50 protein-coding genes, 1 tRNA gene and 1 pseudogene (2 of these 52 only partly in view) are annotated in these 57,671 nt (G+C 67.4%); 30 read left to right on the plus strand and 22 right to left on the minus strand.

The features are described 5' to 3' along the window. On the minus strand, nt 1–361 hold the 5' portion of the coding sequence (locus J5837_RS08225; protein WP_210536298.1) for a S1/P1 nuclease. 485 nt of this gene lie to the left of the window's left edge; the window shows 361 of its 846 coding nt (coding positions 1–361); its start codon is at nt 359–361; the stop codon falls past the left edge of the window. 46 nt (nt 362–407) lie between these two features. Further along, entirely contained in the window at nt 408–1,046 is a 639-nt protein-coding gene (locus tag J5837_RS08230) for an OmpW/AlkL family protein (protein WP_210536299.1), read from the minus strand. Between the two features lie 172 nt (nt 1,047–1,218). Between J5837_RS08230 and gap the strand changes: the two genes are divergently transcribed. The 7 genes from gap (at nt 1,219) to J5837_RS08265 (ending at nt 11,112) form a co-directional block, all read left to right on the plus strand. Beyond that, nucleotides 1,219–2,223, plus strand: coding sequence for a type I glyceraldehyde-3-phosphate dehydrogenase (gene gap, locus J5837_RS08235; protein ID WP_210536300.1), 1,005 nt, complete (start codon nt 1,219–1,221; stop codon nt 2,221–2,223). A 234-nt stretch (nt 2,224–2,457) separates the two neighbouring features. Further along, nucleotides 2,458–5,169 carry a DUF2339 domain-containing protein gene (locus J5837_RS08240; RefSeq protein ID WP_210536983.1) on the plus strand — a complete coding sequence of 904 codons (2,712 nt, stop codon included), beginning with the start codon at nt 2,458–2,460 and terminating at the stop codon, nt 5,167–5,169. Between the two features lie 5 nt (nt 5,170–5,174). Next, a complete protein-coding gene (locus tag J5837_RS08245; protein WP_210536301.1) occupies nt 5,175–6,539 on the plus strand; it encodes a DUF3999 domain-containing protein in 1,365 nt (454 codons plus the stop codon). A gap of 46 nt (nt 6,540–6,585) precedes the next feature. After that, the gene (locus J5837_RS08250; protein WP_210536302.1) at nt 6,586–6,996 is read left to right on the plus strand and encodes a group III truncated hemoglobin; all 411 of its coding nucleotides are present in this window, start codon (nt 6,586–6,588) and stop codon (nt 6,994–6,996) included. 75 nt (nt 6,997–7,071) lie between these two features. Further along, on the plus strand, nt 7,072–8,247 hold the full coding sequence (locus J5837_RS08255) for a phosphoglycerate kinase (protein ID WP_210536303.1): 1,176 nt from the start codon (nt 7,072–7,074) through the stop codon (nt 8,245–8,247). A 233-nt stretch (nt 8,248–8,480) separates the two neighbouring features. Continuing rightward, on the plus strand, nt 8,481–9,953 hold the full coding sequence (gene pyk, locus J5837_RS08260) for a pyruvate kinase (RefSeq protein WP_210536304.1): 1,473 nt from the start codon (nt 8,481–8,483) through the stop codon (nt 9,951–9,953). 154 nt (nt 9,954–10,107) lie between these two features. Next, nucleotides 10,108–11,112: a class I fructose-bisphosphate aldolase gene (locus J5837_RS08265; RefSeq protein ID WP_210536305.1), complete on the plus strand. Its 1,005-nt coding sequence runs from the start codon at nt 10,108–10,110 to the stop codon at nt 11,110–11,112. A 179-nt stretch (nt 11,113–11,291) separates the two neighbouring features. Here the strand turns inward: J5837_RS08265 and J5837_RS16565 are convergent, their stop codons facing one another. Further along, nucleotides 11,292–13,256, minus strand: a complete 1,965-nt coding sequence (locus J5837_RS16565; RefSeq protein ID WP_210536306.1) for an acyltransferase family protein — start codon at nt 13,254–13,256, stop codon at nt 11,292–11,294. A 237-nt stretch (nt 13,257–13,493) separates the two neighbouring features. Continuing rightward, a complete protein-coding gene (locus J5837_RS08275) occupies nt 13,494–14,534 on the minus strand; it encodes a proline iminopeptidase-family hydrolase (protein WP_210536307.1) in 1,041 nt (346 codons plus the stop codon). Nucleotides 14,535–14,635: 101 nt separating this feature from the next. Here J5837_RS08275 and gloA2 point away from each other — a divergent pair, with 101 nt between their 5' ends. Further along, the gene (gene gloA2, locus J5837_RS08280; RefSeq protein ID WP_210536308.1) at nt 14,636–15,022 is read left to right on the plus strand and encodes an SMU1112c/YaeR family gloxylase I-like metalloprotein; all 387 of its coding nucleotides are present in this window, start codon (nt 14,636–14,638) and stop codon (nt 15,020–15,022) included. Between the two features lie 105 nt (nt 15,023–15,127). On the opposite strand, the gene cysK is transcribed toward gloA2, so the two are convergent. Both cysK and cysG read right to left on the minus strand, forming a co-directional pair. Beyond that, nucleotides 15,128–16,087 carry a cysteine synthase A gene (gene cysK, locus J5837_RS08285; protein ID WP_210536309.1) on the minus strand — a complete coding sequence of 320 codons (960 nt, stop codon included), beginning with the start codon at nt 16,085–16,087 and terminating at the stop codon, nt 15,128–15,130. Between the two features lie 19 nt (nt 16,088–16,106). Continuing rightward, nucleotides 16,107–17,552 carry a siroheme synthase CysG gene (cysG, locus tag J5837_RS08290; protein ID WP_342345520.1) on the minus strand — a complete coding sequence of 482 codons (1,446 nt, stop codon included), beginning with the start codon at nt 17,550–17,552 and terminating at the stop codon, nt 16,107–16,109. Between the two features lie 173 nt (nt 17,553–17,725). On the opposite strand from cysG, the gene J5837_RS08295 reads away from it, so the two are divergent. Next, nucleotides 17,726–18,709, plus strand: a complete 984-nt coding sequence (locus tag J5837_RS08295) for a LysR family transcriptional regulator (RefSeq protein ID WP_210536311.1) — start codon at nt 17,726–17,728, stop codon at nt 18,707–18,709. A gap of 129 nt (nt 18,710–18,838) precedes the next feature. Then, nucleotides 18,839–19,570 carry a DUF2242 domain-containing protein gene (locus J5837_RS08300; RefSeq protein WP_244755844.1) on the plus strand — a complete coding sequence of 244 codons (732 nt, stop codon included), beginning with the start codon at nt 18,839–18,841 and terminating at the stop codon, nt 19,568–19,570. A gap of 180 nt (nt 19,571–19,750) precedes the next feature. Here J5837_RS08300 and J5837_RS08305 read toward each other — a convergent pair whose 3' ends face one another. The 3 genes from J5837_RS08305 to J5837_RS08315 are packed head-to-tail and all read right to left on the minus strand — an operon-like array spanning nt 19,751 to nt 24,020. After that, a complete protein-coding gene (locus J5837_RS08305; protein ID WP_210536312.1) occupies nt 19,751–20,464 on the minus strand; it encodes a phosphoadenylyl-sulfate reductase in 714 nt (237 codons plus the stop codon). Beyond that, on the minus strand, nt 20,461–22,164 hold the full coding sequence (gene cysI / locus J5837_RS08310) for an assimilatory sulfite reductase (NADPH) hemoprotein subunit (RefSeq protein WP_210536313.1): 1,704 nt from the start codon (nt 22,162–22,164) through the stop codon (nt 20,461–20,463). The genes J5837_RS08305 and cysI overlap by 4 nt, the downstream gene beginning before the upstream one ends. Next, nucleotides 22,164–24,020: an assimilatory sulfite reductase (NADPH) flavoprotein subunit gene (locus J5837_RS08315; RefSeq protein ID WP_210536314.1), complete on the minus strand. Its 1,857-nt coding sequence runs from the start codon at nt 24,018–24,020 to the stop codon at nt 22,164–22,166. Before J5837_RS08315 ends, cysI begins: the two co-directional genes overlap by 1 nt. Nucleotides 24,021–24,239: 219 nt before the next feature. Between J5837_RS08315 and cysD the strand changes: the two genes are divergently transcribed. From cysD to J5837_RS08345, 6 genes and pseudogenes are all read left to right on the plus strand, one after another. Beyond that, entirely contained in the window at nt 24,240–25,151 is a 912-nt protein-coding gene (cysD, locus tag J5837_RS08320; RefSeq protein WP_210536315.1) for a sulfate adenylyltransferase subunit CysD, read from the plus strand. A 367-nt stretch (nt 25,152–25,518) separates the two neighbouring features. Then, nucleotides 25,519–27,390: a sulfate adenylyltransferase subunit CysN gene (gene cysN, locus J5837_RS08325; RefSeq protein WP_210536316.1), complete on the plus strand. Its 1,872-nt coding sequence runs from the start codon at nt 25,519–25,521 to the stop codon at nt 27,388–27,390. 161 nt (nt 27,391–27,551) lie between these two features. Beyond that, nucleotides 27,552–28,610, plus strand: a complete 1,059-nt coding sequence (locus J5837_RS08330) for an efflux RND transporter periplasmic adaptor subunit (protein WP_210536317.1) — start codon at nt 27,552–27,554, stop codon at nt 28,608–28,610. 3 nt (nt 28,611–28,613) lie between these two features. Then, complete coding sequence (locus tag J5837_RS08335) at nt 28,614–31,739, plus strand: efflux RND transporter permease subunit (protein WP_210536318.1); 3,126 nt, start codon at nt 28,614–28,616, stop codon at nt 31,737–31,739. 228 nt (nt 31,740–31,967) lie between these two features. Beyond that, nucleotides 31,968–32,279 (plus strand): annotated as a pseudogene (locus tag J5837_RS08340) (endonuclease domain-containing protein); the annotation flags it as partial. A 9-nt stretch (nt 32,280–32,288) separates the two neighbouring features. Then, nucleotides 32,289–33,149, plus strand: a complete 861-nt coding sequence (locus J5837_RS08345; RefSeq protein ID WP_210536985.1) for a TrmH family RNA methyltransferase — start codon at nt 32,289–32,291, stop codon at nt 33,147–33,149. Between the two features lie 34 nt (nt 33,150–33,183). Here the strand turns inward: J5837_RS08345 and J5837_RS08350 are convergent, their stop codons facing one another. The 4 genes from J5837_RS08350 to J5837_RS08365 form a co-directional block, all read right to left on the minus strand. Next, nucleotides 33,184–34,584, minus strand: coding sequence for a M28 family peptidase (locus tag J5837_RS08350; RefSeq protein WP_210536319.1), 1,401 nt, complete (start codon nt 34,582–34,584; stop codon nt 33,184–33,186). Between the two features lie 102 nt (nt 34,585–34,686). Next, a complete protein-coding gene (gene mscL, locus J5837_RS08355; protein WP_210536320.1) occupies nt 34,687–35,097 on the minus strand; it encodes a large-conductance mechanosensitive channel protein MscL in 411 nt (136 codons plus the stop codon). 56 nt (nt 35,098–35,153) lie between these two features. Then, nucleotides 35,154–35,870, minus strand: coding sequence for a fumarylacetoacetate hydrolase family protein (locus J5837_RS08360; RefSeq protein ID WP_210536321.1), 717 nt, complete (start codon nt 35,868–35,870; stop codon nt 35,154–35,156). Nucleotides 35,871–35,915: 45 nt separating this feature from the next. Continuing rightward, nucleotides 35,916–36,194: a hypothetical protein gene (locus tag J5837_RS08365; protein ID WP_210536322.1), complete on the minus strand. Its 279-nt coding sequence runs from the start codon at nt 36,192–36,194 to the stop codon at nt 35,916–35,918. A gap of 87 nt (nt 36,195–36,281) precedes the next feature. Between J5837_RS08365 and J5837_RS08370 the strand changes: the two genes are divergently transcribed. Continuing rightward, the gene (locus J5837_RS08370) at nt 36,282–36,638 is read left to right on the plus strand and encodes a Rieske (2Fe-2S) protein (RefSeq protein WP_210536323.1); all 357 of its coding nucleotides are present in this window, start codon (nt 36,282–36,284) and stop codon (nt 36,636–36,638) included. Nucleotides 36,639–36,663: 25 nt separating this feature from the next. On the opposite strand, the gene J5837_RS08375 is transcribed toward J5837_RS08370, so the two are convergent. The 8 genes from J5837_RS08375 to thiS form a co-directional block, all read right to left on the minus strand. Continuing rightward, nucleotides 36,664–37,203 (minus strand): DUF4199 domain-containing protein, encoded by a 540-nt coding sequence (locus J5837_RS08375; RefSeq protein WP_210536324.1) that lies wholly within the window; start codon nt 37,201–37,203, stop codon nt 36,664–36,666. A 108-nt stretch (nt 37,204–37,311) separates the two neighbouring features. Next, nucleotides 37,312–37,728 (minus strand): response regulator transcription factor, encoded by a 417-nt coding sequence (locus tag J5837_RS16510; RefSeq protein WP_280518220.1) that lies wholly within the window; start codon nt 37,726–37,728, stop codon nt 37,312–37,314. Between the two features lie 100 nt (nt 37,729–37,828). Continuing rightward, the gene (locus J5837_RS08385) at nt 37,829–38,242 is read right to left on the minus strand and encodes an ACT domain-containing protein (RefSeq protein ID WP_342345521.1); all 414 of its coding nucleotides are present in this window, start codon (nt 38,240–38,242) and stop codon (nt 37,829–37,831) included. Then, nucleotides 38,221–40,080 carry an SLC13 family permease gene (locus J5837_RS08390; RefSeq protein ID WP_210536326.1) on the minus strand — a complete coding sequence of 620 codons (1,860 nt, stop codon included), beginning with the start codon at nt 40,078–40,080 and terminating at the stop codon, nt 38,221–38,223. The genes J5837_RS08385 and J5837_RS08390 overlap by 22 nt, the downstream gene beginning before the upstream one ends. Beyond that, entirely contained in the window at nt 40,080–40,499 is a 420-nt protein-coding gene (locus tag J5837_RS08395; RefSeq protein WP_210536327.1) for a VOC family protein, read from the minus strand. Before J5837_RS08395 ends, J5837_RS08390 begins: the two co-directional genes overlap by 1 nt. Before the next feature lie 3 nt (nt 40,500–40,502). Continuing rightward, entirely contained in the window at nt 40,503–41,243 is a 741-nt protein-coding gene (trmB, locus tag J5837_RS08400) for a tRNA (guanosine(46)-N7)-methyltransferase TrmB (protein ID WP_210536328.1), read from the minus strand. Further along, nucleotides 41,243–42,037 (minus strand): thiazole synthase, encoded by a 795-nt coding sequence (locus J5837_RS08405; RefSeq protein ID WP_210536329.1) that lies wholly within the window; start codon nt 42,035–42,037, stop codon nt 41,243–41,245. The genes trmB and J5837_RS08405 overlap by 1 nt, the downstream gene beginning before the upstream one ends. Nucleotides 42,038–42,190: 153 nt before the next feature. After that, nucleotides 42,191–42,391, minus strand: coding sequence for a sulfur carrier protein ThiS (gene thiS, locus J5837_RS08410; protein ID WP_210536330.1), 201 nt, complete (start codon nt 42,389–42,391; stop codon nt 42,191–42,193). A 120-nt stretch (nt 42,392–42,511) separates the two neighbouring features. Here thiS and J5837_RS08415 point away from each other — a divergent pair, with 120 nt between their 5' ends. After that, a complete protein-coding gene (locus J5837_RS08415) occupies nt 42,512–44,359 on the plus strand; it encodes an autotransporter domain-containing protein (RefSeq protein WP_210536331.1) in 1,848 nt (615 codons plus the stop codon). Between the two features lie 62 nt (nt 44,360–44,421). Then, a tRNA-Gly gene (locus J5837_RS08420) sits at nt 44,422–44,495 on the plus strand. A gap of 33 nt (nt 44,496–44,528) precedes the next feature. Here J5837_RS08420 and J5837_RS08425 read toward each other — a convergent pair. Beyond that, complete coding sequence (locus tag J5837_RS08425; RefSeq protein ID WP_210536332.1) at nt 44,529–45,002, minus strand: RDD family protein; 474 nt, start codon at nt 45,000–45,002, stop codon at nt 44,529–44,531. A 110-nt stretch (nt 45,003–45,112) separates the two neighbouring features. On the opposite strand from J5837_RS08425, the gene xerD reads away from it, so the two are divergent. The 11 genes from xerD to J5837_RS08480 form a co-directional block, all read left to right on the plus strand. Next, on the plus strand, nt 45,113–46,063 hold the full coding sequence (gene xerD, locus J5837_RS08430) for a site-specific tyrosine recombinase XerD (protein WP_210536333.1): 951 nt from the start codon (nt 45,113–45,115) through the stop codon (nt 46,061–46,063). Between the two features lie 282 nt (nt 46,064–46,345). Continuing rightward, on the plus strand, nt 46,346–47,152 hold the full coding sequence (locus J5837_RS08435; RefSeq protein WP_210536334.1) for a thioredoxin fold domain-containing protein: 807 nt from the start codon (nt 46,346–46,348) through the stop codon (nt 47,150–47,152). A gap of 155 nt (nt 47,153–47,307) precedes the next feature. Next, nucleotides 47,308–51,210: a phosphoribosylformylglycinamidine synthase gene (gene purL, locus J5837_RS08440; RefSeq protein WP_210536335.1), complete on the plus strand. Its 3,903-nt coding sequence runs from the start codon at nt 47,308–47,310 to the stop codon at nt 51,208–51,210. 704 nt (nt 51,211–51,914) lie between these two features. Further along, nucleotides 51,915–53,645, plus strand: a complete 1,731-nt coding sequence (gene gspE, locus J5837_RS08445; protein ID WP_244755845.1) for a type II secretion system ATPase GspE — start codon at nt 51,915–51,917, stop codon at nt 53,643–53,645. Nucleotides 53,646–53,732: 87 nt separating this feature from the next. Next, the gene (locus tag J5837_RS08450; protein ID WP_210536337.1) at nt 53,733–54,071 is read left to right on the plus strand and encodes a GIY-YIG nuclease family protein; all 339 of its coding nucleotides are present in this window, start codon (nt 53,733–53,735) and stop codon (nt 54,069–54,071) included. An 85-nt stretch (nt 54,072–54,156) separates the two neighbouring features. Next, nucleotides 54,157–55,374 (plus strand): type II secretion system protein XpsF, encoded by a 1,218-nt coding sequence (xpsF, locus tag J5837_RS08455; protein WP_210536338.1) that lies wholly within the window; start codon nt 54,157–54,159, stop codon nt 55,372–55,374. A gap of 171 nt (nt 55,375–55,545) precedes the next feature. Further along, nucleotides 55,546–55,980: a type II secretion system major pseudopilin GspG gene (gene gspG / locus J5837_RS08460; RefSeq protein WP_244755846.1), complete on the plus strand. Its 435-nt coding sequence runs from the start codon at nt 55,546–55,548 to the stop codon at nt 55,978–55,980. A 3-nt stretch (nt 55,981–55,983) separates the two neighbouring features. Further along, a complete protein-coding gene (xpsH, locus tag J5837_RS08465; RefSeq protein ID WP_210536339.1) occupies nt 55,984–56,463 on the plus strand; it encodes a type II secretion system protein XpsH in 480 nt (159 codons plus the stop codon). After that, the gene (gene xpsI / locus J5837_RS08470) at nt 56,460–56,879 is read left to right on the plus strand and encodes a type II secretion system protein XpsI (protein WP_342345522.1); all 420 of its coding nucleotides are present in this window, start codon (nt 56,460–56,462) and stop codon (nt 56,877–56,879) included. Before xpsH ends, xpsI begins: the two co-directional genes overlap by 4 nt. Next, a complete protein-coding gene (locus tag J5837_RS08475) occupies nt 56,876–57,508 on the plus strand; it encodes a prepilin-type N-terminal cleavage/methylation domain-containing protein (RefSeq protein ID WP_210536341.1) in 633 nt (210 codons plus the stop codon). Before xpsI ends, J5837_RS08475 begins: the two co-directional genes overlap by 4 nt. Before the next feature lie 41 nt (nt 57,509–57,549). Then, nucleotides 57,550–57,671, plus strand: partial view of a type II secretion system minor pseudopilin gene (locus tag J5837_RS08480; RefSeq protein WP_210536988.1) — the 5' end (the start) only. 700 nt of this gene lie beyond the right edge of the window; only the first 122 of its 822 coding nucleotides appear in the window; its start codon is at nt 57,550–57,552; its stop codon lies off the right edge, out of view.

The following is a 57,671-nucleotide window of genomic DNA, read 5'->3' on the forward strand; positions in this document are numbered from 1 at the left end:
GATCGGCCAGGATCTTGCGTTGCGCCTCGATCGCCGCGACCACGCAGTTGCCGTCGGGGCAGTCGCGGGCGACGTCGAAGGCGCAGCCGCCGCCCTTGGCGTTGATGTAATGCCAGCGCGAGGTTGCCTTGAAACGCTCCGGATCGGTGTTGCGCAGGTCGTCGGCCCAGTTGGCCACGCCACCGAGCGTCGGTTCCGGTTCGCCGGCCAGCAGGCGGGCCACTTCGGCACGTGCGGCCGGCGTCAGCTGGCGCGCGGCCAGGTCGCCGACCATGCGATGGCCCAGGTCGCCCCAGGCCAGCGCGGCGGGCGCCAGCGTCAGCAACACGGCCAATGAGAACAGCAGTACGAAACGGGTCATGCCGGCATTCTAGCCGGCACGACCCGTACCTGTCGGCGGACCGCGGTCAGAACTTGACCACGAGGGCGGCGCCATAGACCAGCGGGTCGATTTCCGCCTTGCCGACGGCGACGCCATTGACCGAGACATCCGTGTCGATGTCGGCCCAGCGGGCGTCGAGGCGCAGCGAGCTGCGTTCGCTGAGGGCGAAATCGACGCCGACGTGGGCCGCTGCGCCCCACGAATCATCGAGCTTGAGTTCGGTGCCGGCCAGCGCGCCGCGGGTGTCTTCGCCGAAGAAGGTGGTGTAGTTGAGGCCCACGCCGACGAAGGGGGTGAGCTTGCTGCCATTGGCGAAGTGGTACTGCAGCGAGACCACCGGCGGAAGCTGTTTCGCGCTGCCGACGCGGCCGACGCCCTGGATGGCGATGTCGTGTTCGAACGGCAGCGCGGCCAGCACTTCGATGCCGAGGTTGTCCCGCAGGAAGTACTCGTAGGTGAAGGTCGGCCGCACGCTGCCCCCTACCTCCGTCGGCGGAAGCCGGCCGAGGCCGAGCGCGGTGGCGTCCAGGCGGCCGTTGTCCGACTTTGGGTCGACATGGTGCAGGCCGACGCCCAGCGTCCAATCGCCCTTCGACTGGGCGAACGCGGAGGGCGAAGCGGCCATGGCCAGCACGAGGGCGGCAAGGGTCAGGGGCTTGTTCATCGTTGGCATCTCTACTGTGGGGAATGGCGCCAGTTTCCGCGTGCGGACCCGGGCGCACCTTGATCGGAGTCAAGGCGCCGCGAGGCCCGTGCACGGCCGCCCCGCGCATCCCTGCTAAAATGCCGATCCCCTTCCACACCGCCGCTCGGTGCGGCCGCAGGAGCGCGAAAACATGGCAATCAAGGTTGGCATCAACGGTTTCGGCCGCATCGGGCGCAACGTGCTCCGTTCCGCCGTGCAGAACTTCGCTGGCGAGATCGAGATCGTCGCGATCAACGACCTGCTGGAACCCGACTACCTGGCCTACATGCTGAGCTACGACTCGGTGCACGGCCGCTTCAAGGGCGAGGTGAAGGTCGAAGGCAACACCCTGATCGTCAACGGCCAGAAGATCCGCCTGACCCAGGAACGCGACCCGGCCAACCTGAAGTGGGACGAAGTCGGTGCGGAAGTGGTCATCGAATCCACCGGCCTGTTCCTCGACAAGGCCACCGCGCAGAAGCACCTCGATGCCGGCGCGAAGAAGGTCGTGCTGTCGGCGCCGTCGAAGGACGACACCCCGATGTTCGTCTACGGCGTCAACGACAAGACCTACAACGGCGAGGCGATCATTTCCAACGCCTCGTGCACGACCAACTGCCTGGCCCCGATCGCCAAGGTGATCAACGACAAATGGGGCATCAAGCGCGGCCTGATGACCACCGTGCACGCCGCCACCGCGACGCAGAAGACCGTCGACGGCCCATCGAACAAGGACTGGCGCGGCGGCCGCGGCATCCTCGAGAACATCATCCCGTCCAGCACCGGCGCGGCCAAGGCGGTCGGCGTGGTGATCCCGGCGCTGAACAAGAAGCTGACCGGCATGAGCTTCCGCGTGCCGACCAGCGACGTGTCGGTGGTCGACCTGACCTGCGAACTGGAAAAGCCGGCGACCTACGCCGAGATCTGCGCGGAGATGAAGGCGCAGAGCGAAGGCGCGCTGAAGGGCATCCTCGGCTACACCGAGGACAAGGTCGTCGCCACCGACTTCCGCGGCGAGACCTGCACCTCGGTGTTCGACGCCGATGCCGGCATCGCCCTCGACCCGACCTTCGTCAAGCTGGTCAGCTGGTACGACAACGAATGGGGCTACTCGAACAAGTGCCTCGAAATGGTCAAGGTCGTCGCGGCGAAGTAAGCCGCCGGTCCATCTCGTTTCCGTCGACACGGGCGCCTCGGGGCGCCCGTGTCGTTTCCGGGGATCGCCGGACGATACCGGACGGGTCGTCCGTTGCCGCTCGCGGATCGGAATCTTGCAAATCGCGGGGTCATGCCCGAGGCTGCGGGCGCGGCTGCATGGACGGCCGGAAGGCGGGGCATTCCCCGTCCTTGAACCGGAACACGCACAGGGCGAGGTCGGGGAATGGATGATGTGGCGGGGTTGTTGGCGCTGGTGGGCCTGGTCGTACTGGCCATGCCGGTGTTGCTCATCGTCGCACTGGTGTCGGTCAGCGGCCTGAAGCGCCGCGTGGCGACGCTCGAGGAGCAGGTCGAGCAGTTGCGTGCCCTGCGCGTTGCCGCGCCTGCGCCCGAGCGACCGGCGGTGCAGGACGTCGAGGCGGATTTCGGTCCCACGCTGGCGGAATTGGTCCGCGAGCCTGCGCCCGCGCCGGGCCCCATTCCCGCGCCCGCAGCTTCCGCTCGTTCCGCAGTGCCGCCGCCGATTCCGCCGATTCCGCCGAGGATGGAACGGCCCGCCGAACCGGCGTCGCCGATGCCGCCACGTGAGCCCCGCTCGGCCCGGCCCTCGCGCCCGGATTTCGCCACCACCGCCCTCCGTGCCGTGCAACGCTGGTTCACCGTGGGCAACGTGCCGGTGAAGATCGGCATGCTGGTGCTGTTCGCCGGCGTGGCCGCCCTGCTGAAGTACGGCGCCGACCAGGGCTGGTTCACCTTGCCGCCGGAACTGCGCCTGGCCGGCATCGCCGCCGCTGCGCTGGGAGCGCTGGTATTCGCCTGGCGCAAGCGCGAAAGCAACCGCACCTTCGCCCTGAGCCTGCAGGGCGGCGCAATCGGCGTGCTGCTGCTGGTGGTGTTCGCGGCCTTCAAGATATTCACGCTGATGCCGGTGGGCGCGGCATTCGCATTGAGCGTGGCGCTGGTGGCCGGCGCCGGCATGCTGGCGGTGCTGCAGGATGCGAAGGCGCTGGCCGTGTTCGCGCTGCTCGCGGGTTTCCTCGCGCCGATCTGGCTGTCCACCGGCAGCGGCAACCATGTCGCACTGTTCTCGTATTACGCGGTGTTGAACGCCGCCATCGTCGGCATCGCCTGGTACAAGTCGTGGCGCGTGCTCAACCTGCTGGGCTTCGCCTTCACCTTCGGCATCGGCACGGTCTGGGGCGCGCTGGATTACGCGCCGGAGAAATACGCGAGCACGCAGCCGTTCCTGGCGCTGTTCTTCGTGTTCTACCTGCTGATTCCCTTGTTGTTCGCGCGCCGCCAGCCGGCCAGTCGACGCGATTTCATCGATGGTTGCCTGGTGTTCGGCGCGCCGCTGGTGGCGTTCTCGTTGCAGGCGGGATTGATGCAGGGCGGCAGCTTCGAAGCGAATCGCCTGCCGCTGGCGTTCTGTGCGCTGGGGTTGGGTGTGTTGTACGCGGCGTTGTCCTGGTGGCTGCGCCGGCACAAGGATTACGACGCGCTTACCCAGGCGTACGCCCTGCTGGCGGTCGGCTTCGCCACGCTTGCGGTGCCGCTGGCGTTGTCGGCGCGCGCCACCGCGTCGGTATTCGCGCTGGAGGGAGCGGCCTTGGCATGGCTGGGTTTGCGCCAGCGGCGCTGGTTGCCGCAGGTCAGCGGCGCCGGCCTGCAATTGGCGGCGGCGGTCGCGTTGCTGGTGGCGGTGGATGTGTGGCGCTTCGATGCGGTGGCGGTGGCCAATCCGACCTTCATGGGCGCGCTGCTGATCGCCGTGGCCGGATTCGCCAGCGCGTGGACCTATCGTGCGGCCGGCCAGGCGCAATTCGCGCTGGTGTATTACCTGTGGGGATTGGCGTGGTGGTGCGGCGCCGCGTTGCGCGAGTTCGACCGGTTTCTGCCGCCAGCATGGCATGCCGAAGCCGATGCGATCCTGATGTTCGCGGCGCTGAGCGGTTGGTTGGCCGCGGAAGTGCATCGTCGTCGTCCTGCTTCCGCGCTTGTCTGGACGACGCTGGTCGCGCTGGCATTGGCGGTGCCGTTGGCGCTCTGGCAAACGGCGGCGCACCAGCAACCGTTCGCCGGCCCGCTCGGCGCGTGGGCATGGCTGGTTTATCTGGCGCTGGGCATCCGCAGTTTGTTGTGCCTGCGGGACAGCGAACATCGCCTGGCCGGAGCCGCGCAATTCGTATGGTGGCTGGTGTGGCCGCTGGCGGCGAGCCTGCTGTTGGGGTGGTTGCCCGATCGCATCGGCGGCATGGGCCAAGGCTGGCAATTCGCGTTGCTGGCATTGCCATGGCTGGCGGTCGCGGCGATGGCGCTGTTCCGCTGGCGCTGGATTGCCGCGCCGCTGGGCGAACGTTTTGCCGTATGGAAGGCCTCGTTGCTGCGCGCGCTGTTCCTGGTGCTGGCGTTGTGGTGGCTGTGTACGTTGTTCGTGGCTGGCGCCGCATCGCCGTTGCCATGGATACCGGTGCTGAATCCGATGGAACTGGCGCAACTCGGTGTGCTGGTGCTCGCAGCCTGCTGGCGGCTGCCCAGCCTTCGCGACAGCAAGGCATCGTCGGTATGGGTCGTCACGCTCTCGCTGGTGGCGTTCGCCTGGGTGACTTCGGTGGTGCTGCATGCCGTGCATCATTGGGGTGGCGAGCCTTGGGATGGCGGGTTGGTGGCCACCAGCCTCGCGCAGACCAGCCTGACCATCGTGTGGAGCGTGCTGGGCGTGTTGGGGTGGGTGATCGGTTCGCGTCGCGGCCAGCGCATGCTGTGGCTGGCCGGCGCGGTGCTGATGGGCGTGGTGCTGGCGAAGCTGGTGCTGGTCGACCGCCAGCACCTGGGCAACCTGTTGGGCATCGGCTCGTTCATCGGCTACGGCCTGTTGTGCACGGTGGTCGGCTACCTGGCGCCGGCGCCGCCCCGTGTCGTTTCCGAGGAAAAACCCGCATGAAGCAGATGAAACGTTGGCTCTGGCTGGCCCTGCTGCCGCTGGCGGTATTCGCTGGCGTGCGCGAGGACTTCGTGCAGCAATGGCCCCTGGTGCTTTCCAGCGCTGACGCCGGCGCCTATCGGGTCATCCTGACACCGCAGGTCTATCAACGGATGCAATCGCCCGCGGCGAAGGACCTGGTGGTGGCCAACGCCGACGCCGTGCCGGTGGCGTCGGCGTTGTTCCGGGCCGACCAGCCGTTGGCGCAATCCGCGCCGGCGTTGGAGGTGCCGTGGTTTCCGTTGCCTCGTGCGGGCACTTCGCTTTCGCGCGACGTGGCTGCGATCAGCGAAATCGCCACCGATGGCAGCCTGCGCCGGGTGGAAATGCGCCCCGACGCGACTGCGACCGATGGCGTCGCCGGGGAATACCTGATCGACACCAGCCGGGTGAAGCAACCCATCACCGCCTTGCGGCTCGATTGGGCGCCGGGACAGGCGCCGTTCGAGCTGCGTTTCCGGCTGGCGGCCTCGGACGAGCTGAAGAGCTGGCAGGAAGTGCAGGACGACGCGCGCCTGATCGACCTGGAAAACAACGGCCAGCGACTGGCCGAGCACCGCATCGTCCTGTCCAGGCCGGTACAGGCACGCTACCTGCGCTTGGTGCCGATGCAGGACGACCAGCGCCCGTTGCGCATCGCTTCCGTGCACGTCGAAACCGCTGCCCACGCCAATGCAGTGGATTGGCAATGGCTGGAGCTGGCACCGCAGCGCGTCGTCGAGAACGGTACCGAGGCCTTCGTGTACCGGCTGGACGGCCGCTTCCCGGTCGAAGTGGCCGACGTCGCGATACCCGGCAACAGCACGAACCATTGGGTGCTGAAATCGCGCGACATCGAAGATGGACCATGGGAGCTCGCCGCCGAGCCGTGGATGTCCTATCGCGTGGACAGCGCCGGCAAGTCCAGCCGTTCGCCGCCTCAGCCATTGCAGGAGGTTGCGCGCGACCGTTACTGGCGCCTGTCGCCGCGCGAAGCCATCGCCGGCGATCCACCGCGCCTGCGCCTGGGCTACCGTCCCGAAGTGCTGGTGTTCCTGGCCGAAGGCAAAGGACCATACGCCTTGCTGGCAGGCAGTGCACGCGCACAGCGTACGGATGCGCCCATCCCCCAGCTGGTCGATGCCTTGCGCCAGCAGCGCGGGCCCGATTGGCAACCTGCCGAAGCCACGCTCGGCACGATGCAGCTCCTCGCAGGCGAGCGGGCGCTGACGCCGGCACCGAAGCAGCGCGACTGGAAATCCTGGCTGCTGTGGGCGCTGCTGGTGGGTGGCGCGCTGCTCGTGGCGGGGTTCGCCTTCAGCCTGCTGAAGAAGCCCGGCAGCGACGCCTGAGCTCGTTGCGCATGCGTGTTGCGGCGCCTGGGCGCAAAATACGCGCATGACAGCAGAGCCATTACCGGAACGCGGCGACATCGTCCGCCTGGTCGACGCGTTCTACGACAAGGTCCGGCGCGATGCGGTGCTCGGCCCGGTGTTCAACCCCATCGTGCACGACTGGGACGAACACAAGGCGGCCCTGGTGCGGTTCTGGGCCTCGGTGACGCTGGGCGTGCGGGAATATCGCGGCAATCCGATGGCCGTGCACCGGCCGCTGCCGATCACCGACGAGCATTTCGGCCGCTGGCTGGGCCTGTGGCGGCTCACCGTGCATGAAGTGCTGCCGCCGGCGCAGGCCGAGCTGATGTACGAGCACGCCATGCACATCGGCGCCAGCCTGCGCTATGGAATGGGCCTGGACCGCTCGCGGCCGAAGCCGCTGAAACTGCCGATCCTCGGCGTGGACGCATGAGCGCCCGCCGCGTGATTTGAAGGTGCGGCGGCGGCGGCGGACAATACCGCTCCCCATTCCAGGAGTTCCCCGCGCATGTCCATCGTCCGCATGACCGACCTCGACCTGACCGGCAAGCGCGTGCTGATCCGGCAGGACCTGAACGTGCCGATCGACAATGGCCGGATCACTTCCGAACAGCGCATCGTAGCTTCGCTGCCGACCTTGAAGCTGGCCCTGCAGAAGGGCGCGGCGGTGATGGTCACCTCGCACCTGGGCCGGCCGAAGGAAGGCACCTGGACCGAGGAAGACTCGCTGGCGCCGGTGGCTGCGCGCCTGTCGGAACTGCTCGGCGTCGACGTGCCGCTGGTGAAGGACTGGGTCGACGGCGTGGAGGTGAAGCCCGGCCAGCTGGTGCTGCTGGAAAACTGCCGCATGAACATCGGCGAGGGCAAGGACGACGAAGCGCTGTCGAAGAAGTACGCGGCGCTGTGCGACGTGTTCGTGATGGACGCATTCGGCACCGCTCATCGTGCGCAGGCTTCGACCCATGGCGCGATCCGTTTCGCCCCGGTCGCGGCCGGCGGCCCGCTGCTGATGGCCGAACTCGACGCGCTGGCCAAGGCGCTCGACAACCCGGCGCGCCCGCTGCTGGCCATCGTCGCCGGCAGCAAGGTCAGCACCAAGCTGGAGCTGCTGGCGAACCTGGTCGGCAAGGTCGACCAGCTGATCGTCGGCGGCGGCATCGCCAACACCTTCATTGCCGCGGAGGGCTACGACGTCGGCAAGTCGCTGGTCGAGATGGACCTGATCGACACCGCGAAGAAGATCATGGCCGACGCCAAGGCGCGCGGCGCCGAGATCCCGGTGCCGACCGACGTCGTCGTGGCCCCGGCCTTCGCCGCCGACGCGCCAGCCACGATGAAGGCGGTCGATGCGGTCGAAGCCGGTGACATGATCCTGGATATCGGCCCCGAGACCGCGACGCGCTATGCGCAGATGATCGGCAAGGCCGGTACCGTGGTCTGGAACGGTCCGGTCGGCGTGTTCGAGTTCAAGGCCTTCGAACGCGGCACCGAAACCGTCGCCCATGCCATCGCCGAATCCGCTGCGTTCTCCATCGCCGGCGGCGGCGACACCCTCGCGGCGGTGGACAAGTTCGGCATCGAGAAGGACGTGTCGTACATCTCCACCGGCGGCGGCGCCTTCCTCGAGTTCCTTGAAGGCAAGATCTTGCCGGCGGTCGCCGCGCTGCAGGCGCGCGCCGGCTGACCGGTTGCGCAACGGGCTGTGCGGCTGCAACAAGTTCGCGCGGTCCCGAGACCAAAAAAATACCATTGCGCGAATGCGGCGTTTGCTGGAAAAGGCCTTGAATCAAGGCCTTTTTCATTTGCCGCGGCGATGCGCGCGGTGCACATGTGCACCGCGCGTCGCATGCGTTTGTCCACTCCGTCGCGGGAGCGGAGCATTGTGTTAGCGTTCCGCCGCCTTCAGGAACCTCCGCAATGACCATCGAACACGCGCGTCGCACCAAGATTCTCGCCACCCTCGGCCCCGCCACCGACCCGCCCGGCGTGCTCGAGGACCTGTTCCGCGCCGGCGTCAACGTGGTGCGCCTGAACTTCTCCCACGGCGATCCCTCGGGACAGGCCAAGCGCGCCGCCGCCGTGCGCCTGGCCGCACAGCGCGTCGGTGCCGAAGTCGGCATCCTCGCCGACCTGCCGGGACCGAAGATCCGCATCGAGCGCTTCGCCGACGGCAAGGTGACGCTGAAGGCCGGCGAGCGTTTCGATCTGGTCGCCAGCCCCGATGCGCCTCCCGGCGACGCCTCGCAGGTCGGCGTCAGCTACCTCGGCCTGCCCGGCGACGTGGCGCACGGCGACGTGCTGCTGCTCGACGACGGCCTGATGCAGTTGCGCGTGGAAAGCGTCGAAGGCGAGCGCGTGGTCTGCTCGGTCCTCAACGACGGCGTGCTGTCCGACCGCAAGGGCCTGAACAAGCAGGGCGGCGGCCTGTCGCTGGGTGCGCTGACCGAGCGCGACAAGGAAATCATCGCCTATGTCGCCAGCAACATCGGCGTCGATTTCATCGCGGTGTCGTTCTGCCGCAACGCCGAGGACATGAACGAGGCCCGCCGCATTGCCCGCGCGAACGGCAGCGATGCGGCGCTGGTGTCGAAGATCGAACGTACCGAGGCGATCGAGAACCTCGCCGAGATCATCGAAGCCAGCGACGTGGTGATGGTCGCGCGCGGCGACTTGGGCGTGGAGATCGGCGACGCCGAGCTGCCGGGCCTGCAGAAGAAGATCATCCGCGAATCGCTGGCGCGCAACCGCGTGGTGATCACCGCGACGCAGATGCTGCAGTCGATGGTCGAAAGCCCGATCCCGACCCGCGCCGAAGTGCTGGACGTGGCCAACGCGGTGATCGACGGCACCGATGCGGTGATGCTTTCGGCCGAGACCGCGGCCGGCGCATGGCCAGTCAAGGCGGTCGAGGCGATGGCGCGCATCTGCGTCGGCGCGGAAAAACAGTTCCATGCCGACACCGACTTCGAGAAGGCGCCGCGCGACTTGGAGCGCGCCGACCAGGCCATCGCCATGGCGACGATGTTCCTCAGCGAGCACATCGGCGTGCGCGCGATCGTGGCGATGACCGAATCGGGCGGCACCGCGCGCTACCTGACGCGGTTCCGTTCGGGCGCACCGGTGTACGCGTTCTCGCGCCACGACGGCGCGCGCCGCCGCATGGCGCTGATGCGCGACGTGTTCCCCATCGCCTTCGACAGCCGCGGCCTGGCCCCGCGCGAGGCCGCGCGCGATTCGCTGGCCATGCTGTTCGACCGCGGCCTGCTGGCGACCGGCGACCGGGTCGTCTTCACCAGCGGCGACACCATGCAGCAGCACGGCGCCACCAACACCCTGCGGTTGTTGCAGTTGGGAGAAAGCGGCAAGGCCGAGGGGTTGGGCGAGTTGTAGGCGCCCTCTTGGGCGCGACCACAGACTTCCTGCCCTCGGAACTGTCCGCGCAGCACCACGCTTCTGGTCGCGCCCTAAGGGACGCTCCTACAGAAGCCGGGGTGTGGTCTATAATTGGTATTTTCCCCTCGCGCAGACTTCAAAGGATCCCCCCATGAGCATCGAACAGCTTGCCGAAACTGCCCAGGCCATGGTGGCCGCCGGCAAGGGCATCATCGCCATCGACGAATCGAGCAGCACCTGCGCCAAGCGCTTCGCTGGCGTCGGCATCGACAACACCGAAGAGAACCGCCGCCGCTACCGCGAACTGCTGCTGACCACGCCGAAGCTGTCCGACTACATCTCGGGCGCGATCCTGTTCGACGAAACCATCCGCCAGTCGACCAGCGATGGCGTGCCGTTCGCCAAGTACATGAGCCAGAACGGCATGATCCCCGGCATCAAGGTCGACAAGGGCACGCACGCCCTGGCCGGCTGCCCGGGCGAAGTGGTGACCGAAGGCCTCGACGGCCTGCGCGATCGCCTCAAGGAGTACTACGGCCTGGGCGCGCGCTTCGCCAAGTGGCGTGCGGTGATCAACATCGGCGAAGACATCCCCACCGGCACCTGCATCGAGGCCAATGCGCACGCGCTGGCGCGCTATGCCGCGCTGTGCCAGGAGCAGGGCCTGGTGCCGATGGTCGAGCCGGAAGTGCTGATGGACGGCAACCACGACATCGAGACCTGCTACGACGTCACCGAAGCCACGCTGCGCGCGCTGTTCAACGCGCTGTACGAACAGAACGTGCTGCTGGAAGGCACCATCCTGAAGGCATCGATGGTCATCGCCGGCAAGGATTGCCCGGACCAGGCGGATGTCGACGAAGTCGCCGAATCCACGGTGATGTGCCTGAAGAGCACGGTGCCGTCGATCCTGCCGGGCGTCGTGTTCCTGTCCGGCGGCCAGACCGACGAGCAATCCACCGCCCATCTCAACGCGATGAACCAGCTCGGCAACCTGCCGTGGCCGCTGAGTTTCTCTTACGGCCGCGCGATGCAGCAGGCCGCGCTGAAGCTGTGGTCGCAGGACCTGGTCGGCAATTTCGCCAAGGCGCAGGCCATCGTATACGAACGCGCGAAGGAAAACGGTCTCGCCGCGCTGGGCAAGTGGGAAGGCTGATTCTTTCGTTTCCTTTCCGACCCTCCGCTTGTCGTCCCGAACGCAGTGAGGGATCTGCTTTCTCACAGGCATCCGAAGAAAACAGATCCTCGGCTTCGCCTCGGAATGACAGTCGAAACAACGCCGGCGCGAGCCGGCGTTTTCTTTTCTGGAAACGGAATCGGCAACCGGATGCGATGTCAATTACGAACAGGACTACCGTCTGGCCCGGGAGGCTGGGCGAGCTCGACGATCTCCCGATACTTGGCCGTGCGCAGGAATCCATCCGCACTCGCCTTTGCCCCATGGATGCTGATGTGCCCGCTGTCCAGCGAGAAGGGGATCCCCCCGGCATCCAGACCGGACATCCTGCCGTCGACCGTGAACAGGTCCGATCGGTCGATGTAGACGGCGTTGGGCCATTTCGCGGCGGCGCTGCGCATGGTCTCGTTGGCCTTGCGGGCGGCGTCATCGCGATGGCTGCCGATCGTCGACATCGAGAACGGCCGGTCGAACATGATGCTCTTCTTGTAGGCCGACAGCGGGCTGAGGTCGTACAGCTTCGGACTGGGCATGACGATCACCGGTTTGCCGGTCGCCGCGATTTCGTTCAGGGCATCGATGACGTCCTGCAAATGCCCTTGCTCGGCGATTTGCGTCCAGTGACCCGCGAGCACCACGAAATCGTAGGTGTCGAGGTGGTCTTTCACGTATTTCCGGTTGTACAGGCACTGCCGGTAGGCCGGGCTACCCGTGGGGCCGGTAAAGCCGTCCGAGAAGCCGGGGTAGCACCAATTGGTGGTGATGGCGTTCAACCTGAGCCGCGCATGCGAGCCCACCACACCCCAGAATGGCTCGTACTGGCCTGCGAAAGAATCGCCGAACAGCACGCCGGAAGCCGTAGGCTCGCCGCTTGTGTCTCCGAGCCAGCACTTGGTCCCTTCTGGCCCGATCCGCAGGCTGCCGATCGTGTCCACGCTGTAGAAGCACCAGCCGTTGTTGATGGCCGCGAGCTTGAATTCCCGGGCATGCTCGATCTTCTGCAGGCGTTGCGGAAACCCGCCACGCATATGCCCATACAGCCCCAGCAGGGCGAAGCCCGCGATGCCCACGAAGGAAAGCGCGAAGATGCGCTTCCGGTCGACCCGCGATTTGTCCCGGAACGGGTTTTCGACGAAACGCCAGCTCAAGTAGGCCAATGCCAGGGACAGCGCGGCCAGGCCGGCGTATTCGAGTTGGGTCGGCGGCCTGATCAGCCTATGCCGGGCGAAGGCGAAGATCGGCTGGTGCCACAGGTAGGCGCTGTAGCTGATCAGGCCGATCCCGACCAGCATCTTGTTCGACAGCAGGCGGTGCGCCAGCGTGCCAGGTTGCGCGGACATGATGATCAGCACGCTGCCCAGCACCGGGAGCAGGGTGTATGCGCTGGGGAAGGGCGTCTTCTCGGTGAAGAAGAAGATCGAAGCCATGACCATGCCCAATCCGGCCAGGCTGAGGGCCTGATGGGTCGATGGCGCGAGGTCGATCTTGGATTTGAAGGTCAGTACGGCGAGGATGCCGCCGGCCAGCAGTTCCCAGGCCCGCGTATGCAACAGGTAGAAGGTCGCGGCCGGGTAGCGGTCGACCAGCACGACCGCGGCCGCGAAACTGGCCACGACCATGACCGTGAATACCGGAACGATCATCCGCCGTGCGTAGCGCCACGCCAGCCACATGATCAGCGGGATCGCCAGGTAATACTGTTCCTCGACGCCGAGGCTCCACGTATGCAGCAGGGGCCACAGTTCCGCGTTGGCCGCGAAGTAGTCGGTCTTGATCCAGAACAGGATGTTCGACGAAAAGAACGACACCGCCACCAGGCTCTGCGAGAAATCCTTGAGCTCTTCTTCGTCCAGCCACATCCAGGCGAACGGCAGGCAGACCAGCAGGACCACGAACAGCGCCGGCAGGATTCGCCTGGCGCGGCGCTCGTAGAAGTTGATGATGCTGAACCTGCCCGATTCCAGGTCGCCGAGGAGCAGGGTGGTGATCAGGTAGCCACTGATCACGAAGAAGACGTCGACGCCGACGTAGCCGCCGCTGAAGAACGAAAAGCCCGCGTGGAAGAGGATCACGGGCAGTACGGCGACCGCCCTCAATCCGTCGATGTGCGCGCGGTACTTCACTGGCGACCCTGGTCACGGCATAACGGCCGCCAAGTATGGTTCGGCATTCCTGAAAGAACGCCGACGTCGCGATCATGCCGCGCACCGTTCGCGCGCAATCCGTGATCTAACGCGAAAAAGGCGTGAAAACGAGATTATTTTCGTGAAGACCGGGTGATTGGAAGTGAAGACGAAGTGATCGGTCGACGCGGGCGCGTGGCAGGATACTTGCTTCGACGAGCCGGGCGAATCGCTGCGTCAGTGCCTTGCTTCCGCACCAGCCGTTGCGTGCAGGAAATCGATCAACCCGCGCATGTAAGTGGCCTGGTCGTCGTACATCGCCATGTGGCTGCCCGTGGGGCAATACAGATAGCGGCCTTGCGGCAGGCGCTTGCTCATCGCTTCCATGAAGGCCGGATCCATGGTGTCGTAACGCGCGCCGATGACCAGCGTCGGCACCGGGATCTTCGCCAGGTCGTTGGTGCGATCCCAATTCTCGAGGATGCCGCTGGCGCCCAGTTCGCTCGGGCCCTGCATCGGCACGTACACCTTCTTGTTGAGCTTGGCGAAGGCGCGGTTGACCGGATCCGGCCATTGCGCGGCGGGCATGCGCAGGATGTGCGCTTCGTAATGCGGCATCAGCAGCTGCATGTAGCGCGGATCGTCGAACTGCTTCGCCGCTTCCATGCTCTTGATCTCGGCCAGCGCGGCCGGATCCATCTGCGGCTCGAGCGTCTCGCGGGCGTAGCGGTTGTACGCGGGGATGCTCGACATCATGTTCGAGATGATCAGCCCCTTTAGGTGCTGCGGATATTTCAGCGCGTACTCCATCGCGAGGATGCCGCCCCACGAGTGTCCCAGCAGGTAGAAATTGTCTTGATCCAGCTTCAGGGCCTTGCGTACCTGTTCGACTTCCTCGACGAAGCGGTCGGTATCGAGCAGACGCGGATCGTCGGGCTGGTCGCTGTAGGCGGAACCGAGTTGGTCGTAGTAGTAGTACTCGACGCCCGCCGCGGGCAGCCAGCTGTCGAAGGCTTCGAAGTACTCGTGGGTGGCGCCGGGGCCGCCGTGCAGCAACAGCAACTTGATCTTCGGGTTGTTGCCGACACGCTTGGTCCAGACCTTGAAGTCGCCGGCCGGCGTGTGGATCGGGATCAGTTTCGCGCCGCCGGACAGCACGTCGTCGCGGCCGCTGTTGTCGAGATAGGCGTTGGGCGTGGCCGGTTCCGCGGCACGTGCGACGAAGCCAGGCATGGCGAGCAGGACGGCGAGCAGGAAAGCCGGAATGCGGGACGACATGGCGCGTTCTCCCTCGTGGGTCCGGCGAGCCTAGGACGCCGGGCCGGCTATGGCAACAACGCGGTGCACGGAGCGTTGCGGCCGACCGGTAGAATCCGTGCATGGACATCGCCGGCATCCACCACGTCGCCATCATCGCTTCCGACTACACGCGCTCGAAGCGCTTCTACGCCGAAGTACTGGGCCTGCAGATCGTCGCCGAGGCCTATCGCGCAGCGCGCGACTCATGGAAGCTCGACCTGCGGGTGGATGCGAACACGCAGATCGAACTGTTCTCCTTCCCCGATCCGCCCGCACGCGTGTCGCGGCCTGAAGCCTGCGGCCTGCGTCATCTGGCCTTCCGCGTGGTCGACCTGGATGCCTCGGTGAAGCACTTGTCCGGCCATGGCGTCGAATGCGAACCGATCCGGGTCGACGAATATACCGGCCGGCGCTTCACCTTCTTCGCCGATCCGGATGGCTTGCCGCTGGAGTTGTATGAAACGTGATTGTGGGAGCGACGTAAGTCGCGATTGCTTTTGACTTTATTCCGGACCAAAAGGCATTGCGACTTACCGACCACGGCATGCCGTAGTCACTCCCACACCGATCAGTCAGCCCAGTGACGCCAGCCACTCGTCGTCGGAACCCTCGTTGACGCCTTCGAACAGCGGCGTGGAGAAATAGCGCTCGCCGGTGTCGGGCAGCACGGCGAGGATCACCGAGCCTTCGCTGGCCTGTTCCGCCACCTGCAGGGCCGCGTGCACCGTGGCGCCGGCGGAGATGCCGACGAAGATGCCTTCCTCAGCGGCCAGGCGGCGCGAGGTGGCGATGGCGTCCGCATCGGCGATCGACAGGATCTGGTCGGCGACGTCGCGGTTCAGGACTTCGGGCACGAAGTCCGGGGTCCAGCCCTGGATCTTGTGCGGCGACCATTCCTTGCCTTGCAACAATGGCGCGGCCGCGGGCTCGGCGGCGGTGATCTTCACTTCCGGACGGGCCACGCGCAGCACGTCGCCGACGCCGGTCAGGGTGCCGCCGGTGCCCCAGCCGCTGACGAAATGGTCGAGGCGCTGGCCGGCGAAATCGCGCAGGATTTCTGCGGCCGTGGTCTGGCGGTGGTAGGCCGGATTGGCCGGGTTGGCGAACTGGCGGGCGAGGAACCAGCCATGCTTCGCCGCCAGTTCCTCGGCCTTGCGCACCATGCCGCTGCCGCGCTCGGCGGCCGGGGTCAGGATCACCTTGGCACCGTAGGCTCTCATCAGCTTACGGCGTTCGATCGAGAAGCTTTCCGCCATCGTCGCCACGAATTTGTAGCCGCGCGCGGCGGCGACCATCGCCAGGGCGACGCCGGTATTGCCGGAAGTCGCTTCGACGATGGTGTCGCCGGGCTTCAGCAGGCCCTTGGCTTCGGCATCGAGCACGATGGCCAGGGCGAGGCGATCCTTGACCGAACCGCCGGGGTTGAACGATTCCACCTTCGCGTACAGCTGCACATGCCTGGGCGCGACGCGATGGAGCCTGACCACCGGGGTGCGGCCGATGGTGTCGAGGATGCTGTCGTGGATGGCCATGGGTTCTCTCCTGTAAGGATCAGGCGGCGCGGGCAAGCGTAGCCGCGGGCATGTTGTCGGGATGTGGCAGCCGCAGCGGCGGCGTGCCGAACCAGTGCAGCGTGTCGGCCAGCGCAGCGACTTCGCCGACGATCAGCAGCGCGGGCGATTGCGCCGCGTGATGCCGTGCGGTTTCGGCCAGTGCGTCCAGGGTGCCGGCGATGACGCGTTGCCCTGCGCGCGAACCGTTTTCGACGATGGCGAACGGCGTGTGCGCGGGCAGACCCGCGGCGACCAGTTTGTCGCGCAGCGTTTCCAGCGCGGCCACGCCCATGTAGATGGCCAGGGTCTGCCGCGGCTGCGCCAGCGCGGCCCAGTCCAAGGTGTCCAGCGAATCCTTGCAATGCGCGGTGACCAGGCGCAGCGATTGCGCATGGTCGCGATGGGTCAACGGAATGCCGGCGTAGGCCGCGCAGGCGACGGCGGCGGTGATGCCGGGCACGACTTCGAAGGGAATGCCGTGGCGCTGCAGGAACTGCAGTTCCTCGCCGCCGCGACCGAACACGAACGGGTCGCCGCCTTTCAGCCGCACCACGCGCTGGCCCGCGCGGGCGTGCCGCAGCATCAGCGCGTGGATGTCGTCCTGCGCGGTGCTGTGCCGGCCGGATGACTTGCCGACTTCGATGCGCGCGGCGTCGCGTCGCGCGAGCTGCAACACGTCGTCGCTGACCAGGCGGTCGTGCAGGATCACGTCGGCCTCGTTCAACGCGCGCAGGGCGTGCAGTGTGAGCAGGCCCGGATCGCCGGGACCGGCGCCGACCAGCACGACCGAACCGGATTCGACCTGTGTCGCACCGTCCAGCGCGCCGTCGAGCCAGGCCCCGGCTTCGCCATCGCGATGCTGGCGCAGCAGACGCGGTAACGGGCCGGCGAGGATCCGTTCGAAGAAGCGGCGACGTTCGCCCAGTTTCGGGAAGCGGGCGCGAATGCGTTGGCGGCGATCCGCGAACAGAGTCGCCAGCGCGCCCCAGGTTTCGTCGAGCCAGGTTTCCAGCTGCCGGCGCAGGTGGCGGGCCAGCATCGGCGCACCGCCGCCACTGGAGATGGCGACCTGCACCGCGCCGCGGCGCACGACCGCGGGGACCTGGAAGCTGGAGAGTTCGACGTCGTCCACCACATTGGTCAACAAACGCCGCGCCGTCGCCGCCTCGGCCACGGCGCGGTTGACCGCCGGGTCGTCGGTGGCGGCTATGACCAACCAGGCATCGTCGAGCCACTCGGCCCGGAAGGCGCCTGCGCGCCAGCGCAGGCGGCCCTGTTCCAGCCACTCGTGCAGGCGGGCGGTCAAGTCAGGGGCGCCGACCACCGGGTGGGCGCCTGAAAGGAGCAGGGCTTCCACCTTGCGCTCGGCCACCGTGCCGCCGCCGACCACCAGCACCGGACGGTCGCGAAGGTCGGCGAACAGGGGAAACAGGGTGGCACTCACGGGCGGCGATCCGGGTTGGGAAGGCCAACCTAATGCCCGGTTATAAGCCTTGGGAAATAACGACCCGCTTCCCACATATGACTTCCGGTTATGGGCGAGGCGCGCAGGAAGGGGACCAAATCCACTACATTCGCGCTTATCACCTTTGTTCATGACCGGTCCGGCCCGCGCCGATGACGCTGACCCAGCTCCGCTACCTGATCGCCATCGCCGACGCCGACCTGAACATCACCCTGGCGGCGACGCGCGTGCATGCGACCCAGCCCGGCCTGTCCAAGCAGCTCAAGCAGCTGGAGGACGAACTGGGCTTCCTGCTGTTCGTGCGCAAGGGCCGCAGCCTGGAGACGGTGACCCCGGCCGGCGCCGTGGTCATCGAGCGCGCCCGCGCGGTGCTGGCCGAAGCCAACAACATCCGCACTTATGCGGCCAACCAGCGCCGCGAGAGCCAGGGCCAGCTGATCCTCGCCACCACCCATACCCAGGCGCGCTTCGTGCTGCCGCCGGCCATCGCCCGGATCAAGCAGGCCTATCCGCAGGTCAGCGTGCACCTGCAGCAGGCCGCCGAAAGCGCCGCGCTGGACCTGCTGGGCGAAGGCGATGCCGACATCGCCGTGATCAGTACCGCCGGCGACACGCCGCAGGCCGGCATCGCGGTACCGCTGTATCGCTGGCGGCGCCTGGTGGTGGTGCAACGCGAACATCCATTGGCGCAAACCGGCCAGCCGCCGCGCATGGCCGAACTCGCCCAGCAGCCGCTGATCAGCTACGAATCGTCGACGCGACCGGGTTCTTCGCTGCAGCGCGCCTTCGCCCGCGTCGGGCTGGAACCGAACATCGCCCTGACCGCGCTCGATGCCGACCTGATCAAGACCTACGTGCGCGCCGGGCTCGGCGTGGGCCTGCTGGCGGAAATGGCCATCGGCGCAGGCGATGCCGACCTGCGCGCCTGGCCGGCGCCGGCGGAAGTGGACGAATGCATCGCCTGGGCGGTGTTGCCGCGCGAGCGCGTGCTGCGCGACTACGCGCTGGAACTGGTGCAGGCCTTGGCCCCGCAGATCGATCGCCGCGACCTGCGCCGCGTGCTGGATGGCAACCAGGAAGCGAGCTGGCCGGTGCCGCCGACCTGGGAATCGCTGACCCAGACGATCACCTCGTAGGCGATGCGCGCGGATGAATGCGCGCGACCAATCCGAAACCACTCGGTTTCGCGCGAACCGTGGTACCACGCGCTGAAAGCGCTTCCAAACGCGGGTTATCATGCGGCGGTCACGACCTTCCGCCAGCCCATGCCCCGCTTCCCGTTTCGCAATTGCCTGCCCGCGTCCGTTGCGCTCGCCGCCGCATTGTCGCTGACCGGTTGCTTCGGCCTTTCCCTGTCGAAGAAGGGCGAGATGCTGGCCAAGGAGACCTTCGACGCCGACGGCACCTTCTCGCGCACGTTCGAACACGCGCCGGCGCAGGTATGCGAAGCCGCGCGCCGCGCCCTGCTCAGCCAGGGCTACGTGGTGGCCAAGGCGACGCCGGACGCGATCGAAGCCGGCAAGAACTTCCAGCCCGAATCGGAAGTGCACGAGCAGCTGCAACTGCGCGTGTCCTGCGTGGTGCTGGCATCGGGCCAGTCGTGGATATCGGCCAGCGCCAACCAGGAGCGCTACAACCTGAGCAAGCGCAACACTTCGGCCAGCGTCGGCGTCGGCGGACTGGGTTCGTTGTCGGTGCCGATCGGCAGCACCGACGACTCGCTGGTGCGGGTCGGCAGCATGACCGTGCAGGATCCGGAGTTCTACCGCTCTTTCTTCAAGCTGGTCGAACGTTACCTGCCGGCGGTGATCACCCTGGATACGGAAGCCGAGGCCAAGGCCAAGGCGGAAAAGGAAGCCGAAGAAGCCGCCGCGGCCAAGGCACGACAGGAAGCGGCGGCCGCCGCCGCGGAAACCCAGCCGTGGCAGTCGTTCGCGCCGGTGGTGTGGCCGAGCGCGCCGATGCCCGCGGCGAACACGGAAACCAAGACGCCCTGATCGGTGGGAGCGGCTTCAGCCGCGATACCTTTGGTTGCGTAGATTCGAGCTTGCTCGACGGCTTCTCGTTCGACGTCATGTTTTGTAGAGCCGAGCATGCTCGGTTCGACGTTTCCGCAGCAAAGGCAGTCGAGCAAGCTCGACTCTACGAAAGCATCGCGGCTGTAACCGCTCCTGCAGTCACACCGCTTCGTGGATGCCGCACTCGCGTTTCAGGCCGAAGAAGCGCGTGTCCTCCTCGCGCATGCCCGGTTGCCAGCGCGTGGTGGTGTGGAAGTCGCCGATCGACACGTAGCCTTCGTCCCACAGCGGGTGGTAGGGCAGGCCGTGCTTCTTCAGGTATACCCACACGTCGCGGTCGCTCCAGTCGGCCAGCGGGTTGACCTTCAGGCGGCCGTTGCGCAGTTCGACGAAGGCGGTTTCGCGCCGGCTTTCCGACTGGCTGCGGCGCAGGCCGGTGAACCAGGTGCGCACGTCGAGTTCCTCCAGCGCACGGCGCAGCGGTTCGACCTTGCGCAGGTGGTTGTAGCGTTCGATGCCTTCCAGTCCCTGTTCCCACAGCTTGCCGTGGCGCGCTTCCATCCACGCGCGGCTGACCAGCGGGCGGTAGACGCGCAGGTTGAGCCGCAGGCGTTCGACCAGCTCGTCGGCGAAGCGGTAGGTTTCCGCGAACAGGTAGCCGGTGTCGACCAGGATCACCGGGATGTCCGGTTGCTGCGACGACAGCAGGTGCAACGCCACCGCCGACTGCGCGCCGAAGCTCGACGACAGCGCGTGGTTCGCCTGGCCGTTGGCCAGCGCCCATTCGACGCGCTTTTCCGCGCTCAGGCCTTGCAGCTGCGTATTGATGTCGTGCAGGTCGGCGGGTTCGAAGGTGGAGGGCAGCGCGCTCATTGCAGTTCCAGGGAAATTTGCCGGTGCGTCGGGTAGGGCGGCAGGGCGACGATGCCGGCGCGGTGCAGGAAGTCGCCGAAGCCCTCGCCGTGTTCGCGTTCGCCGGCGTAGCGCGCGAACAACGGGTCCAGCGCATCGAGGATTTCGGTTTCGACGATGTTCTCGCGGTGCAGCGTGTTCACCCGCTGGCCGCGATGGTCGGCGCCGAGGAACAGGTTGTAGCGGCCCGGCGCCTTGCCGACCAGGGCGATTTCGCCGAGGTACGGCCGCGAGCACCCGTTCGGGCAACCGCTGATGCGCAGCAGGATCGGTGCGTCGCGCAGGCCGTGCTTGTCCAGCAGCGGGGTCAGTTTCGCGGTGAAGTCGGGCAGGTAACGCTCGGCCTCGGCCATCGCCAGCGCGCAGGTCGGCAGGGCGACGCAGGCCACGGCGTCGCGTTGCAGCGCGGTCTGCGCGCGGCTGCCGTCGTCCAGCCCGTGGCTGCGCACCAGCGCTTCGATACGCTCGCGCTCGCTGGCGGGTACGCCGGCGACCACCAGGTTCTGGTTCGCGGTCAGGCGGAATTCCCCGCGATGCACGTTGGCGATCTCGCGCAAGCCGCTCAGGTGCGGCGCGCCCGGGCGGTCGGCGAGGCGGCCGGCTTCGATGCGCAGGGTCAGGTGCCAGCGGCCGTCCTCGCCTTCGACCCAGCCGTAGCGGTCGCCGTTCGTGTCGAAGCGCCAGGGGCGGGGCGGTTCCAGCTTGAAGCCGGCGCGTTCCTCCATCTGCGCGACGATGAAATCCAGGCCGCGGTCGTCGATGGTGTACTTGAAGCGCGCGTGCTTGCGTTCGACCCGGTCGCCGAAGTCGCGCTGCACGGTCAGCGCGGCGCTCGCTATGGCGATCGCACGATCCGGGGTCACGAAGCCGATCACGTTGGCCACGCGCGGGTAGGTCGCCGCATCGCCGTGGCTGGCGCCCATGCCGCCGCCGATGGTCACGTTGAAGCCGGCCAGTCCGCCGGCTTCGTCGACGATGGCGATCAGGCCGAAGTCGTTGGCGAACACATCCACATCGTTGGTCGGCGGCACCGCCACGGCCATCTTGAACTTGCGCGGCAGGTAGATCTGGCCGTAGACCGGGTCTTCTTCCTCGCCGCTGTCGGCCAGCTTTTCCTGATCGAGCCAGATTTCGTAATAGGCGCGGGTCTTCGGCAGGAAGGCTTCGGACAGGCGCCGGGCCCATTCGTGCACTTCGGCGTGCAGGCGCGACTGCAGCGGGTTGCTCGACGCGAGCACGTTGCGGTTGACGTCGCCGCAGGCGGAGATGGTGTCCAGGAGGCTGGCGTTGATCGCCTGCATGGTCGTCTTCAGCTCGCGCTTGACCACGCCATGGAACTGGAACGTCTGCCGGGTGGTAATGCGCAGTGAATGGTTGGCGTAGGTGGTGGCGATGGCGTCCAGCTTCAGCCACTGCTGCGGGGTGAACACGCCGCCCGGCGCGCGCACGCGGATCATGAACTGGTGCGCCGGTTCCAGCTTCTGCCGGCGGCGCTCGTCGCGCAGGTCGCGGTCGTCCTGCTGGTAGCTGCCATGGAACTTGATGGTGCGCTGGTCGTCGAACGACAGCGATCCGGTGGTCGCGTCGCGCAGCCCCTCGACGATGCCGCCGCGCAGACCGCGGCTGTTGCGTTTGATGTCTTCTACGGAGGGATGGCTCATCAGTAAATGTCGCGCGCGTAGCGCCCCTCGGTCTGCAACTTGGTCAGGTATTCGCTCGCGGCGTCGCGATCCAGCGCACCGTGCTCGGAAGCGATGTCGAGCAGGGCGGCATGCACGTCCTTGCCCATGGCGATGGCGCCGCAGACGTAGAAATGCGCGCCGTTCTGCAGCCAGTCCCAGACTTCGCGGCCGTTTTCCCGCAGACGCTGCTGCACATAGACCTTTTCGGCCTGGTCGCGGGAGAACGCCACGTCGAGCCGATGCAGTTCGCCGTTGCGCAACGCATCCTGCCATTCGGTCTGGTACAGGAAGCCGGTGTCGAAATGGCGCGCGCCGAACAGCAGCCAGTTGCGCCCGCCCGCGCCGGTTTCGGCGCGCTCCTGCACGAAGCCGCGGAACGGGGCGACGCCGGTGCCGGGGCCGACCATCAGGATGTCGCGCGACGCGTCGGCGGGCACGCGGAAGCGCTCGTTGGCTTCGACGTAGACCGGCGCGTGCGCGCCTTCGTCCAGCGCGGCGAGGAAGCCGCTGCCGCTGCCGAGGTGGGCATGGCCATGGGCCTGGTAGTCCAGCACGTCGACGGTGAGATGCGCTTCCTCGCCGACGCGCTTGCGGCTGGAAGCGATCGAATACAGGCGCGGCGCCAGCGGACGCAGGGCAGCGACCAGTTCCGCCGCTTCCCATGGCGCCGGCCAGCGGCGCAACACATCGACCAGCTGGTGGTCGCCGAGCAGGGCGGCGAACTCGGCGTTGCGGGCAGGCGCAAGCAGATCGTTCAGCGCTTCGGCACGGCCCAGGGCGGCGTGGCTGGCGAGGAACGGCCGCGACAGCTTGGTCAGCTCGCGCTTGCCGGCCAGCCACTCGCGCAACGGCAGGGTTTCTTCGGCCTGGGTCACCGCTTCGTCGCCGTCCAGGCGCAAGGCCTGCAATACCGCATCGACCAGCGGCGCCGGATTGCGCTGGCGCACGCCCAGCGCATCGCCGGGTTCGTAATGCAGGCCGCTGCCGGCCAGCGACAGTTCGATGTGGCGCACGTCCTTGTCGAACGGGCCGTACTGGCGGAACGGCGCATTGCGGAAGGCGCGCCCGCTGATGCGCTGGTTCAGCAGCACTTCGGCGCTGAAGGGGCGTTCGGGCGTCCATGCCACCGGAGGCGGAGACACGGCACCGTGCGGACGCAACGGTGTCACCGTGGCCAGCGGCACGGCCGGCGCTTTCAGCAGTTCGCGCGCATGGGTCAGCGCCTGCGCGCGCCACGGCGCGGCGATGCTGTCGATGTCGAGGTCGGCTTCGCCCAGCGCGAACAGGCGTTGCGCGCCCAGTTCGGCCAGGCGCGCATCCAGGCGGCGGCCGATGCCGCAGAAGTCGGCGTACGACGAATCGCCCAGGCCGAGTACGGCGAACTTCAGTTCGGGCAGCTTGGGCGCGCGCTTGCCGGCGATGAATTCGACCAGGCCGATGGCGTCGTCCGGCGGATCGCCTTCGCCCTGCGTGCTGATGACGATGTACAGCAGGCGTTCGCCGGCCAGTTCGCGTTGCGGGTAGGCGTCGGCACGCAACAGGCGCACGCCGAGGCCGGCGGCCTCCAGTTCCTGCGCCAGCTTTTCGGCGGCGCGCTTGGCGTTGCCGGTCTGGCTGCCGTAGACCACGGTGGCGCGCTGGGTCGCCGCGGCGAGCGGCGCGTGGCCCTGCAGCAGCGATAGTTGCGGGCCGGCATGGCCCTGGGCGAGGCCGGCGGCATAGCCGGAAAGCCACCACAGCGAAGGCGCATCGAGCCCATCGACGACCCGGGCCAGCAGCGCCTTGCGCTCATCGGGCAAGGGGCTGGGAGCGGGAACGGGTTGGGCGGAGCTCATCGGACGCGCCTGCTCTGGACGAGCGTTGATCGGTGGGAATCCGATGTTAGGCAGCGGTTATCCGGCGCTGAAACGACTTGTGGTTATCGGCTTATCACCGGCGTTCATTTGGGCCGGAATGAGCGCCACGGAATACTGCGCGGCCCTTCCCGCGGCCGCAATCCGCGGTCGCTGTTAATCTTCAGGCCCTGCCGCCGCCCGTTCCCGCCGAACCGCCCGATGCCCGCCGTCCCCGACCTGTCCCACCTCGATCGCCTGGAAGCCGAGAGCATCCACATCCTGCGCGAGGTCGCGGCGAGCTTCCGCAACCCGGTGATGCTGTATTCGGTCGGCAAGGACAGTTCGGTGCTGCTGCACCTGCTGCTGAAGGCGTTCGCGCCGGGCAGGCCGCCGATCCCGCTGCTGCACGTGGACACGCGCTGGAAGTTCCGCGAGATGATCGCGTTCCGCGACCGCCGCGCGGCGGAGACCGGCATCGACCTGCGCGTGCACATCAACCCAGACGGCGTCGCCCGCGGCATCGGCCCGATCAGCCATGGCGCCAGCGTGCATACCGACGTGATGAAGACCCAGGGCCTGAAGCAGGCGCTGGACCAATGGCAGTTCGACGCGGCCATCGGCGGCGCGCGCCGCGACGAGGAGAAGTCGCGGGCCAAGGAACGGGTGTTCTCGTTCCGCAGCGCCCAGCACCGCTGGGACCCGAAGCAGCAGCGCCCCGAGCTGTGGGACGTGTACAACACCCGCATCCACGCCGGCGAAAGCGTGCGCGTGTTCCCGCTGTCGAACTGGACCGAGCTCGACGTGTGGCTGTACATCTACCGCGAGAACATCCCGGTGGTGCCGCTGTACTTCGCCGCCGAACGCCCGGTGGTGGAACGCGACGGCGCGCTGATCCTGGTCGACGACGAACGCCTGCCGTTGCGCGAAGGCGAAACGCCGCAGCTGAAGCAGGTGCGCTTCCGCACCCTGGGCTGCTATCCGCTGACCGGGGCTATCGAATCCGACGCCGACACGCTGGAGAAGATCATCGCCGAGATGCTGGTGGCCACGTCGTCGGAACGGCAGGGACGGGTGATCGACCACGATCCGGCGGCGTCGATGGAGAAGAAGAAGCGCGAGGGGTATTTCTGATGTCCCGGTCCGGTGCTTCTGCTTCCGCCTCCTCCCTTGCGCGCGTAGCGCGCAGGGGAGGATTGAGGATGGGTGCTTTTGATTTTTTCTACCTCTGGGAAGGCAACGCTTTCGCGCCTGTCGGCGCGAGTCACTTTTCTTTGCTTGTGCAAAGAAAAGTAACCAAAAGAAAGCACACCCGAGCGGCGCGCCCTCCGCGCTACGCGCTCCGGGTTCGCAGTCCAGGCGGGAATTTCCGGACGGCACATCCGTGTGCCTTCCGAAAACGCCGCGCATCCTGCGCGGCGCCCTGCGGGTTTTACCCGCCCGGCCTGCCGCGCCTCACGGGGCCCGGAAAGCGCAAAAGCAACAGCGACGAGCAACAGCCATGACTGTTCAAACCGACATCGCCGCCTACCTGAAACAACACGAAGCCAAGCCGCTGCTGCGCTTCATCACCTGCGGCAGCGTCGACGACGGCAAGAGCACGCTGATCGGGCGCCTGCTTTACGACAGCAAGCGCCTGTTCGACGACCAGCTGGCCGCGTTGACGTCCGACAGCCGCCGCCATGGCACCCAGGGCGAGCGCATCGATTACGCGCTGCTGCTGGACGGGCTGGAGGCCGAGCGCGAGCAGGGCATCACCATCGACGTGGCCTACCGCTACTTCGACACGGACAAGCGCAAGTTCATCGTCGCCGATTGCCCCGGCCACGAGCAGTACACCCGCAACATGGCCACCGGCGCGTCCACCGCCGACCTCGCCGTGGTGCTGGTCGACGCGCGCAAGGGTTTGCTGGCGCAGACCCGCCGGCACAGCTACATCGTTTCGCTGTTCGGCATCCGCAACGTGGTGCTGGCGGTGAACAAGATGGACCTGGTCGGCTATTCGCAGGAAGCCTTCGGGGCCATCGCGGACGCCTATCGCGAGCTCGCCGCGCAGCTCGGCATCGCCAACGTGCAGTGCATCCCGCTGTCGGCGCTGGAAGGCGACAACCTGACCGCAGGTTCGCCGAACACGCCGTGGTACACGGGTCCCGCCTTGCTGGAACATCTGGAAAACGTCGAAGCCGGCGCGGCAGCCGCGGAATCCGGCCTGCGCCTGCCGGTGCAATGGGTGAACCGGCCGAACCAGGATTTCCGCGGCTTCGCCGGCACCATCGCCGCCGGCAGCGTGAAGCCGGGCGACGCCGTCGTCGCGCTGCCTTCGGCGCGGCGTTCGACCGTCGCGCGCGTGCTGGGTCCCGACGGCGACGTGGCGATCGCAGGCGCGGGGCAAGCGGTGACGCTGACCCTGGCCGACGAAATCGACATCAGCCGCGGCGACGTGATCGCCGCCGCTGGCGATCCGCCGGAAGTCGCAGACCAGTTCGCCGCGCACCTGCTGTGGATGGGCGATGCCGCGCTGCTGCCGGGCCGCCCCTACTGGCTGAAGATCGGCGCGCGCACCGTCGCCGCCTCGGTCAGCGATATCAAGCACCGCATCGACGTCAACACGCAGGAGCACCTCGCGGCCAAGCGCCTGGAACTGAACGAGGTCGGTTACTGCAACCTCAGCCTCGATGAACCGATCGCCTTCGAGGCCTACGCGAAGAACCGCGCGCTGGGCGGTTTCATCCTGATCGACCGGCAGAGCAACGCGACCGTCGCCGCCGGCACGCTCGACTTCGCCCTGCGCCGCGCCGGCAACGTGCACTGGCAGCACCTCGACGTGGACAAGGCGGCGCGCGCGCGGATCAAGGGTCAGCAGCCGAAGGTGCTGTGGTTCACCGGCCTGTCCGGCGCCGGCAAGTCGACCATCGCCAACCTGGTCGACAAGCGCCTGCATGCGCAGGGCTACCACAGCTTCATCCTGGACGGCGACAACGTGCGCCATGGACTCAATCGCGACCTCGGCTTCACCGACGAGGATCGCGTCGAGAACATCCGTCGCGTCGCCGAGGTCGCGAAGCTGATGACCGACGCGGGCCTGATCGTGCTGGTCAGCTTCATCTCGCCGTTCCGCGCCGAACGGCGCATGGCGCGCGAGCGTTTCGGCGAAGGCGAATTCATCGAGGTATTCGTCGACGTGCCGCTGGAAGTGGCCGAAGCGCGCGACGTCAAGGGCCTGTACCGCAAGGCCCGCGCCGGACAGATTCCCAATTTCACCGGCATCGATTCGCCGTACGAAGCGCCGGAGAATCCGGAGCTGCACCTGCGCGCGGGCGAGGAAAGCGCCGAGGCGATGGCGTTGCGGGTACTCGAGAAGCTCGGCCTGTAGAGTTCGAATCGCGGCATCACGGGTCCGGAATTGGCCTATAGGCCATTGGTCATGGACGAAATTCGCGTCCCGCGGTCAACCGCGGGGCATCGCGGGCCGTTAAACTTCGGACCATGCGTAACCTTCATTTCCCACATGCGCGCACAAGTCGGCTGAATGGCTTGCGTTTCCTCGCCATCGCGGCGCTCGCCACGGCATTGCTCGCATGCAAGAAGGGCGACGACGCGCCCAAGGGCCAGCCGCCCGCCACGGTGACCACGCAGGTGGTGCAGCCGGTGCGCTGGAGCGACGAACTGGCCGCGCTGGGCACGGCCAACGCGCGCGAATCGGTGACCGTCACCGCCAGCGTCAGCCAGACCGTCGCCTCGGTGGAATTCGACAGCGGCCAGTTCGTGCGCAAGGGCCAGCCACTGGTGACCCTGGTGCAGGGCCAGCAGGCCGCCGGCGTCGCCGAAGCGCAGGCCGCGCTGCGCAACGCCGAGCAGTTGTACGAACGCAACCGCAAGCTGGCCGACCAGCAACTGATTTCGCGCGCCGACCTGGAAACGCAACGCACCTCGCTGGAAGCCGCGCGCGCCCGTGTCGCCACCCAGCGCGCCACCGTGGCCGACCGGGTCATCCGCGCGCCGTTCGACGGTGTGCTCGGCCTGCGCCTGGTCAGCGCCGGTTCGCTGGTCACGCCGGGCACCGCGATCACCACGCTCGACGACGTTTCCCAGATCAAACTCGACTTCACCGTGCCGGAAGCCTCGCTGGGCCAGCTCGCCAATGGCCAGCGCATCGCCGCGCGCAGCGATGCGTGGCCGGGGCAGGTGTTCGAAGGCGAGATCGCGACCATCGATTCGCGCATCGACCCGGTCAGCCGCGCGGTCAAGGTGCGCGCGCTGGTGCCCAATCCCGATGGCAAGCTGCGTCCGGGCATGTTGCTGGACGTCGGCGTGGAACGCGCGGCGCGCGACGCGCTGGCCATTCCCGAACTGGCCCTGCAGCAGTCCGGAGCCGAGGCCAGCGTGTACCTGGTCGAAGGCGACAAGGTCAGGCAGGTGCCGGTGAAGATCGGCGAACGCCATCCGGGCCAGGTCGAGATCGTGTCCGGCCTGAAGCCCGGCGACCGCATCGTGGTCGAGGGCACGGTCAAGCTGCGCGACGGTTCCAGGATCAAGGATGTCGGCGCGAAGCCGGCTGCGGCCGCCGGGGCGAAGCCCGCCGCGGAGCGCTGAGCGATGCTCCTTTCGGATGTTTCGATCAAGCGGCCCGTCTTCGCGACGGTGATGTCGCTGATCCTGATCGTGCTGGGCGTGGTGTCGTTCACCCGCCTGCCGCTGCGCGAGTTGCCCGACGTCGACCCGCCGGTGGTGTCGGTCAACACCAGCTATACCGGCGCGTCCGCGGCGGTGGTCGAGAGCCGCATCACCCAGGTACTGGAAGACGCGATCAGCGGCATCGAAGGCGTCGACGTGATCACCGCGACCAGCCGCAACGGCCGCAGCGACATCAACATCGAGTTCACCCTGACCCGCGACATCGAAGGCGCGGCCAACGATGTGCGCGACGCGATCAGCCGCGTGTCCAATCGCCTGCCCGAGGACGTGGATCCGCCGCAGGTGGCCAAGCAGGACAGCGACTCTTCGCCGATCATGTTCCTCAACCTCAGCATGCCCGGCATGAACGCCGAGCAGCTGACCGACTACGCCGACCGCTACCTGGTCGACCAGTTCTCGTCGATCGACGGCGTGTCGCAGGTGTTCATCGGCGGCAGCCAGCGCTACGCGATGCGGGTGTGGCTGGACGCGAACGCGCTGGCCGCGCGCGGCCTGACCGCCGACGACATCGGCACCGCGCTGCGCCGCGAGAACATCGAACTGCCCGGCGGCAGCATCGAATCGAAGGATCGCGAGTTCGCCCTGCGGGTGATGCGCGGCTACCAGACCCCGGAGAGCTTCCGCGGCCTGGTGGTGGGCAAGGGCAGCGACGGCCACGTCGTCACCCTGGGCGAAGTGGCGAAGGTCGAGCTGGCCTCGGAAGACCGCCGTTCCTACTACCACGGCAACGGCGTGCCGCAGATCGGCCTGGCCATCGTCGCCACTTCCACCGCCAACTCGCTGGAAGTCGCGCGCAACGTGCGCGCGACGGCCGACCGGGTGGTGCCGAGCCTGCCCAAGGGCATGCAGATTTCCATTCCCTACGACACCACGGTGTTCACCTCGGCGGCGGTCGACGAGGTCTACAAGACCCTGGCCGAAGCCATCGGCCTGGTGTTGCTGGTGGTGTTCGTGTTCCTCGGCAGCGTGCGCGCCGCGCTGATCCCGGCGGTGACCGTGCCGGTGTGCATCACCGCGGCGTTCATGGCGCTGTATGCCTGCGGTTTCTCGATCAACCAGCTGACCCTGCTGTCGCTGGTGCTGTCGATCGGCCTGGTGGTCGACGATGCGATCGTGGTGCTGGAGAACTGCCAGCGCCGCGCCGACCTCGGCGAGCCGCCGCTGCTGGCGGCGCAGCGCGGCGCCAAACAGGTGGCGTTCGCGGTGATCGCGACCACCGTGGTGCTGATCGCGGTATTCCTGCCGATCGCGCTGATGGAAGGCAACACCGGCCGCCTGTTCCGCGAACTGGCGGTCGCGGTGGCCGGCGCGGTGGCGATCTCGGGCTTCGTCGCGCTGACCCTGACGCCGATGATGTGCTCGATCCTGTTGCGTCCGCATACGCACCGCAAGGGCTTCAACAACTGGGTCAACGAACGCCTCGACTCGCTGACCGGCTGGTACCGCGGCATGGTCGGCAAGGTGGTCGGCCGCGGCTGGTTGCTGGCCGGCGCGATCCTGGCGACCTTCGTGGTCAGCGGCGTGCTGTTCAAGCTGGTGCCGTCGGAACTGGCGCCGGCCGAGGACCGCGGCGACTTCAACGTATCGGTCACCGGACCCGAGGGCGCGAGCTACGACTACATGGTCGGGCAGATGGCCGAAATCGAGAAGCGCCTGCTGACCATGACCGGCGGCGAGCAGCCGATCTCGCGCGTGATCATCCGCGTGCCCGGCGGCTTCGGCGGCCAGAGCACCGGCTTCAACACCGGCCGCGCGACGGTGTTCCTCAAGCGCTGGGAAGAACGCGACGTCACCACCCAGGACGTGATGGAGAAGGTGCGCAAGACCCTGGCCGACCTCCCCGGCGTACGCATCACCTCCGACGTGCGCCAGGGCCTGGTGCGCGGCGGCGGTCGCCCGGTGCAGCTGGTGCTGCGCGGTCCGACCTACGAAACCCTGGCGCAATGGCGCGACCGCATGCTGCGTCGCATGGACGACAACCCGCGCCTGCTCAACGTCGATTCCGACTACAAGGAAACCCTGCCGCAGATCCGCGTCGAGATCGACAAGGCCCGCGCCGCCGACCTCGGCGTGCCGGTGCAGGCCATCGGCAGCACGCTGCAGACCATGCTGGGTTCGCTGCGCGCCGGCACCTACGAAAAGGATGGCGAGGAGTACTACGTGATGATGCAGGCGCCGCTGGAGCGCCGGCGCAGCCTCACCGACATTTCCGGCCTGTACGTGCGTTCCACCACCACCAACCAGCTGATCCCGTTGTCGAACCTGGTCAAGCTGACCGAATACGCCGAAGCCGGCACGTTGAGCCGTTTCAACCGGATGCGCGCGATCACGCTGAGCGCAGGCTTGGCGCCTGGCTACACCGTGGGCGAAGCGCTGGGATACCTGCGCGGCCTGGCCGCCGAGGAATTGCCGCCCGAAGCGCAGCTCGACTACAAGGGCGAATCGCGCGAGTTCACCAAGTCAAGCGGCGCGGTGTTCTTCACCTTCGGCATGGCCCTGCTGGTGGTGTTCCTGGTGCTGGCCGCACAATTCGAGAGCTTCCTGCACCCGCTGGTGATCATGCTGACCGTCCCGCTGGCGATGCTGGGCGCGCTGATCGGCCTGTCGGTGTGGGGCACCAGCCTGAACCTGTACAGCCAGATCGGCATCGTCATGCTGGTCGGCCTGGCGGCGAAGAACGGCATCCTGATCGTCGAGTTCGCCAACCAGCTGCGCGACGAGGGCCGCAACGTGCGCGACGCCATCGTCGAAGCGTCGTCGGTGCGCCTGCGCCCGATCCTGATGACCTCGGTGGCGATGATCTGCGGCGCGATCCCGCTGATGCTGTCCAGCGGCGCCGGCGCGGCCAGCCGTTCCAGCATCGGCGTGGTGGTGGTGTTCGGCGTGGCCTTCTCCACGCTGCTATCGCTGTTCGTGGTGCCGGCGTTCTACTCGCTGCTGGCGCCGTACACCAAGTCGCCGGAAGCGGTCGCGCACAAGCTGGCCGAGCTGGATGCGGAAGTGCCGCCGGTCGGGGGACATGGCTGAGCGCAAACCGCGCGGCGAGTTTTCGTCTGGATCCATGTGCGCGGATGACATCCCGACTGCACGACCTGCGCGTGCTAGGCACGTAGAACTATCGACAGCGAACCTGCTTAAAGCTCTTGGCCTTTGCTTTAGCTCCTTCCCCCTTGATGGGGGAAGGCTGGGATGGGGGTGATCCCGGCCGACCAGTTTCCGCATCCAGGACAAGTCGAGTGCCGCTACCATGCCCTCATGTCCGACTGGCAGAAACACCGCGCCCGCGAACTCCGCTCGCAAATGACCGACGCGGAGCGCTGTCTCTGGAACGTCCTGCGTGAGCGCAAGATCGAAGGCTTCAAATTCCGGCGACAACAGCCCATCGGCAGATTCATCGTCGATTTCGCCTGCCTCGAAGCCAGGCTGGTGCTGGAAGTCGATGGCGGGCAACATGGCGGCGACGCCGACGTGCGGCGCGACGAATGGTTGCGTGAACAGGGATTCCGGGTGCTGCGCTTCTGGAATCATGACGTGCTGTCGAACATCGATGGTGTTTACCGGACGATCGAGGTTGAATTGAAAAAGCACCAAGGGCCGCCGGCTTCGGGAAGATCGCCATGGGGAGCGCGGGACAAGGCTTCGGGCTACCCCCCATCCCAGCCTTCCCCCGCAAGGGGGGAAGGGGCCAGGAGCAAGGGCGAAGGACAAAGGAACGAGTTGCGCCTGTACGGCCTCAACGCCTTGCGCGCGGTATTCGCCAGGCGTCCCGACGCGATCCGCAAGGTCTACCTGGCCGAATCCCGGATTGCCGAACTGAAGCCGTTGCTGGCGTGGTGCGTGAAGCACCGCGTCGGTTATCGCGTGGTCGAGGAATCCGACCTCGGCAAGCTCGCCGCCAGCGCCCACCACGAGGGCGTGGTCGCCGACGTATTGCGCATGGAGCCGCTATCGCTGGCGGACTGGTTGCGCGGCTTGCCCGCCGGTCCGCAACTGGCCTTGTGGCTGGATGGCGTCGGCAACCCGCACAACTTCGGCGCGATCCTGCGCTCGGCCGCGCACTTCGGGGTGGCTGCGATCCTGCTCCCGCGGGCTTCGACGCTGGCGCTGTCCGGTGCCGCCGCGCGCGTGGCCGAAGGCGGCGCCGAGTACGTGCCGTTGGTGCGCTTGCCCGAAGTCGAGCAGGCGCTCGCGCAATTGCACGAAGCCGGTTTCGCGCTGGCCGCCACCGTCGTCGACGGGGGCGATGACCTGTTCGCGCAGGCGCTTCCCCGGCGATTGGTCTACGTGATGGGCGCCGAAGGCGAGGGCATGGACCGGCAACTCGCCGCGGCCTGCGACGCGCGCCTGTCGATTCCCGGCAGCGGTGCGGTCGAAAGCCTCAACGTGGCTTCGGCGACGGCGGTGTTCCTCGCTGAGTGGCAACGTTCGCTCGCGTAGAGCGGGGCAAGCCCCGCTCTACGTTTCGGGACGATTAGTTCTTCGTCTCCGGCGCCTTCGGCGCGCTGCCGAAACCGCCGTCGGCCTGTGCGGCAAGATAGGTGAACACCACATAGGCGGCGACGTTCTGGGCCAGGTCCTTCGGATCGATCTTGTCCAGGGTATCGTCGGCGTTGTGGTGCAGGTCGAAATAGTTCGTGCCGTCGTGGCCGAGCCACGCCCACGCCATGCCGCGCTGGGTCAGCGGACCGATGTCGGATTCCGGGTCGCCCTGCTTCGGCAGCCATTCGATGCCCAGCGGGGACAGCACCTGCATGATCTGCTTCAACGCTTCGGGCTGGGCGTCGCGCGCGCTGCTGTCGAAACCGTAGATGTGGCCCGCGCCGAAATCGCTTTCGGCGGCGATCACATGCTTGGCCACGTCCTTGGCGTACTTGTCGGCGTAGGCGCGGCCGCCCCACAGGCCCTGTTCCTCGTTGGCGAAGGCGACCACGCGGATCGTGCGCGCGGGCTTCAGCGGTTTCAGCAGCGCACCGGTGGCCATGGTGATGGCCACGCCGGCGGCATCGTCGATCGCGCCGGTGCCGTGGTCCCACGAGTCGAGGTGGCCGCCGATCAGCACCACTTCGTCCGGGCGCTTCGAGCCGGTGATCTCGCCGATGACATTCTGCGAGGTGTATTCGCCGTCGAAACCGCAATCCAGCGCGACGCGGATGCGGGTCGCGCCGAGCGCGGCGAGGCGAGCCAGCTGGTCGGCGTCGGGGATCGACAGCGCGGCGCTGGGGATCGGCTTCGCGCCGTCGGCGAAGCGGGTCATGCCGGTGTGCGGCACGCGGTGGCTGTCGGTGCCGGCCGAGCGCATCACGAAGGCGATCGCGCCCTTCGCGCTGGCCGCCGACGGCCCGCCGCCACGGATGCCGCCGCCGAAGCGGTAGTCGCCGCCATCCTTCTTGCGCTGCATCTGGAAATCGACGAAGGCGATCTTGCCGGCCAGCGAACCGGCCGGCGCAGCCTGCAGCGCGGCGAGATCGGGGAAGCGCACCACTTCGCCTTCGACGGTGCCGCCGGGGCTGCCGCCCAGCGCGGTCAGCGCCAGCTTCTGCGAATGCGCGCCCAGCACTTCGCCATGCTCGCTGCGCCGCACCCACTTGGGGAACGTCACCGGCTCGGTCCACACCTTGTCGTAGCCGAGTTGCCTGAACTTCGCCTTCGCCCATTCGACCGCGCGCGCATCGCCCTCGCTGCCGGCCAGGCGCGGGCCGACTTCGGTGGTCAGCGATTCGATGGTCTTCCAGCCGGTGTCGTCGGCCAATGCCTTGTCGCGCAGCGTGGCCGCGGCGGTCAGCGCGGAGGCGGGAATGCTCGTCGATCGTTCGGCGGCGATGCCCGTGGCGGTGAAGGCGGCGAGGACGAGGAACAACGCGGTACGACGCATCGACGGGCTCCAGGAACGACGAAGCCGCGAGTCTAGCAACCCGCGGCTCCGGCGCAGCGTGACGGAAGTACTGGTCGCGGATCGCCTGCGATCCGCGCGGAGTCAAACCTTCTTCAGCGAATCGCGGATGTCGCGCAGCAGCAGCACTTCCTCGCTCGGCGCGGCCGGCGCTTCGTCGGCGGGCTTGCGCATCTTGTTGTAGGCCTTCAGGAACAGGAAGATCACCAGGGCGATCAGCAGGAAGTCGATCACCGTCTGCAGGAACGCACCGTACTTGATCGCGACTTCGGCGACCAATGCCTTGCCATCGGGACCGATCTGGGCCGGGGTCAGCACGTGTTTCCAGTCGGAAACGCTGACGCCGCCGGTCAATGCGCCGACGATCGGCATGATGATGCCGTCGACCAGGGCGGTGACGATCTTGCCGAACGCGGCGCCGATGACCACGCCGACCGCCAGGTCGACGACGTTGCCCTTGGCGATGAATTCCTTGAACTCGCTGATCATTCCCATCGGGTTCTCTCCGTGCATTGGGTGGGCGGGGAAGCGGCCGCCGCCCCGTGGCCCGACTATAACGCGACGCCGGTCACGGCTCCGTACAGCTCCGCGATGCCTTCCAGCGACGCGGCGAAGGCGTCGCCAGGCTTCAGCGGACCGACCCCGGCGGGCGTGCCCATGTACACCAGGTCGCCGGCCTTCAACGCATACAGTTTCGACAGTTCGTGCAGGATGTCGGCGACGTCCCAGATCAGGTCGTCGAGCGAACCTCGCTGGCGGACCTCGCCGTTCACCCGCAGCATCAGCGTGCGGCCAGCCAGTTCGCCGGCCTGCGCCACGGGGACCAGTTCGCTGACCGGGGCCGAGTGGTCGAAGCCCTTGCCCGTGTCCCACGGCAGGCCCTTGGCCTTGGCTGCGGCCTGCAGGTCGCGGCGGGTCAGGTCGAGGCCGACGCCGTAGGCGAAGACCAGCGCGGGTGCGTCCTCCGGCGACAGCACGCCGGGCGGCGCGTCCTTGCCCAGCGCGACGACCAGCTCGACTTCGTGGTGGAGATCATGCGTGGCCGGTGGGTATGGCACGTCGGCGTTGCCGGTGACGATGGCGTCGCCCGGTTTGTGGAAGAACACCGGTTGCCCGCGTTCGGCTTTCGAGGCGGGTGCCGCGGCGCCCATCTCGCGCGCGTGGTCGGCGAAGTTGCGGCCGACGCAGTAGATGCGGCGCACGGGAAAGGTGCCGCCGCCGCGGACGGGAATGCGCGGTTGCGCGGGTGCAGGAATCAGGTCGGCCATGCGGGTCGCGTCGACGAAGGGACGCGACAGTTTACGGCCGCGGGCTCAGCGCGACAGCGGCAACACCGGCTTGCGCAGCACGCGGTATTCGCCCTCGACCACGCGCGAATTGGCGACGGGCTGGCCGCGCTGGCGCAACAATTTGAACAGCAGGCCGCCGACGATCATCGCCGCACCGACGAACACGCCCACCACCACCAGCAGGCACAGCACGGCCACGCCGACCAGGCCCAGCGCCAGGCGCAGCAGGGGATGGCGGGGCTTGCGCGGGGCGAACAGGCCGCGCACGCGCGCGAAGTCGAAGCGGTAGGTTTTACTGAACATCGTGGTGGACCGTGACAGAATGCGGCGGAAGCCGATGCATCAGTATCGGATGACACCATGATGACAGTGCAAGGATTTCGTTAAGCCGTGACTTCCGGCGGACGCCCGTTGATCGCTTTTGCCGCGCTGGAGGAGGGCGGCTTCGCCGAGGCCGAGGCCCGATTCGGCAACGATGCCGAATCCCTGATCCTGCATCGCGATGGCGACGTGGTGCGCGCGTGGTTGAACGTGTGCCCGCATGCCGGCCGGCGCCTCGACTGGGCACCGGGCAAGTTCCTGAAAAGCAAGGACGGCTTGCTGGTCTGCGCGGCCCACGGCGCTTCCTTCGAACTGGTCAACGGCGACTGCGTCGCCGGACCGTGCCGCGGAGACTCCTTGCGTATGGTTTCGGTGGAAGTCGTCGATGGGGAAGTGCGGCTGGTCCAGGACGCGCCATCGCCTTGAAGCGTGGGGCGCGTCCCGTGCGAAGTCAGTCGCGTCGTGCCGGCAGCACGCGCGGATTGCGCAGCACCGCCGCCGAGACCAGCGAAACGATGACGCCGACCGGGAATATCTCGGTGAAGGTCATCGGCAGCCGGTACGCGGGATTCGCATAACTGGTCTTGAAGCGCTCCATGTCGGCGACGAGTTTCGCCAATGCCTCGCCACTGACGCCCTTGGCCTTCTGCTGTTCGATGATCGAGTTGGCGTAGCTTCCGGCGAAATCCAGGCCGGAGATGGCCAATGCGGCTTCCCAGGCCAGCGCATAGATCACGCTGGCGACGAAGCTGATGCCCAGGCCCAGGGCGAACGCCGGCCAGAAACGGATCGCGCCGCCCAGCGCCTCGTCGCGATGGCGCTTGATCGCCACGAACACCAGGCTCAGCCCGACCAGCATGGTCAGGTAGCCGATCAGCATGCCCCAGGCGCCGGAGGCGCCGTGTTCGCCCGGGCCAAGGACGATCAGGGACAGCACGCCGCCGGCGATCAGGCCGGCGATGGCGCCGTAGGCAAGCATCTTCTTCAGCATGGTGGTTCTCCCCGGTGGTTGGATGGCCCATTGGCGGCCCGTCCGCGCCCCGATGCAATCGGCCGAAAGGGGGATTGTGGCCGAACCGGGCTTTTTCCCGAGCGGGGTCTACGCCAGCAGGCCGAGTTCGCGGGCACGCCGGGTCGCGTCGGTGCGGCGCCGGGCGCCGAGCTTCGCGTACAGGCTGGCGACGTGGGTCTTCACCGTGCTGGGCGCGATGTGCAGGCGCGCGGCGATTTCCTTGTTGGAATGGCCGGCGGCGATTTCCTTCAGGACCTCGAGTTCACGCTCGCTGATGCCCAGCGAAGCCTGCGCCTGCGGATTGCCATCGAAGGCCTGCGGTCTGCGCAGGCCGGCGAACAGGCGGGCGCCGACGAAGACGCCCAGCGCCAGGAAGGCGGCGGCGACCAGCGCCAACTGGAATTCCGCCCACTGCGTGCGCGCGAGGCGCTGGTAGTCCAGCCATTGCAGCAGCCAGGCGGCCGCCGCCAGCAGCGTCCCGTACAGGACGGCGTGTTTCCACATCGCGGGACTACTGCGGAGGCGTCGCATGGCCGGCCAGGGCGTCGGAAAGCTCGGATCATTGTCCCGCCTTGGCGCGCCTGCGCCAATCTGCGGCCCGTATCTACAGGATCCGATGCCCGGCCTTGGCCAGTGCGTCGGTTGCGGCCTGCAGGTTCGAATCCTTGACCAGCACGTAGTCGGTGTCGAAGGTCGAGACGGCGAAGATGCCGATGCCGGCTGCGGCCAGGGGTTCGAGCACGGCCACGAGGATCCCGGTCAGGGCGAAGTCGAACGGTCCGCGCAGCTTGAAGCAGCGCCAGCCGCGTTCGGCATTGGAGTCGTCCGGCGGCATCGTCTCTTCGCAGACGATGGAAAGCTCGTCCGCGGTCCATGCGACGTTGCGGAAACCTCGCGGTTGCAGCCACGCGGGAAGACCCGCGTTCGGCGGCAGGCGCACGACCGCGTAGCGCGAAGGCAGCAGCTCGAGATCGAGTTCCGGCCGCGCCGCCGTCGTCACCGGCCCCACGCGTTCCACCAGGACATCAGGTTGACCATCAACACCACCACCACCAGATAGATCGCCGACAGCGGTCCGCCGACGCGCCACATCTGCCGCGGCGTGTAGCTGGCCGGGCCGGTAACCATCGAGATCACCGGGTTCGACGAGGTCATCAGGTTGTTCGACGCCGACAGCGCGACAATCAGCGCGAACGAGGTCGGGTTGCCGCCCGCGGCCAGCGCCAGGTTGATCGCGATCGGCACCATCACGATGGTCGCGCCGACGTGGCTGATCACCAGCGAGAACGCCGTGGTCAGCACCGCCACGCACAACTCCAGCAGCCATACCGGCATGCCTTCGGGCAGGCGTTCGACCGTATGCCCCGCGACCCATGCCGCCGCGCCGCTGCTGTCCATCGCCCAGCCCAGCGGGATCAGTCCGGCCATCATGAACACGGTCTTCCAGTTGATCGCCGCGTAGGCTTCGTCCATGCGCAGCACGCCGGTCAACAGCATGCCGACCACGCCGGTCATCAGGGTCAGCGCCACCGGCACCTTCGAGGTCAGCGCGATCAGCACGGTGAGGCCGAAGATCGCCATCGCGATCTTGAACTTGTGCGGGCGCTGTTCGCCCTTCGGGTAATCGGTGACCACGGCGAAGTCGCGGCTCTCCGCGGCCTGGTGCAGGTCCTGCCAGATGCTGTGCAGCACCAGCATGTCGCCGGCGCGCAGCTTGGTCTGGCGCACGTCGTCTCGGATCACCTTCTTGTCGCGGTTGATCGCCAGCAGGCTCAGCCCGTGCTGCTTGCGCAGGCGCAGTTCCGCCGCGGTCTTGCCGATGAAGCGCGAGGTCGGCGGGATCACCGCTTCGGAAATGCCGGCGCGGCTCGGATTGAACAGGTCGCCGAAGTGGCGCAGGCGCGCCGACAGGCGCAGGAAATGGTTCTGGGCGAAGTCGGCCACCGACTCGCGCGTGCCCATCACGCCGAGCACGCTACCGACCCAGATGCGCATGTCCGCCGGCGGGGCCAGGCGCACGTCTTCGCCGGTCTGCAGCGCCAGCATCAACGGCGCGCCGTGCAGGGACTCCGCTTCGCCCAGGCTCATGCCGACCAGCGGGCTTTCCGCGCCGACCGACAACTCGAACACGTCGCCCTCGATGCCGTAGGTCTGGGCGAAATAGCTCTCGGTGCGGGTCGGCACCTGGTCGCCACGGGTTTCTTCCTGCAGCTTGCGGTCGCCGTAATAGCGGAAATACAGCAGCGACGCCGCGACCAGGGCCACGCCGATCGGCAGCGGCGCGAACATGCGCAGCGGTTCCAGGGTGGCCATGCCCGAGGGCAGGTTGTTGTTGGCCGACTGCAACAGATCGTTGAGCAGGATCAGCGGCGAGTTGCCGACCATGGTCAACGCGCCGCCCATCACGATGGCCGCGGCGATCGGCAGCAGCAGGCGTTGCAGAGTCAAGGTGGTGCGCGACGACAGCCGCGCCGCGACCGGCATGAACAGCGCCATCACCGACGGGTTCTGCATGAAGGACGAATTCAACCCGGCCATCGCCGTGGTCAGCAGCAGCAGACGTTGCTCGATGCCGTGGCCGCGGCGCAGCAGCCAGCCGGCCAGCCGGTTCAGCGCACCGGTGCGGTCCAGGCCCGCGCCGAGGATCATGGTCGCGGTGATGCTCATCACCGCGCTGCCGGAGAAGCCGCCGAAGATTTCCTCCGGCGCGATCAACCCGCTCAGGCCCAACACCACCAACACGACCAGGGCGACCAGGTCGGCGCGGATGCGTTGGAACAGGAACATCGCCATGGTGAAGACCACCAGCCCGAGGACGAGCTTCATGTCGGTGGTCAAGGTCAGGGCGGTGTCCATTACGCGCCGTGCGCTCCATCTGAATCGGCAGATTGTGCGCCCATGGCGAAGTTCAACTCAATGCCGTTGCCGGCGGGGTCGCGCAGGAAAACCTGCTTCTGCGAGGTCGCCGGCACGTCGTCGACGCCGTAGTCGATGCCGTGCCGGCGCAAACGCGCCAGCATGGCGTCCGCATCGGTGCAGGTCAGTGCAATGTGATCGAAGCTCGTCGCCACATGCGTGGCACGCGCTTCGCCGGGCGCCGCTTCGGTCAGATGCAGGATGTCGCGCCCCTGCGCGTACAGCCAATGGCCCCGGCTGCGGAACGGCGGACGCGGGCCTTCTTCCAGGCCGATGACTTCGATGTAGAAGCGGCGCAGCTCTTCGAGCAGCGCCGGAGGCGCGCGCAGGTTGAAATGATTCAGCCCGGCGACCGGCATGCGTCAGGAATCGACGCGGTCGTACAGCAGGTCCCACACGCCATGGCCGAGTTTCTGGCCGCGGGTTTCGAAATGGGTCTGCGGGCGCCAGTCGGGACGCGGTACGTGCCCGCGCGGCCCCGCGACGTTGCGCAGGCCGGACGTCGCGTCGAGCACGTCCCACATGTGCTCGGCGTAGTTTTCCCAGTCGGTGGCCAGGTGCAGGCGTCCGCCGGGCGCGAGCTTGCGCACGACCAGGTCGGCGAATTCGGGCTGCACCAGCCGCCGCTTGTTGTGGCGCTTCTTGTGCCACGGATCGGGGAAATAGATGCGCACTTCGTCGAGCGCGCCATCGTCGACTTCCCTGTTCAACACCTCGACCGCGTCGTGGTGGTAGACGCGCACATGATCGCTGCCTTCCTCGGCCAGACCGTTGAGCAGACGGCCGACGCCGGGCGCGTGCACTTCGATGCCGATGTAGTCGCGCGATGCATCGTGTTGCGCGGCGTAACGCAACGCTTCGCCGTTGCCGGTGCCGATTTCCAGCACCAGCGGGGCGCGACGGCCGAAGATCGCGTCGTAGTCGCGCACCTCGCCCAGATAATCGATGCCGAAGCGCGGCCACTGCAGGTCGAACGCGCGCTGCTGCGCTTCGGTGAAGCGGCCCTGGCGCAGGACGAAGCTGCGGATTTCGCGGCGGCCTTCGGTCTTGGTGAAGGGCTTGGCCGGCGTTTTCGCGCCCGGGCTGGAGAACGGATCGGTCATCAGCCGATCAGGCCGTCGATCGGGCTCGACGCGCTCGCATTGCGCTTGCGCGGAATGCGTCCGGCCAGGAAGGCCTCGCGGCCGGCTTCCACCGCCTTCTTCATTGCGCTGGCCATCAGCACCGGATCCTTCGCGCCGGCGATGGCGGTGTTCATCAGCACGCCGTCGCAACCCAATTCCATCGCGATGGCCGCGTCGGAAGCGGTACCGACACCGGCGTCGACGATGATCGGCACCTTGGCGTTCTCGATGATCTCCAGCAGGTTGTACCTGTTCTGGATGCCCAAGCCCGAGCCGATCGGCGCGGCCAGCGGCATCACCGCCACGCAGCCGATTTCCTCCAGCCGCTTGGCCAGGATCGGGTCGTCGCTGGTGTAGACCATCACGTCGAAGCCGTCGGCGACCAGCTTCTCGGCGGCGGCGAGGGTCTGGATTACGTCCGGATACAGGGTCTTCTGGTCGCCCAGCACTTCCAGCTTGACCAGCTTGTGCCCGTCGAGCAGTTCGCGCGCAAGCCGGCAGGTGCGCACGGCATCGTCTGCGGTATAGCAGCCGGCGGTGTTGGGCAGGATGGTGAAGCGGTCGGGCGGCAGCACGTCGAGCAGGTTCGGTTCGCCCGGGTTCTGGCCGATGTTGGTGCGGCGGATCGCCACGGTGACGATCTGCGCGCCAGCGGCCTCGGTGGCGCGGCGGGTTTCGTCGAGGTCCTTGAACTTGCCGGTGCCGGTCAGCAGGCGCGAACGGTAAGGCGTGCCGGCGATCGCCAGCGAATCTTGGGGGGAGAGTGTGGTCATGTCGGAATTATCGCCGAAAGGAATCGGCAAGGCGCCGTGACGATGATCGAAGCCGTCCGTGGCGAAACCCTCTGGTTTGCGGACAGCCCGGCCCGCACATTCTTGTGCGGGCGTTCGGCTTGGCGCGCGGCAGTGCCGCGCAAGCGCCAAGCTTCACCCGCCGCCCAGCGCATGCACGATCTCCGCGCGGTCGCCGTCCTGCAGGACGTGGCTGGCGTGCGCGCTGCGCGGCACGATCTCGCCGTTGATCTCCACGGCGACCCGGCGCTGGGCCAAGCCTTCCGCTTCGAGCAACTGGACGAGGGTGGTGCCCGGGGCGATGTCGCGGGCTTCGCCGTTCAACTGGATTCGCATGCGTACATTGTCGCCGCTACGAACCGGTTTTGTGCGGCGGCGCAGCATGTCGGCGTTATATTTTCGTGAAACGATAGGCGCCATTCGCCGTCGTATGTCGGTGCCCACCAAGGAACCACGATGAAAGCCAAGCTCCGCCGCACCCTGCTCGCCAGCGCCCTGACGCTCGCCGCGCTGCCTGCCTTCGCCCAATCCGGCCGGGCGACCTTCTCCGAGACCGTGTTCTTCGGCGACAGCCTGACCGATGCCGGCTATTTCCGCCCGACCCTGGTGCAGGTGGTCGGTCCGAACGGCGCGATCCTGGGCCAGTTCACCACCAACCCGGGCTACGTCTGGTCGCAGCACCTGGCCGAGTACTACGGCAGCAACGGCTCGGTGGCCTGGACCGGCAACGGTACGCCCAACCCGACCCTGACCGGCGGCAACAACTGGGCGGTCGGCGGCGCGCGGGTCGGCGTCGATGGCGCCAATGCGTTGGGCTACGTGCCTTCGCTGGCCACCCAATACGCGCGCTACCTCGCTTCGGGCCACACGGTCGATCCGAACGCGCTGTACACGGTATGGGGCGGCGCCAACGATGTGTTCTCGATCACCAACCCGGCGAATGCGCCGGCGACCATCGGCGCAGCGGTTACCGCCCAGGTCGGCATAGTGGGTGCGCTGACCCAGGCCGGCGCGCGCTACATCCTGGTGCCGACTCTGCCGGACATCGGCCTGACCCCCGCCTACGCGGCCAACAAGGCCACCGGCACGCAATTGAGCACGGCCTACAACACCGCGCTGTTCACCGGCCTGGCTTCGGCCGACCTGCGGGTGATCCCGATGGATACCTTCCATTTCCTGCAGGAAGTAGTGGCCAGTCCGGCGACTTATGGCCTGAGCAACGTGACCACGCCGGCCTGTTCGACGGCGGTGCAGGGCGGCAACTCGCTGTTCTGCAGCCCGGCCTCGACCGTGCCGGGCGGCGCCGACTCCTATCTGTTCGCGGACGGCGTGCACCCGACCACGGCCGCGCACAAGGTGCTGGCCGACCTGGCCATGTCGGTGATCGAAGGTCCGCGCCTGCTGGCGATCCTGCCGCATTCGGCCAGCGTGACGGGTCACGCGCGCGCCGACCAGGTCGCCAACCACGTCGAGGCCAAGCCGGAAGCCGACGGCATGCGTTGGTGGGGCGGCTTGCGTGGCGACAACCAGCGCTACGAAGACGGCGACCTCTACGACGGCACCACCTTCGCCGGCACCTTCGGCGTCGACTGGTCGCGCGGCGACTGGGTCTATGGCGCCTTCGCCGGCGCGGGTACCGGCAAGCTCGATTTCGGCCTGAACCGCGGCGACTTCAAGCAGACCGACACCAGCCTGGGCGGCTTCGCCGGCTGGTACGGCGAACATGCCTGGGTCAACGGCCAGTTGAGCTACAGCTGGCTGTCGTACGACGTGAAGCGCGAAGTGCACCTCGGCCCGGCGACGCGCCGCTACGACGGTTCGCCGGACGGCAGCAACCTCAGCGCCGGCATCAGCGGCGGTTACGAATTCGGCGAAGGCGCGTTCCACCATGGCCCGGTGGCCTCGCTGCTCGCGCAGCGGATCAAGCTGGACGGCTATGCCGAAGGCAACGTCGACTCCACCGCGCTGAGCTACCCGGACCAGGACCTGGATTCGCTGATCGGCAGCCTCGGCTGGCAGGCCCGTTTCCGCATCAACGACCACCTGGAGCCGTATGCGCGCGTGAGCTATGAGCGCGAGTTCGAGGATGCGCCCGAAGAAGCCTTCGCCACCGTGCAGACCCTCTCCGCCGTCGGCCAGTACGGCGTGCCCGGCCTGCAACTGGACCGCGACCGCGGCAACCTGCGCGTGGGCGCGCGTGCGCAGGTGTTCGGCCTGAACGCCGACGTCGGCGTCAGTGCGCTGGTCGGCCAGGAAGGCGGCAACGACATGAGCGTGTTCCTGACCGTCGGCGGCGGCTTCTGATTCGCCGGACACGGGGCCCGCATTGCCGCGACGGCAGGCGGGCCCTAGACTGGACACCCCGCGCGGGTGTAGCTCAATGGTAGAGCTGTAGCTTCCCAAGCTACTGACGAGGGTTCGATTCCCTTCACCCGCTCCATTCCGGCGCGATACCCGCTTCGGGCATCAGGTGTCAGGCCTTTTTCTTGGGCAGCCGGATCGTTCGCGTATCGCTGAGGCGGTCGTGCCACGCTAGCCGGTCCTTGTCGAACCACGCCCACCAGAATCCCAGTCCGCCCAGCAGCAGCGACAGGGTGGCCACGGCATAGCGCTTCCACAATTGTTTTCGCGACGGTGCCGAACCGTCGGCCGCGATCACCTTCAGTCGCCATGGCCGCATGCCCAGGGTCTGTCCGCCGCGACGCCAGCTGACCGTCGCGTAGAGCCCGGCGACCATCCAGCACACCAGCCATTCGCCCCACCACCAACCGCTCAGCGGACGGATATTTTCGTGAGTGTCGTGGCCCGCCGCCGTGAATAGCAGGACGAACGCCAAACCGACCAGCATCCACATCGCCAGTACCGGCCAGAAGTCGTAAAACAACGCCAGCAGGCGCCAACCGATCAATGCGCGGGATTTTTGCGTTCCGGGAGCGGCTGCGGTCATTGCACGAGAATAGCGGTGTGCCCTTTGTAGAGTCGAGCTTGCTCGACTGCTTCTCGTCCGATGCCTGAAAAGCAAAGCCAGTCGAGCAAGCTCGACTCTACAATCGCGGCATGCCCCGATCGCCTGCCGACCGCCGCCAGTACGTGATGCAGATGCCGCCGGTGCCGGATCCGGACCAGCGCGCCATCGACGGCTTCCTCGACGCGATCTGGGCCGAAAGCGGCTTGGCCCCACCGACCCTGGCCAGTTACCGGCGCGATCTGGAAGGATTCGCGCGCTGGCGGAACCTGCGCGATGGCGGCCTCGCTGCCGCCGATCGCGAAACCCTGTTCCGCTACCTGGCTTGGCGTGCGGCGCAGGGTTATTCGCCGCGCAGTACCGCGCGCCTGCTGTCGGCATGGCGCGCCTATTTCGGCTGGTGCGTGCGCCAGGGTTCGCGGGCCGACGATCCGACGGCGCTGCTGGAACCGCCGAAGCTGCCGCGTTCGTTGCCCAAGGCGCTGGCCGAAAGCCAGATCGATGCCTTGCTCGCCGCGCCGGATGTCGCCACCCCGCTGGGCTTGCGCGACCGCGCGATGCTGGAACTGATGTACGCCGCCGGCCTGCGCGTCAGCGAGCTGGTCGACCTGCCCGCGACCGCAGTCAACCTGCGCCAGGGCGTGCTGCGCGTCACCGGCAAGGGCAGCAAGGACCGGCTGGTGCCTTTGGGCGAAGAATCGCAACACTGGCTGGAACGCTATCTGCGCGAATCGCGCCCGCAACTGGTCGGCAAGCACAACGTGGAAAACCTGTTCGTCGGCGCCGAGCGCAAGCCGCCGACGCGCCAGCAGTTCTGGATGCTGGTGAAACGTTATGCCGCGGTCGCGGGGATCGACCCGGCGAAGATCAGCCCGCACGGCTTGCGCCACAGCTTCGCCACCCACCTGCTCAATCGCGGCGCCGACCTGCGCGCGCTGCAGATGCTGCTCGGCCACAGTTCGTTGTCGACCACCCAGATCTACACCCTGGTCGCCCGCGAGCATCTTTCGAAGCTCCACGCCAGGCATCACCCGCGCGGGTGAGCCGTCGTGCTTGCGCGCCCCGCTGACGCGCACGAGGCGAACGCCCGGCCATGGATGGCCGGGCCGGACGAGTCGATGAAGCGGCGCCAAGGACGGCAAAGCATTGCTGCCGAAGTCGAAGCGCTTGCGCGCCGTTGCGCATGAACTTGCCGGACATCCGGCATCCAGCGCCGGACCGGCGGGCGCCTGGCCTTCCGGGGCGATTCACCCGGATATGCGAAAATCGCGGAACTGGCGGTTCGCGCGTGTGTCGAACCCCGCATCTCCGTACGGGATCCCTTGATGAAATCGCCCCTGTTCCTCGCTTTGTTCGGTGCCGTGAGCCTTTCGGCCTGTGCGCAATCCGCCACCAACGCCGACAAGGTCGCCGCTCCGGCGGGCAGCGTCGCCGCCACCGGCGCCGACGCGGTCGTGCGCAAGGCGTTGAAGGGGTTCAACCCGCAGGTCGACGTCGATTACATCGGTGCCGCGCCGTTCGCGGGCTTCCGCGAGGTCATCGCGGGCGGCCAGGTGATCTACGTCAGCGACGACGGCAAATACCTGATCGTGGGCAACGCGATGGACATCGCCAAGCGCACCAGCGTCAGCGAGAACAGTCCGGCACTGACCCGTTACCGCGCCGACCTGATGAAGAGCGTGCCAGCGGCCGACCGCATCGTGTTCGCGCCGCCGAACGCCAAGTACACGGTCAACGTGTTCACCGACGTGGAATGCGGCTATTGCCGCAAGCTGCACAGCGAGATCGCCGAGTACAACAAGCAGGGCATCGCCGTGGAATACATGGCGTTCCCGCGCATGGGCCTGGGTAGCCCGGACCACAAGGAAATGATCTCGGTGTGGTGCGCGGCCAACCGCCAGCAGGCGCTGACCGAGGCCAAGGCCGGCAAGCCGGTGCCCGACCGCAACTGCAAGAACCCGGTCGAGACCGAGTTCAACCTGGGCCTGCGCCTAGGCATCACCGGCACGCCGGCGGTGTTCACCCCGGATGGCAAGCAGATCGGCGGCTACCTGGCCCCCGCGCAGATGCGCGCCGTGCTCGACCAGCTGGCCACCGACAAGCCGGCCGCCACCGCGGGCGGAATGCGCTGATCCGTACCCTGTAGGAGCGCCCTTCAGGGCGCGACGGCCCTTTCCGGAGCCCGGTTCGCGCCCTGAAGAGCGCTCCTACGATCTTCCGGAGGCAAGCCGGCCGGCTCCGTTACAATAGGCGGCCCTGTTCCAGCGGCCACCCCACGGTTCCGGACATGATCGTCCTCGAAGGCCAGTCGGCCTTGTCGCCCTTCCGCCGCGCGCGGCTCGAAAGCAAACTCCAATCCCTCGTTCCCGGCGTCCGCATCGCCGGCGCCTGGCACGTCTATTTCGTCGAAGCAGAGTCCGGCGCGACGGTCGATGAGGCCGCGCTGCGCCGCATCCTGCAGGCCAACGCACAGCCGGCACCGGTCGAATCCGGCGCGGTCTCCCGCTTCGTCGTGCCGCGCCTGGGCACGCTGTCGCCGTGGGCCAGCAAGGCCACCGAACTGCTGCGCGGCGCCGGCCTGAAGCTGAAGCGCGTCGAGCGCGGCACCCGCATCGACCTGCACGGCTGGGACGACGCGGCACCGGCGCTGGCCAAGGCGCTGCACGACCCGATGACCCAGTCGCTGCTGTCCGCGCGCGAACAGGCCGCGGCGCTGTTCGTCGCGCCCGCGCGCGGCGCGCTGGAACGCATCGCGCCGGAACAGTTGGAAGCGGCGAATTCGCGCCTGGGCCTGGCCCTGGCCGACGACGAGATCGAGTATCTGCGTGCGCGTTACGCCGAACTCGGCCGCGACCCGTCCGACGTCGAACTGATGATGTTCGCGCAGGCCAATTCCGAGCATTGCCGGCACAAGATCTTCAACGCCAGCTGGACCATCGACGGCAAGGAACAGGACAAGTCCCTGTTCCGCATGATCAAGCACACCCACCAGCAGACCCCGCAGTACACGCTGAGCGCGTACAGCGACAACGCCGCAGTGGTGGAAGGCTATCCGGCGGCGCGTTTCCGTCCCGACGGGTCGGGGCAGTACCGCAGCGAGCCGGTGGTCGAATCCGCGTTCGCGATCAAGGTCGAAACCCACAACCATCCGACCGCGATCGCGCCCTTCCCCGGCGCCTCCACCGGCGCCGGCGGCGAGATCCGCGACGAGGGCGCGACCGGCCGCGGCGGCAAGCCGAAGGCCGGCCTGACCGGCTTCAGCGTGTCGCACCTGCGCATTCCCACGCTGCCGCAGCCGTGGGAAGGCGAACGCCCGCTCAACCCGCGCATGGCCCCGGCGCTGGAAATCATGCTCGACGGTCCGCTCGGCGGCGCCGCGTTCAACAACGAATTCGGCCGACCCGCGCTGCTGGGCTATTTCCGCAGCTTCGAGCTCGGCGAAGGCGAGGGCCTGACCCGTGCCTACGACAAGCCGATCATGCTGGCTGGCGGACTCGGCGCGATCGACCGCATCCAGGTGCAGAAGAAGACCTTGTCGCCCGGCGACGCGGTGATCGTGCTCGGCGGCCCGGCGATGCTGATCGGCCTGGGCGGCGGCGCGGCTTCGTCCGTGGCTTCCGGCGACAGCGCCGAGGAACTCGATTTCGCCAGCGTGCAGCGCGACAACCCGGAGATGGAGCGGCGCTGCCAGGAAGTGATCGACCGCTGCGTGGCGATGGGCGAGAACAACCCGATCCTGTGGTTCCACGACGTCGGCGCGGGCGGTCTGTCGAACGCGATCCCCGAGTTGCTGCACGACTCCGGCGTCGGCGGCGTAATCGACCTGGACAAGGTGCCCAGCGACGATCCCTCGCTGTCGCCGATGCAGTTGTGGTGCAACGAATCGCAGGAACGCTACGTGCTCGGCGTTCCGCAGGACCGCCTCGCCGAGTTCGCCGCGCTGTGCGAACGCGAACGCTGCCCGTTCGCCGCGGTCGGCGTGGCGACGGCCGAGGAGCGCCTGGTCGTCGGCTACGGCGCGAAGGTCGGTGCGATTCCGGCGAATGCGGCGATCGACGTACCGATGGACGTGCTGTTCGGCAAGGCGCCGAAGATGCATCGCGACACCCGGCATCCGGCGCCGCCGAAGTGGCCGGCGTTGCGCACCGAAAAACTGGACTTGCACGAAGCCGGCCTGCGCGTGCTGGCGCATCCCGCCGTCGCCGCCAAACAGTTTCTCGTCACCATCGGCGACCGCAGCGTCGGCGGCCTGACCGCGCGCGACCAGTTGGTCGGTCCATGGCAGATGCCGGTGGCCGATTGCGCGATCACCCTGAGCGGTTTCGACACCCTTGCCGGCGAAGCGATGGCGGTGGGCGAACGCACGCCGCTGGCGTTGCTGGATTCGGCTGCCGCCGCGCGCATGGCGGTCGGCGAAGCGATCACCAACCTGTGCGCCGCGCCGGTCGAGACGCTGGACCGAATCAAGCTGTCGGCGAACTGGATGGCCGCGGCCGGCCATCCGGGCGAAGACGCATTGCTGTACGACGCGGTTCGAGCGGTCGGCATGGAACTGTGCCCGCAGCTCGACCTGAGCATCCCGGTCGGCAAGGATTCGCTGTCGATGCAGGCGCAATGGCGCGCCGGCGATGGCGCGCACAAGTCGGTATCGCCGGTGTCACTGGTGGTCAGCGCTTTCGCTCCGGTCGCAGACGTGCGCGGCCAGCTGACTCCGCTGCTGGCGCGCGAAGGCGACAGCGAGCTGTGGCTGATCGGCCTGGGCGCGGGCAAGCGTCGCCTCGGCGGCTCGGTGCTGGCGCAGGTGTTCCCCGAGGCGGGCGGCAACGGCCTGCCGGCTTTCGCCGGCGGCGACGCGGATGATGGCGTGCCGGACCTCGACGATCCGCAGCGTTTGCGCGACTTCTTCGAGCTGATCCGCAGCGCGCGCGAAGCGGGCGTGCTGCAGGCTTACCACGATCGCAGCGACGGCGGCGCGTTCGCCACGCTGGCGGAGATGGCGTTCGCCTCGCATTGCGGCCTCGATATCGACCTCGATGCCTGGGGCGACAGCGAAGACGATGTGTTCCCGACCCTGTTCAACGAGGAACTGGGCGCGGTGGTGCAGGTCGCGGTCGAAGACCGCGCCGCGTTCGCCGACCTGGTCGAAAAGCACGCGCTGACCGAATGCGCGCAGCGCATCGCCCGCCCGACCACGGCGCCGGCCGTGCGCGTGCTGCGCGACGGCGAGACCGTCGCCGAGTGGCGCTGGGAAATCTTGTTCGATGCGTGGTGGTCGGTGACCCATGCGATGCAGAAGCTGCGCGACAATCCAGAAAGCGCCGACCAGGAACGCGAATCCGCGCGCCGTTTCGCCGCGCCGGGGCTGAAGCCGAAGCTCGGCTTCGACGCCGACGAGGACATCGCCGCGCCGTTCATCAACACCGGCAAGCGGCCGAAGGTCGCGATCCTGCGCGAGCAGGGCGTCAACAGCCAGGTTGAAACCGCATACGCGTTCGACCGTGCCGGCTTCGATGCCTTCGACGTGCACATGAGCGACCTGATCCAGGGCCGCCATCGCCTGGGCGAATTCACCGGCTTCGTCGCCTGTGGCGGTTTCAGTTACGGCGACGTTCTGGGCGCGGGACGCGGCTGGGCCACGTCGATCCTCGAGCGCAGCGAGCTGCGCGAGGCCTTTGCTGCGTTCTTCACCCGCAGCGACACGTTCGCACTGGGCGTGTGCAACGGTTGCCAGATGCTGTCGCAGCTGAAGGACCTGATTCCTGGCGCGACGCATTTCCCGCAGTTCCTGCGCAACGCGAGCGAGCAGTACGAAGGCCGCCTGGCCCTGCTGGAAGTGGCCGAATCGCCGTCGCTGTTCCTGCGCGGCATGGCGGGTTCGCGCATTCCGGTCGCCGTGGCGCACGGCGAAGGCCGCGCGTCGTTCGAAGCCACCGGCGATGCGGGGCGCGTCGAGGTGGCGTTGCGCTATATCGATGGCGACGGCGTTCCGGCCGCGACCTATCCGGCCAATCCGAACGGTTCTGCCCATGCCATCGCGGGCGTGACCAGCGACGATGGGCGCGTGACGATCCTGATGCCGCATCCGGAACGCACCTTGCGTGCGGCGAACTTCAGCTGGGCCCCGCGCGAGTGGCAGGGCGATTCGCCGTGGCAGCGGATGTTCCGCAACGCGCGCGTCTGGGTGGGCTGAGCGCGTCTGCTTTGCCCCTCCCCTTGACGGAGAGGGCTGGGTGGAGGAGTCCGGAGTCCACGTCGCTTCCGTCGCGGCAGTGCGTCGAGCGCAGCTTTGTAGAGCCGAGCACGCTCGGCTGCTCTTGCCGTTGCTCGTCATCCCAGCGAACGCTGGGATCCATTTGGCTTTTGCTCCCGTAGAAGCGCACTTCAGTGCGCGACTGTAAGAGCGGAGCCACGCGGACAATTCTTCGGCGCATCAGGTTTCCGGTCGCGCACCAAGGGTCGCTCCTGCAGACGTATTGATGGACCATTCGCCCGTTGAGAGCATTGACCGGCCATTCGGTCGATGAAAAGCGTTTCGCGCTTCCGCGCGAGTCACTTTCTTTGCTTGTGCAAAGAAAGTAACCAAAAAAAGCACACCCTGCCTCGCGCCCTTCGCGCTGCGCACGAAGGGTCCGCGGAGCCGGTGGGAATTTCCGGAAGCCGCGTCCCGCGGCTCCGGAAACGACGCACATCCCTGTGCGCCGCCCCCTGCGGGGGTTTACCCACCGGCTCCGCCGCTGCGGACGGGGCCCGAAAGCAAGGGCAATAGCAAAAGCATTCGCGGCCAAGGCCGCTCCTACAGGACGGACGCTCGAACGGGCGACACGCCGGAACTGCTAAAGTCGGTTTCCTGTCCGTTTTGCGTTCTACCGGGAGTGGGACGACGTGAATGCCGCCATGGAACCGAAGCAGGCTGAAACCGGGGCCGAAAGCGCCGAGGACCGCATCGTCGCAGCGCTGTTGGCCAAGGGCCGGTTGAAAGAGGCCGATTTGGCTCGCGCCCGGCGCCTGCAGGAAGAGGCGGGCGGCGCCCTGCTGGACCTGTTGGCCCGGCTCGGGCTCGTCTCGGAACGGGACCATGCCGAAACCGTGGCCGAAGTGCTGGACCTGCCGCTGGTCAACGTCAAGGAACTACCCGACGCCCCACCGGAGCCGGTCGGCGACGATGAAACCGCCGCGCTTTCACTGCGCTTCCTCAAGCAATTCCACCTGTGCCCGCTGGGCGAGGATGCCGGGCAGGTGGCGGTGCTGATGGCCGACCCGCAGGATGCCTACGCCGCCGACGCGGTGCGCCTGGCCACCGGCAAGTCGGTGCGCGCGCTGGTCGCGCCGCGCTCGGAAATCGACGACTTGATCGAGCGCTGGCACGGCCAGGGTCGCAGCGCGATGGGGGCTATCGTCGAGAACGCGGAAGGCGAGGGCGGCGATCTCGACGACGTCGAGCACCTGCGCGACCTCGCTTCGGAAGCGCCGGTCATCCGCCTGGTCAACCTGATCATCCAGCGCGCGGTCGAGCTGCGCGCCTCGGACATCCACATCGAGCCGTTCGAGAACCGGCTGAAGGTGCGCTACCGCATCGACGGCGTGCTCGAGGAAGGCGAATCGCCGCCGGCCAACCTCACCGCCGCGGTGATTTCGCGCATCAAGATCATGGCCAAGCTCAACATCGCCGAGCGCCGCCTGCCGCAGGACGGCCGCATCATGCTGCGCGTGCAGGGCAAGGAACTGGACCTTCGCGTCAGCACCGTGCCGACCGCGCACGGCGAAAGCGTGGTGATGCGCCTGCTCGACCGCGAGACGGTGGTGTTCGACTTCCACAAGCTCGGCTTCACCGACGAGTTCCTGCCGCAGTTCCAGCACGTGCTGGAGCAACCGCATGGCATCCTGCTGGTGACCGGGCCCACGGGTTCGGGCAAGACCACCACGCTGTACACCGCGCTGAGCAAGCTCAACACCAGCGACGTCAAGATCATCACCGTCGAGGATCCCGTCGAATACCAGCTCGAAGGCATCAACCAGATCCACGTCAAGCCGCAGATCGGCTTGGATTTCGCCAATGCCCTGCGCAGCATCGTGCGCCAGGACCCGGACATCATCATGATCGGCGAGATGCGCGACCTCGAGACCGCGCGCATCGCCATCCAGTCGGCGCTGACCGGCCACCTGGTGTTGAGCACGCTGCATACGAACAATGCCGCCGGCGGCATCACCCGCCTGCTCGACATGGGCGTCGAGGATTACCTGATGACCTCGACGATCAACGGCATCCTCGCCCAGCGCCTGGTGCGCCGGCTGGAACCGACCCACGCCGAGCGCTACCCGGCTTCGCCGGAGGAAATCGAGAAATTCGGCCTGCGCAAGTACCAGCCGGACGGCGACATCTACCTCTATCACCCGCGCGCCTCGGCCATCGCGCCGACCGGCTACCTCGGTCGCACCACGATCGTGGAATTCCTGGTGATGAACGACGAGTTGCGCCGCGCGGTGATGCGCCACGCCGGCATGGGCGAGATCGAACAGATCGCGCGCCAGCACGGCATGCGCACGATGTACGAGGATGGCATCGCCAAGGCATTGCGCGGGGAGACGACGATAGAGGAAGTATTGCGGGTGACGGAGGAGGCATGACCTTTCACGCTCCCGCTTTTGCTCGCCTTTGCTTTGCTCGTCATTCCCGCGAAGGCGGGAATCCATGGACGTTTGCCCGGAGATGCGATGGACAGGCAGCCTTGTGTATACATCCTGGCAAGCGATCGCAACGGAACCTTGTATACCGGGGTGACGAGCGATTTGGTAGGCAGGACTTGGCAGCATAAGGAGCATGTCGTCGATGGATTTACCAAGCGCTACGGAGTCACGAAGCTGGTTTGGTATGAAATCCACGGTGTTATGGAGTCGGCGATATCGCGGGAAAAGCAGATCAAGAAATGGCGACGTGAGTGGAAGATGCGATTGATCGACGAAAGCAATCCTTCATGGCGGGATTTGTGGACTGACATTACCGGGCAGGTGCCGAAGAGCAACGTCCTTGGATTCCCGCCTTCGCGGGAATGACGAGCAAAAGCAAAGACGAAAACAGAAACAACGGCAGAAACAGAAGCAACGGCCACAACGAAGCAGAACGAGCGCCCAGGAACCCATGCCCCTCTACCGCTACAAAGCCCTGAACGCACGCGGCGAGCTGCTCGACGGCCAGATGGAGGCCGGCAGCGACAGCGAAGTGGTCGCGCGCCTGCAGGAGCAGGGTCACCTGCCGGTGGAGGCGAGGCTGGCGTCGGAAGGCGGCGGCGCGTCGCCGTTGGCCGGGTGGTTCAAACCCAAGCCCTTCGCGGGACAGCGGCTGGTGCAGTTCACCCAGCAACTGGCGACGCTGCTCGGCGCGGGGCAACCGCTGGATCGTTCGCTGGGCATCCTGCTCGAGTTGCCTGAGGACGACAAGGCGAAAGGCATCATCGCCGACGTCCGCGACATGGTCCACGGCGGCCTGCCGCTGTCGACTGCGCTGGAACGCCAGCACGGCGTGTTCGGCCGTCTGTACGTGAACATGGTGCGCGCGGGCGAGGCCGGCGGCAGCCTGTACGACACCCTGCAGCGTCTGGCCGACTACCTGGAGCGCAACCGCGCGCTCAAGGGTCGCGTGGTCAACGCGTTGATCTATCCGGCGATCCTGCTGGTGGTGGTCGGTTTCGCGCTGATGTTCCTGCTCGGCTACGTAGTGCCGCAATTCGCGCTGATGTACGAAAGCCTGGACGCGACGCTACCCTGGTTCACCCGCGTCGTGCTCGGCGTGGGCCTGTTCGTGCGCGACTGGTGGTTCGTGCTGGTCGCGCTGCCGGCCGTGGCGCTGTGGTGGTTCGCGCGACGCCTGCGCGATGCGGCGTTCCGCGAGCGTTTCGACCGCTGGCTGCTCGGCGTCAGGCTGGCCGGCCCGCTGGTGGCGAAGCTGGAGACCACGCGGCTGGCGCGCACCTTGGGCACCCTGTTGAAGAACGGCGTGCCGCTACTGTCGGCGCTGGGCATTTCGCGCAACGTGTTGGGGAACCGCGTGCTGGCCGCCGATGTCGAAGCGGCAGCCGAAGAGGTGAAGAACGGCCATGGCCTGTCGGCGGCGTTGGCGAAGGGCAAGCGCTTCCCGCGCCTGGCCGTGCAGATGATCCAGGTCGGCGAGGAATCCGGCGCGCTGGATACCATGCTGCTGAAGACCGCCGACACTTTCGAGGCCGAGACCGCGCAGGCGATGGACCGCATGCTGGCCGCGCTGGTGCCGCTGATCACGTTGTTGCTGGCGGCCGTGGTGGGCGTCGTCATCATCGCGGTGCTGGTGCCGCTGTACGATTTGACCAACGCGATAGGGTGAGGCAGGCCGCTTGCGCGGCACTGCCGCGCGGTCTGCCGAACGTTCGGCCATGGATGGCCGGGCCGGGCGTTCCGAAGCGAGAATGCTTCGCCACGGATGGCTGCGTTAACGTCGCTTCAAGGACAATAAGCGTCTACCGATTCATCTTCCAAACCCAACCAGGATCGCCCGATGTTCCAGCCCCGCCGCCCGACCGTTTCGCCTTCGCCGTCTTCGCAAAGCGGCATGAGCCTGCTGGAGATCATCATCGTGCTGGTGCTGATCGGCCTGGTGGTCACCTTCGTCGGCAGCCGGGTGCTCGGCGGCGCCGATCGCGGCAAGGCCAACCTGGCCAAGTCGCAGATCCAGACCCTGGCCGGCAAGGTCGAGAACTACCAGCTCGACACCGGCTCGCTGCCGTCGAAGCTGGAAGATCTGGTCGCCCAACCCGGCAATGCCACCGGCTGGCTGGGCCCGTATGCGAAGGAAGCCGAGCTGAAGGATCCGTGGGGACACGCCATCGAGTACCGCGTGCCCGGCGACAACAAGCCGTTCGACCTGATCAGCCTGGGCAAGGACGGGCAACCCGGCGGCGAAAGCTTCAACGCGGACATCAAGTACGAGTGATCGATGCGCCCGGGACGCGATGACGCCAGCCTGAAGCGTGCCCGTGGCGTTTCCTTGCTGGAAATGCTGCTGGTGCTGGCGTTGATCGCCATCGCCAGCACGCTGGCGGCGATGGCGCTGACCGGCGGCCTCGATGGCATGCGCATGCGTTCGTCGGCGAAGGAGATCGCCGCGCAAATGCGTTACACGCGCGCGTTGGCGATATCGACCGGCAAGCCGCAGCGTTTCGCCATCGATCCGGAAGGCCACCGCTGGCAGGCGCCGAACCGCAAGCCCGGCCGCATCGCCGACTCGCTGGGCGTGCGCTTCACCGGCGCGCGCGAAGCGCAGGCGCGTGCGGGCGAGGGCGGCATCCTGTTCTTCCCCGACGGCGCTTCCACCGGCGGGCGAGTGCAGTTGCAGGCCAAGCGAGCCGCATGGCGCATCGACGTGGGTTGGCTGACCGGGCAGGTGAAGCTGTCGCAGGTGGAGGCGGAGCCGTGAACCGCTCCGGCCAGCAGGGCTTCACTCTGATCGAAGTCATCATCGCTTTCGCCCTGCTGGCGTTGGCGCTGACGCTGTTGCTGGGCTCGCTGTCCGGCGCGGCGCGGCAGGTGCGCAACGCCAACGATGCCGGGCGCGCCGCACTACACGCGCAATCGCTGCTGGCGCAGGTAGGGGTGGGCCGGGCCTTGCAGGCCGGCACTACCGATGGCGAATGGGAAAACGGCCGTTACCGCTGGCAACTGCAGGTGGCGCCGTTCGTGGATCGGACGCGCCCGCCTTCGCCGATGACCGACCCGGGCGCGCCGCGCCTGATGCAGTTGCAACTGGATGTACGTTGGGGCGAAGCCGCCGGCGAGTCGTTGCAGGTGCGCAGCCTGCGCCGCATCGCCGGTGGCGTGGAGGCCGCGCCATGAATCGGGGCGTACGCGGCTTCACCTTGATCGAAGTGCTGCTGGCGACGGTGCTGCTGGCCGCCGGACTGGCCCTGGCCTTCGCCACGTTGCGCTCGGCCAGCACGATCAGCGCCCGTGGCGAAGCAATGGCCGAACGCAATGAGGCGATCCGGGCCGCGGAAGGCTTCCTTCGCCAGCGCCTGACCTCGGCGCTGCCGATCAGTTATGCCCGCGACAAGGACACCGGGCAGGCGTTCCTGTTCAGCGGCGATGCGCGGCAATTGAGTTTCGTCGCCGACCTGCCGGATTACCTCGGCCGCGGCGGACCGTACCTGCACCAGATCACCTATTCCGACGATGGGCGATTGAAGGCGCAGTTCACCCTGGTGCAATCGGGCCAAGCCATACCGGACAATCCCGCCCGTCCGCCGGAAACCCTGGCCGAAGGCCTGCGCACGCTGCGCTTCCGCTATCGCGGCCTCGACGCCGAAGGCAAGCTCGGCCAATGGCAGGAAGCATGGAAGAACCCCGACCGCCTGCCGATGCAGGTGATGATGCAGGTCCAGGATGCCGAAGGCCGCGATTGGCCGGAACTGGTGGTCGCGTTGCCGCAGGGTTCGACGGCGCCGCAGGTCGAGGCCGAGTTGTGACGCGCGCTGCGCCATCGAGGCATTCGCGCGGCGCGGCGTTGATGCTGGTGCTGTGGTTGATCGCGCTGCTGACCGCGCTGATCGGCGCGTTCGCCCTGACCGCGCGCGTCGAGCACCAGCAGGGCCGCACGCTCAGCGACGGCCTGGTCGCGCAGGAAGCCGC

Origin of the sequence: Pseudoxanthomonas helianthi (assembly GCF_017939625.1) — a bacterium.
GTDB classification, from domain to species: domain Bacteria; phylum Pseudomonadota; class Gammaproteobacteria; order Xanthomonadales; family Xanthomonadaceae; genus Pseudoxanthomonas_A; species Pseudoxanthomonas_A helianthi.

Coding starts and splice junctions, on each gene's coding strand:
- J5837_RS08265 (WP_210536305.1), top strand. CDS start 10,108: ATGAGCATCGAACAGCTTGCCGAAACTGCCCAGGCCATGGTGGCCGCC.
- gspG (WP_244755846.1), top strand. CDS start 55,546: ATGTTCCAGCCCCGCCGCCCGACCGTTTCGCCTTCGCCGTCTTCGCAA.
- J5837_RS08365 (WP_210536322.1), bottom strand. CDS start 36,194: ATGTTCAGTAAAACCTACCGCTTCGACTTCGCGCGCGTGCGCGGCCTG.
- J5837_RS08360 (WP_210536321.1), bottom strand. CDS start 35,870: ATGGCCGACCTGATTCCTGCACCCGCGCAACCGCGCATTCCCGTCCGC.
- J5837_RS08255 (WP_210536303.1), top strand. CDS start 7,072: ATGTCCATCGTCCGCATGACCGACCTCGACCTGACCGGCAAGCGCGTG.
- purL (WP_210536335.1), top strand. CDS start 47,308: ATGATCGTCCTCGAAGGCCAGTCGGCCTTGTCGCCCTTCCGCCGCGCG.
- J5837_RS08375 (WP_210536324.1), bottom strand. CDS start 37,203: ATGCTGAAGAAGATGCTTGCCTACGGCGCCATCGCCGGCCTGATCGCC.
- J5837_RS08435 (WP_210536334.1), top strand. CDS start 46,346: ATGAAATCGCCCCTGTTCCTCGCTTTGTTCGGTGCCGTGAGCCTTTCG.
- trmB (WP_210536328.1), bottom strand. CDS start 41,243: ATGACCGATCCGTTCTCCAGCCCGGGCGCGAAAACGCCGGCCAAGCCC.
- J5837_RS08415 (WP_210536331.1), top strand. CDS start 42,512: ATGAAAGCCAAGCTCCGCCGCACCCTGCTCGCCAGCGCCCTGACGCTC.
- J5837_RS08475 (WP_210536341.1), top strand. CDS start 56,876: ATGAATCGGGGCGTACGCGGCTTCACCTTGATCGAAGTGCTGCTGGCG.
- J5837_RS08305 (WP_210536312.1), bottom strand. CDS start 20,464: ATGAGCGCGCTGCCCTCCACCTTCGAACCCGCCGACCTGCACGACATC.
- xerD (WP_210536333.1), top strand. CDS start 45,113: ATGCCCCGATCGCCTGCCGACCGCCGCCAGTACGTGATGCAGATGCCG.
- gspE (WP_244755845.1), top strand. CDS start 51,915: ATGGAACCGAAGCAGGCTGAAACCGGGGCCGAAAGCGCCGAGGACCGC.
- J5837_RS08300 (WP_244755844.1), top strand. CDS start 18,839: ATGCCCCGCTTCCCGTTTCGCAATTGCCTGCCCGCGTCCGTTGCGCTC.
- cysD (WP_210536315.1), top strand. CDS start 24,240: ATGCCCGCCGTCCCCGACCTGTCCCACCTCGATCGCCTGGAAGCCGAG.
- xpsF (WP_210536338.1), top strand. CDS start 54,157: ATGCCCCTCTACCGCTACAAAGCCCTGAACGCACGCGGCGAGCTGCTC.
- J5837_RS08275 (WP_210536307.1), bottom strand. CDS start 14,534: ATGTCGTCCCGCATTCCGGCTTTCCTGCTCGCCGTCCTGCTCGCCATG.
- gloA2 (WP_210536308.1), top strand. CDS start 14,636: ATGGACATCGCCGGCATCCACCACGTCGCCATCATCGCTTCCGACTAC.
- pyk (WP_210536304.1), top strand. CDS start 8,481: ATGACCATCGAACACGCGCGTCGCACCAAGATTCTCGCCACCCTCGGC.
- J5837_RS08450 (WP_210536337.1), top strand. CDS start 53,733: ATGGACAGGCAGCCTTGTGTATACATCCTGGCAAGCGATCGCAACGGA.
- cysK (WP_210536309.1), bottom strand. CDS start 16,087: ATGGCCATCCACGACAGCATCCTCGACACCATCGGCCGCACCCCGGTG.
- J5837_RS08405 (WP_210536329.1), bottom strand. CDS start 42,037: ATGACCACACTCTCCCCCCAAGATTCGCTGGCGATCGCCGGCACGCCT.
- thiS (WP_210536330.1), bottom strand. CDS start 42,391: ATGCGAATCCAGTTGAACGGCGAAGCCCGCGACATCGCCCCGGGCACC.
- xpsH (WP_210536339.1), top strand. CDS start 55,984: ATGCGCCCGGGACGCGATGACGCCAGCCTGAAGCGTGCCCGTGGCGTT.
- mscL (WP_210536320.1), bottom strand. CDS start 35,097: ATGGGAATGATCAGCGAGTTCAAGGAATTCATCGCCAAGGGCAACGTC.
- J5837_RS08335 (WP_210536318.1), top strand. CDS start 28,614: ATGCTCCTTTCGGATGTTTCGATCAAGCGGCCCGTCTTCGCGACGGTG.
- J5837_RS08425 (WP_210536332.1), bottom strand. CDS start 45,002: ATGACCGCAGCCGCTCCCGGAACGCAAAAATCCCGCGCATTGATCGGT.
- cysN (WP_210536316.1), top strand. CDS start 25,519: ATGACTGTTCAAACCGACATCGCCGCCTACCTGAAACAACACGAAGCC.
- J5837_RS08395 (WP_210536327.1), bottom strand. CDS start 40,499: ATGCCGGTCGCCGGGCTGAATCATTTCAACCTGCGCGCGCCTCCGGCG.
- cysI (WP_210536313.1), bottom strand. CDS start 22,164: ATGAGCCATCCCTCCGTAGAAGACATCAAACGCAACAGCCGCGGTCTG.
- J5837_RS08390 (WP_210536326.1), bottom strand. CDS start 40,080: ATGGACACCGCCCTGACCTTGACCACCGACATGAAGCTCGTCCTCGGG.
- J5837_RS08250 (WP_210536302.1), top strand. CDS start 6,586: ATGACAGCAGAGCCATTACCGGAACGCGGCGACATCGTCCGCCTGGTC.
- J5837_RS08350 (WP_210536319.1), bottom strand. CDS start 34,584: ATGCGTCGTACCGCGTTGTTCCTCGTCCTCGCCGCCTTCACCGCCACG.
- J5837_RS08230 (WP_210536299.1), bottom strand. CDS start 1,046: ATGAACAAGCCCCTGACCCTTGCCGCCCTCGTGCTGGCCATGGCCGCT.
- J5837_RS16510 (WP_280518220.1), bottom strand. CDS start 37,728: ATGTGGAAACACGCCGTCCTGTACGGGACGCTGCTGGCGGCGGCCGCC.
- J5837_RS08245 (WP_210536301.1), top strand. CDS start 5,175: ATGAAACGTTGGCTCTGGCTGGCCCTGCTGCCGCTGGCGGTATTCGCT.
- gap (WP_210536300.1), top strand. CDS start 1,219: ATGGCAATCAAGGTTGGCATCAACGGTTTCGGCCGCATCGGGCGCAAC.
- J5837_RS08315 (WP_210536314.1), bottom strand. CDS start 24,020: ATGAGCTCCGCCCAACCCGTTCCCGCTCCCAGCCCCTTGCCCGATGAG.
- J5837_RS08295 (WP_210536311.1), top strand. CDS start 17,726: ATGACGCTGACCCAGCTCCGCTACCTGATCGCCATCGCCGACGCCGAC.